The following is a 57,671-nucleotide window of genomic DNA, read 5'->3' as shown; positions in this document are numbered from 1 at the left end:
AAATGATGCTGTTTCTTTTGTGAATAATAGCAATAAAATAAAATTATCACCCTTAGAATCTTCGGAAATTCGGCTTTTAACGAAACAGTATTTTAATGGTTTTAAGGCCGATATCTTATGCGATATACAATTGAATATCTCTGATATTACTATTGGTGATTATCAGTTTGATGTTTTGGCCATTAATAATGAAAAGTGTTTCGGAGAGTTTGTGCAAAGCAGTAAACCCAATGATCAATTTACCTCGGATGACTTTGTGTTTCATCAAGGATTTATCGATGGTCTAGGGCTAAAACTCAATGAGAATCATATTGTAAATCAAATTATTTATCTGGATGATAAGCATAAGTGGAGAAGGCTTTTAGAAAAGAAAATTGAAACCCTTAAAAAAAGTGTCAATTTTGGTACTCAGAATAAGGTTATACTTGAAAGGATTAATGAGGTCGTTTCTCAAATAAATGCAGATGATTCTGCTCGAATTATAAGAGGTCATCTCAATGTAATAATCTGGAACCAGGATAGCGAAAAGCTTAAGGCTATAGCTTCTAAGGTTAAGGCAGAGTGCAAGGAACTGGATATAGTTCCCTATTATCCCAAAGGCCAAGACCGTAAGCAGTATTTCTTAAATTCCTTTTTTTGTCATAGTTCTAATTTTTCGAATGAAGATTTATATGTCACAGATCTTAAACACGCCCTGTGCCTTTTTATAAATAATACGAATTACATATGTGATCAAACGGGTGTTATTTTTAATGACAGACAATTTAATATTCCTGTTTTTAAAGATGTATGGGACGAAGATAAAAGGCGAATTAAGGCCAGAAATTTTGCAATTTTTGCTCCAACAGGAGAAGGTAAATCATTTTTAGCCAATAATATTTTAAGGCAGTATTTTGAATCACAGGTGAGACTTGTAATTATCGATCTTGGAGGTTCATATTCAAAATTTGCTAAACTGTATCCGGATGACCATATTATACTGCGTTATGAGCAGGGTAAAAATCTTGGAATTAACCCATTTTATATCGAATCTAAGTCAGATGTTTCTCCAGAACGTTTAGAAGATCTGGCAACATTTTTACTGGAATTGTTGGCTACTGATAAAGTAGCTTCTAAGGCAGAGGAAGTCGCAATTAAAAAAATCCTCCAATATTATTATCAAACCTCAAAAGCTGCTGTGTATTCCTTAGCCGGATTGTACAATTTTGTAGACAGCCATAAAGATGATTTGTTAAAAGCACTTGGCATTCAGGAGCGTTATTTCAATCTATATGATTTTTTACATGTTTTGTCAGAATATGTGGATGAAGGTCTGTATAGCTTTTTGTTCAATACTGAAGAAGACCAAACCTACAAGATAGAAGATAAGCGTCTTATTGTATTTGAACTGGATGAAGTTCGAGACAATAAAGAGATTTTATCTGTGATGCTCAAACTTATCAAGTCAGCCATACAACGTACGATTTGGAGAAATAAAGCAGAGCGCGGTGTTATCTTATTTGATGAATTTGCAAAGCAGCTTAAATTTAAAAATGTATTAGAGAGTGTTGAGTTTTATTATCAGGCTATTAGGAAACAAAATGGCGCTATTGGAATTATTCTTCAATCCATAAATCAACTCCCGGATAATGCGACATCGGCAAGTATTCTGGAAAACACTCAAATCGTCTATAGCCTTCATAATGAAAAGGGCTACGATCAACTTCAAAAACGCCTGAATCTTTCCAGTCATGATTTAAACCAGCTCAAGTCCATTAGAAATAATCTCTCAGGTGAGCGTAAGTATACCGAAATGTTTATAAAAATAGGAAAAGCCAGCAATGTGTTCAGACTGGAGGTTCCTAAAGAGGTCTTTGCAGCTTATCTGACCGATGGAAAGGAAAACGAAGAGATTCTGTCTCTATATAACCAAACTGGCAACATGGAAACAGCTATTAATACTTTTGTCAAGACGATGTAGAATAGAATGAAATGATAAAAAAATGGATGATATGAAATTCAAAAAAAAGATAGTGGGATTAATACTGGTATTGAGTTTGTACGCTATGAATAGTGCAGCTCAAGGGATGCCGGTTTATGATAATACTAATTTTATTAGCCTGGCAAAATCTCTGATAGAATCAGCGAAACAGACCTCTCAATTACTACAGACTGTAAAGTTTTTAAAAGAGCAAAAAGAGCGTATAGAACAGGTTAATGCTGTAGTAAAGCAACTCAGTGCAGTAAAGGCCTTATATAAAAACAATCAGCGACTTTACAATTTAATCCAAGATGACTTGCGGGATATCTTGAACTCACCCCATATCAAACCGGAAGAAGTTCTGCGTATTTCAGAATCCTTCGAGGCGGTTATAAATAAATCTTTGGAAGATCTTGATTTTGTAAGTCAGATTTTATCAAGTGACCTGCTGAAAATGACCGATGCAGAACGTGCCATATTCTTAAACGAAAAGGAAGAAGAGTCAAAACAAATGGTCGTGGAGGTTACTTTAAAAGCCAAACGATATAAAGATATTATAGCCTTTAGAGATTTACAATATCGTATCAATAATAGAGAAACAGACTACTAAGATGGGTGGCGTTTTTTTAGGCATAGGACTAGAGTTTGTAGATGCAGTCTTTACTACTATCAAAGGTAGTGACTTTGCTAACTACACGATAACAGGCATGAAAGCGTTAGCAGTTTTGTTTTTCCTGATTAACATTATAAAAAAGTATAATGAAGGGGTAGCCAGTTATGATGGATATACCTGGGGACTTACTCCAAGAGAGCTTGCAAAGAATTTTACTTTCGTGATATTAGTGATTTTCTCCACACAGGTTTTGGCAGTATTCGATGGGCTTTTGGTAGCAATAGAAACACAGTATAAAGATACGGCTCCGGCACTCCTTCCGCTACAGCTGCAGGAATTGGATATTGAAGCAGATGTGAGTGCCATGGAAGCCGCCAAAAAAGCAATGTCTTTATTATATGAGGCTTTAGTTAGTCCGTTTTTTGGATTACGAATCGTAGCATTTATTCTAGCCCTGTTTTTGTGGCTGTTGGATTTGTTTATCTATCCTTTGTTTTTAGCGGAGCGGTATTTTCTATTAGGTATCATGCAAGCCTTTTTTCCTCTTGTAATCAGTCTTGCAGTGTTTGAAAAGTTTAGAAGTTTAGCCTATAATTTTTTTAAACTCTATGCCGCTGTGTATATGCTGGTGCCAGCCTTTTTTCTAGTCAATGTATTTGTGAATCAATTGTACACAGAAATCAATGCAAACTTCTGGTCGTATTTATTTGGAACAGATTGGGGGAGTCATCTTTTTGCGCCAGTAATTGAATTAGGGTCTATAGGCTTTATAGTGCTACTAAAATTTAAACTGTATAGAAAAGCAACATCTTTTACAATCAAACTATTTGCAAACTAATAAATCATTCATATTTCAAGCTTATGAAAACAGCGTATAAAGATATTTACAGTGTATTAAAATTAAATCGATTTGTTGTTCTTGCTGTCACTACAGCTGCTACTGTTATTAGTGTGGTTGCGATTGTTTTGGTGGTTAAGCAACATAAAAGCATGCTAGAGCATGCTTTTGCTATAAGTACTGAAGGAAATGTCATACCCCTGAAATTAGTTACTCAGTATGAGAATTTAGAAGTAGAAGCTTTAGCGCATTTGGAATTATTTCATAATTACTTCTATGATATAGATGCCAGTAATTACCAGCGTCAGACAGAAAAGGCTTTATGGTTGGGCAATAGTTCTGTTGATGCTTTGTATAGGCAGAAAAAAGCAGATGGAGTCTATAATCGTTTGCTGCAATATTCCTTAGTACAAAAAGTGACCAGTGTTAAATCAACGATTAATATTCAAAAATCACCATATGAATTTCATACAACTACGGTCTTTGAAATTAATAGAGGTTCAATAGTGGATCATTATGAATTAATTACTACAGGGACTTTAATTCATGTGGATCGCAATTTTCCTAATAATACCCATGGATTATTAATAACAGATTTTTTTGAACATACCCTAAGAAAGTTAGAAACAGAATAAATGTAACATGATATGAAACTAGAAAAAAACAAAATCGTATTCGGAGGTCTTATACTTTGTGTATTACTGTTCATAGGGGCCTATGGCATTATGCTTATCGAAAAGGAAGAACCTGTATTAATTGAAGTGAATCAAATTCCAGTTCCAGAACTTGAAATGGAACAAAAACAATATGAATCAAAATTAGAAGCTATAAATGATTTAAAAGAAGTAAAGCAAACTAATGCTCCCAGTATTTATGATGAACGGTTCTTGGATTCTATAGGGGTGTTTAATCCTGATTTACCTGAGACAGAAAAACTAGAGATAATTGATAGTATATACAAAAACAGTAAAATATATTATTCAGATCAAAAGCAGGTGAATCCAGTTCCTGATTCTTTAAACTCTGTTACCAGTGAAGTAGCGGAAGGCGTTGAAAACATGAAATCTGATTATAAAGTAGCAGTTAAAAAACTAGGATTGGAGCATCAATTATTTTTTGCCTCAAACCCCGAGGAAATTAAAGGTAGTAATGCCCTTGTTTATGTTGCAGCTATAGTTGATGGCACACAAACTGTAAAGCCTAATTATAGAATTAGAATGAGATTACTGAATGAAACTGAAATTAACGGGAGGATGTTTGATAAAAACACCCCGGTTTATGGAATAGTGAATTTTAAACCTAATAGAACCCTAATCAACATCAATTATATAAATCATTTTCCGGTAAAATTAAAAGCCTATGACTGGCAGGATGGAGAAGAAGGGATATATGTACGTAATGGATTCAGAGCAGAGGCAACTACAGAAGTTATTGGAGATTTGGTAGAGGATATTAATATTGCCGGCGTACCACAGCTGGAAGGCGTGAAAAAGATTTTTCAGAGAAATAACCGAAGTATTAAGGTTAGCGTATTGGGGAATTATAAATTATATCTAAAAGAGTTTTAATGACTATAAATTAAAGAAGAATATGAAAAAGTATTGTTTTATAATGTTTTATGTGTTGACGTGTATTTCGACTACAGCCCAGGATTATGCGGAGTTAGATACCATAATGGTTAATGATTATATGAATGTTACTTTGTTTTTTCCAAAGCCTATTCGTCAGGGAATAACAGGATCCGAAAACTTTGTGTTTACGTATAATAGAGAGCACAAACAGCATTTTGGACTTTTACAGGGGAGAACAGGGAAAGCTAGTAATCTATTAGTAATTACAGATGATGGTCAGGTGTATTCTTATATTATCAAGTATGCTGATTCTATCTTCAGACATAATTATTTTTTGAATAAGTTGGAAAGTGTTGGAAACGAAATCCCGAAAGTCTTACCCGATGGAGAAATCAAAAAGGAGACCGCCAGGACCATGGATTTTACTTATTACGATAAATTCAGTAGATATTTTTTGAGTCAAAACGCCTCTGGAGGTAAATCAAAATGTCAAGATGGTATAGGTTTGAAACTTATAGAAATAAAATATCATAGAGATGCTGTTTATTTAATTTTAGAAATAGAAAACAGATCTGAAATTGATTTTGAGATTGATTATTTAAAGGTTTTTAAAGTGGCGTCTAGTAAAAGCCGAAAGTCGTCCTTTCAAAAATTAAAATTGAATGTTCTTTATAAATGTAATGAGCCAAATGTGGTTTTGAAATCCAGGTCCAAGCGGTTTGTTTATGTTATACCAAAGTTTACATTAGGAAATTATGAGAAACTGCAATTGGAATTGCACGAGGAGCATGGTAGTAGACAGGTTTTGTTAAATTAAGTTTTGATTGAAGTGTCTTTATTTAATTAAGAGTGTTATTTTACTAATTGTTCTAAAGCTTTAAGTTCTACACCAAGGGTGTTAAACATTTGAATGATACTGCTTATTTTCAGTTCCTGTTCGTCGTATTCTTGGGTGTTGATACTGCATGTAAACTCCCAAAGTTCCAAAACATCATCTATCACAACGTCATAAGGTTCGTAAGTCGTGTTATCCGAGACTAAACGCAAAGTATTATTCGTTTCAATATGATTATACACACGCTTATACACCATGCCTTCATTTTTGGTAATTAGCACATAGGTACGCCCGCTTGCAATATCCTGTCTGCTATCCACAAAACGTCCAATCACATAAGCTCCAGGCTTTATGGGAAGCATAGAGTCACCTTTAATAGGAAATGCACGATGTTTCCCTGTAGGGAGAAAAGGTAACTTGATTTTCTGTAATTGCTCAATATATTCAGGATCATCGTACCCTGCCAAATAGCCAGCACTGGCTTTTACAGGTACCACTTCAATCAAATCATCATTATCATTATCTACCGTAATCGGAAATAAGACCCTTTGATTTCCAATTTCTATAAAAGAAGCATCATGACCTTTAGTTAAATCTTTCCGCAACAAAATATCTATGGGTAATTTAAAATAGTCCGAAAGAGCAATTAAAAATTCGATGGTCGGTGCTGAACGGCCTTCCTCATAAGAACTAATCCTAGAGCGTGTCACTTTCAAGTCTTCTGCTAGCATTTCCTGCGTTAAACGCTTTATCTGGCGTAAGTGTTTTAGGTTATTAGAAATCATTTTTTTAACAAATACTTTTTACTTAAAATGATATGTTTTGGTGTTAAAATTAGATTTTGCTACAAATGTAAGCAATAAATGGTTGTATATGTAACTAATTTTGTAGCATGAATAAAAATATACTACATATGGATCTCGATACCTTTTTTGTGTCTTGTGAACGACTTATAGATAGTCGTTTACAAAAACGACCAATTTTGGTTGGTGGCACAGGAGATCGCGGTGTGGTATCGGCTTGTAGTTATGAGACGAGAAAATTTGGTGTGCATTCGGGCATGTCTATGAAAGTGGCTCGACGACTCTGTCCTGAGGCCGTGGTTATTCGTGGCAATGCCTCGTTATATTCAAAATATTCACATCAGGTAACAGACATAATTAAAGAAAAAGTACCTGTTTTTGAAAAAGCGAGCATCGATGAATTTTATGCCGATTTAACGGGTATGGACAAGTTTTTTGGCTGCTATAAATACGCGTCGGAATTAAGATCAACCATTATAAAAGAAACCGGATTACCTATTTCATTCGGACTTTCATCCAATAAAATCGTCTCTAAAGTGGCTACAGGAGAAGCTAAGCCTAATAATAAATTACAAATAGGGCATGGGTATGAAAAGGCATTTTTAGCACCGTTAGCTATTCAGAAAATTCCATCTGTAGGAACCAAAACGTATCAGACTTTACGTAATCTGGGGATCGATAAAATCAGTGTCATTCAGCAAATGCCTGTGGAAATGCTTACCAGTGTATTAGGCGTTAACGGACGTACCATCTGGAAACGCGCTTTGGGTATTGATAATCCGCCGCTGATTCCATTTCACGAACGTAAATCTATTTCTATGGAACGCACCTTTGGAAAAGATACCATCGATATAGATAAACTCCGCACTACCATTTTCGCTATGGCAGAAAGTTTAGTATATCAGCTGCGAAAAGGTAATAAACTAGCGGCTTGTATTAGTGTAAAAATCCGTTATTCCGATTTCAACACCTATTCCAAACAAATGCAAATCCCGTATTCCAATGCCGACCATGTGATTACTCCTCGGTTGGTGGAATTGTTCGAGAACCTCTATCAACGTCGCTTGTTAATCCGTTTGGTAGGTGTGAAATTGAGTAATCTGGTATCTGGTAATTATCAAATTAATCTTTTCGACGATACCGAAGAGATGCTCAACCTTTACAATGCGATGGATAAAATCAGAAATCGATTTGGTGAACATAGCATCCAAAAAGCATCAGCCTTAGGAGCAAAAAACATTGGTGGAACACAGAATCCCTTTAATGGCGAACCTCCTATTGTTTTAGCGCATCGTACACAGTAATACCTATAAAAGTTACACATATAGCAATGTATCTCAATTGCCATACATACTATTCTTTGCGTTTTGGAACGTTTTCTGAAATTGAGCTATTAGAATTAGCACAAATACATAGCGTACATACTTTGGTGTTAACCGATATCAACAATACTTCGGCGTGTTTAAATTTCATTAGAAAAGCGTCCGAGTACAATATCAAACCAGTTGTCGGCATTGATTTTAGAAACGGTGCCACTCAACATTTTGTGGGAATTGCCAGGAATAATTTAGGTTTTCAAGAATTAAACACATTATTATCAACATATAGTCATAACAAACAAAGCGTTCCAAACCAAGCACCAGAATTAAACAATGCCTACATTATTTACCCGTTTGAAGCAGTTTTAGAACAGGATAAAACCAATTTTAAAGCCAATGAATTCATCGGTGTTTCGATAACAGAACTTCGAAAACTCCGATTTACCAAATACATTCAGTTCACAGATAAATTAGTCATTCAACAGCAAGTAACGGTTCGAAATAAACGCGATTTTAACGCTCATCGTTTACTCCGGGCCATCGATAATAACACCCTTTTGAGCAAACTTCAAAAAACGGAAGAGTGTAATCCAAACGATATCATGCTTCCGCTTTCAGAATTGGAACAAGCGTTTGCAGATTTCCCATTTATTATAGAAAACACCAAGCAACTTCTGGAGCAATGTCACATCCATTTCACTTTTGGACCTAATCGCATTTCTCAAAATCAGCAAACCTATTTAGAGTCTAAAGCAGCTGACTTTGAATACCTGGAAAAATTGTGTAGCGATAAGCTTTCCAAACGCTACAGTAAGCCTAATGCTAAAGTGAAAACGCGATTACAAACCGAACTGCAAACTATAAAGACCATGGATTTTGTGTCGTACTTTCTCATTAATTACGACATTATAAGTTATGCTAAATCCCAAGGCTATATTCATGTAGGGCGGGGTAGTGGTGCAAATAGTATTGTAGCCTATATTATCGGGATCACCGATGTAGACCCCATAGAACTGGATTTGTATTTTGAGCGCTTTATTAATCCCTTTAGGGCATCGCCACCAGATTTCGATATCGACTTTTCGTGGAAAGACCGTGAGGATATTACGCAGTATATTTTTAAGCGGTTCAATAATGTGGCTTTGTTGGCAACTTACAACACATTTAAATATCGAGCAGTCGTTCGTGAATTGGGAAAGGTATTCGGATTGCCCAAAGAGGAAATTGATAAACTAGCGGCTGATAAACACCAGACACAAGCTTTAGACGAGATGTCCTGTCTGGTGATCAAATATAGCAGGCTTATTCAAGGTTTTCCCAACCATTTAAGTGTGCATTCTTGTGGCATCCTAATTTTACAAGAACCCATTCATTATTATTCAGCAACCGATTTGCCGCCGAAAGGTTTCCCAACGGTACAATTCGATATGATTATAGCAGAAGATACCGGTATCTTTAAATTCGACATCCTTGGGCAACGTGGCTTAGCAAAAATTAAAGAAGCTATTGAGATCATACATTACAACCGTCCAGAAGTACCGCCAATTGATATTACGCAAGTGGAACAATTAAAAAAGGATCGTAATATCAATGAGCTATTAAAAAGTGGAAGAGCTATTGGTGCGTATTACGTGGAATCGCCAGCTATGCGTGGTCTCATGCAAAAGTTGCAAACACAGGATTATATCGGACTCGTAGCTGCGAGTTCCATTATCCGTCCAGGGGTGTCCAGTTCGGGTATGAAGCAGGAATACATCAAACGTCAACGTTACCCTGAAACGCGAAAACAAGCCAATCCTAAACTCTTGGAGATTATGCCGGAAACCTATGGTATTATGGTCTATCAGGAAGATGTGTTAAAAGTCGCCAACCAGTTTGCTGATTTAACCTTAGGAGAGGCCGATGTACTTCGCCGTGGTATGAGTGGTAAGTTCCGTTCTAGAGAAGAATTTGTTGCTGTAGAAGAAAAATTTATTAATAACTGTAAAGCGAAAGGCTATCCAGACGAGCTCACCATGACGGTATGGAATCAAATTAAAAGCTTCGCGGGTTATGCCTTTGCTAAAGGGCATTCCGCATCCTATGCGGTGGAAAGTTATCAAAGTCTGTATTTAAAATGCTACTATCCCTTAGAGTTTATGGTGGCGGTACTCAATAATGGTGGCGGTTTTTACAGCGCCGAACATTATATTCATGAAGCTAAAATGTGGGGAGCAGAGGTACAGCCACCTTGTATCAATACCAGCGAACATTACAACATCATTAAAGGTAAAACGATTTACTTGGGTTTAGGCTATCTAAAAAGTCTGGAAACCTTGGTGATAAAACGCCTCTTGACAGAACGGAATTTCAATGGCACATTCACGTCTTTAGCCGATGTCATAGATCGTGTTGCTATTAGCATCGAACAACTCACTATTCTCATTCGAATTGATGCATTGCGGTTTACAGGGCAACCAAAAACAGAACTGCTATGGCAAGCTATTTTTAAATGCAATGCGAACAAAGCGAAAACTGTACAGTCTAAACTTTTTAAACCACAACAAAAAACGTTTGTCTTGCCAAGTTTGCAAACCTCGATCATAGAAGATGCCTACGACCAAATTGAATTACTGGGTTTTCCCTTGTGTTCCTATTTTAGTCTGATAAACGAAAGCCTGCAACCACACATTAAAGCCAAAGACCTAAAGTACCACATCAATAAAAAGGTATTGATATACGGTGTACTAGTCAACACCCGATTTCATAAAACGTCACAGGGCAAACGCATTCGCTTTTGTACATTCACTGACCAGGAAGGGCATTATTTCGACACGGTACACTTCACGAAAGTCGTACACCAATATCCAATCTACGGAATTGGCGTGTATGCCTGTTACGGTACCGTAACGTCTGATTTCGATTTCTGCAGTCTGGATATTATTTGGAGTCGGAAATTAGGGGTGATTGCAGATCCGAGAGGTGAGTAAAGGTTAACTATTTGTGTATGATGGTTTTCGACGGATAAATGTGCTATCTTTAAGTAGTTAATTGTAATATTATGTGTTTTCATATTTCTGTCTGGGAAGAACCAGAATATTGGGAAAGAAAGTTTAAGGTTAAAATTAGTGATGAAAGAATCCGACCGGTAATGCGTAAACCTCAATATCATCTTAATGGCTTTTCTCATCCAAATATGTTAGTTATCCCACAACAATATCCTGAAGTATTGGCTCCAGGAGTTTGGGGGATAGTTCCTGAGGATAAATCTCCCGATGAAATAAAATCTTATTATAAAGAAGCTATTCCATATGGAGGTGGTTTAAATGCCAGGGCAGAAAAATTGTTTAATCATTTTATTTATAAACGTGTTATTCGAAACCAACGCTGTATAATTCCTATAAATGGTTACTTTGACCCCCATGAATATCAAAACAAGAAATTTCCTTTTTATATTCAAAATATAAAAAATGAACCATTGGCATTGGCGGGCATTTATACCTTAATTGGTACTTATATTACTTTTGCAATCATCACTAAGCAGGCCTCTCCTTTGCTAGCTAAAGTACACAATGTTAAAAAAAGACAACCATTAATATTAGATACAGAAAATATTAATAACTGGTTGGATTCTACCATTTCAGACTCTGAAATTTTAGAAACTATTAATTTTGAGTATCCTGAAAGTATGATTAAAATTCATTCTGTAAGCAAAGATTTGTTTAGTCCTAAAGTAAATAGTAATGTTAAAACCATTGTGAATGAGGTGAAATATGAGGGAGTGTCGGTTATTTAAATAGATTTTTTAAAAGTTTAAATAGTTCAGTATTTTGGGGCAGCCCACATGTCTAAAATGCTTTTATGTTTATGCGAAAAGTTTGTCAAAAAATGCACTATGTCTATTTTGGGCTATATCTAATAATTTTCTAAATGTCATAACTTCAATATGCATATTTAATTCAGACTGAATTTTGTAATAAGTTCCAAATGGAGTTTTTTTCCATCCTTTTCCTTCGTTAAATTTCGCTAAAAGTGGTGGAATTACGTCTAATACTATGAATCCAAATTTTGGGGTGTTTTCCGTTATTATAACGTGATTTCCTTTATAATTTTTTTTGTCTTGTTTGTAAAGAAATTCATCAAAATAGGGTTCCACTAAATCAGAGAATTGCCATCTATAATCTCCTTTGTTTTTCTGATGAGCAATCTCTCCTGGACGCTTAAACTCAAAAATTACCATTGAATTGACATCTCCTGCACTTCTATTTCCAAAACTAATTGGATTATCAAACATTTCTGGGGTATCTGTCAAAAGTAAATCAGGTTCTTTACTACTTTTCTTCTGTGAAAAAGATGTTATGGATTTATCTGAAGCGATAAACTTATAATTAATAAACCTTTCGTCCAATAGCCATAGATTATGGTTCTCGTATGAAGTTTGATCATTTGTCAAACCCATTGGGAAAATTATGTTGTGAACATCTTCTTCTAATTTATATTTACCTTCTTCATCAGCATCTAAAAATTTCTCGAACAATTGGATTATTGCTTTACGCCTAGTCATATAATCCGCTAAACTGTCAATGTCGTACGCAGTTTTTTCTCTTAGATCATCTTTTATCTTCTCAATTGAATCTTCATTAATATGTTTTTCCGAAATGAATTTTTCTATATGTTTTTCAACTTTTTTACGTGCCGAATATGAAATTTTATATAAATGTTCTTCTAGTTTATCTTCCGAAAGATTTGGTGGAATAGAATCTAAAATTGCAGGATTTTTTAAAAAACTCCTGTATCTAGGAGCATTGTCAATAATGTAATTTTCTATTTGCTTTTGACTTTTAATTTTAGCGTCTTTTACAAATTGGTTATATTCATCTTCTAAAACTTCCGTTAGTTTTTCTTCAATATCTTGGAATGTAACTTGTTCCGAATTGTCAAACAGTAGATTTTCGTTTTCTTTTGGAATATTAAACCCGTTTCTAGTGCTAAACACTTTTTGATTTAAATATTCAGACACTACATAAACATCTAAAAAATATAAATTACCGTTTTTAGAAATTGGATAATTAAATAGGCTATTAAAATTTTTAATATTTTTTGGATTACCAACCACTCGTGAGTTCGCACAATAAGAAACATAATTGTTTTTTCTATTTCCCTCTTTTAGTGTTTTAGTAATGAAAATTTTGAAAGGATGATTTTTTACAGTAAATGTTCTTTCTTTTTCTTTTGAAACTCTTTCAAAAAGGTCATTAATGTATTCTGCTTCTTTGCCGTCTTCATCATAAACGACGATACTGGGTAAGGAATCATTTAGGTAATAAATTAAACAATGTTCCATAATTTTTTCTGAAATCTGATTTAATGATAAAGCAGATTTTTCTTTAATTATTTCATTAAAGCAGTTACTTAATTCAACAGTTGTTTTTGATTCCGGTTTGTCAGAAATCTCGAATTTTATTGGTTTGAGTTCATCATTCGAGTTAAATTCAAATTCTCTATAATGCCAATTTCCATTTTCGAAATAGTTACTTCTTGTTTTTAAGTTTTCAAATGCAGCCAAAACTGTAAATCTACCGATGCCTTTGCAACCAAATTTTTTATTTATTTTTGAGAAAGGTGTTTCAAATGATTTGTAATTTTTAGCGTTGAAACCAATTCCATTATCAGTAATAATAAAGCTTTCAATAGTTTTTATATTTTCGAAGTTTGTTTGTTTTGGTGTATTACCTCGAATTATTTTTACTTGAATAATTTTTTGATCATCTGGTTTGTCCGATTGTTGCAAGCTAATAACAGAATTTACTATACATTCCATCATTGGTAATAGAACGTCATCAGCTGTTAAATCAACAGTTTCAACAATATTTTCTACAGGTACAATCATTCTTTATAGTTCGTTTTTAGTAATATAGGCAACGTTATCGGCTATGATTTCGTTACGGAGAAATCTGCAGAATTCTTTCCGACACTGTCCGAAGATAGCAAAAATGTGTTGAATTTCGCTTAGGGATTTAACCTCAATTAAAAATAGCCATTATTGTTAGCTACAGTTTTTTCTTCTTCTAATTCTAATGTATTTATTGATAAGATTTAAAATGCGTGAACGATTTTTGTTCTGTAAGTAAATCGGGTGTATTTCTCTCTTTTCAGATATTCTAATATGTCAGAAGACCATAATTCTATTTTTAATGTCAAAATAAAAATCGTGAGCAAGATTATTTCTTAATTTATTTCTCTTTTTAAGAGAATAAACAAAGGAAGCTAGTCCTGAAAAGCAAGGGATGTCTTTGGCAGGTGTGGGAAATAACATGGCAGGTAATCTTTCATACGACATGTTAAAATCTATGTGGACACCAACCGAGAATAAACCAGCTTCTAAAAAAGATATAGGAGAACTTAAAAACTTAATATTAGGAGGCAGACACTTACCTGTAAATAATGTGCCCAAGGATAGATATGGAAGATCAGCGTCTTACGATGTTAACACGGGGAATGTAGTTTTTATGAAGGTCTAAGATGTAGTAACCTTATGCTAGGATAATACAATTTGTAGTCATTTTGGTTTACAGGCTTTGTCTACTTTGGAAAACAAAAAAATACCATAAAAGGTCATTTATATATTTTAACATATAATATTACAGGGAGGTCTCATATTGTAAGAAATAAGCAAACTTTAGCGGATGGCATAAAACTGTATTTTGATATGAAAATAGTTCAATTTTTATGCCTTTAAATAGTTTTAGATAATTTGAACTATAACTTTGAAAGCTCCTTTTTTCTATAAAAATGATGATAAATTGTTTGTAAATAGCGTTCTATTTTGAATTATTTAAAAAAATAAATAGTAATCTGTCTACTTTAGTATACGTTTATCCTTGTCTTAACTTTAAATTATATATTAGCGCGATATTTTATTGAAAAGTATATTAAGTTTTTACTAATGATGCGTGATTATGATTTAAATATCCTAAAGAAATTAAAGGGAGGAGATGCTTCCGGTTATAAGGAATTGTTTGATTTGTATTATATGCCGTTATGTATTTATGCTCTGAAATTTTGTGATTCTTATGACGCGGCTGAAGATATAGTTCAGGAATTATTTGTTAAATTCTGGGATGATAAAATCTATTTGAAATTAGATACAGCCATAAGCCCTTATCTTTTTAGGGCAGTTAAAAACAATTCTTTACAGCTAATTCAAAAGTATAAAAAAATTTACTTCGAAGAGCTGGAGGCTCAGGTTGAATCTTTAATAGAAGAAGATCAAGAAGATTTGTCAATAGAAGAAAGTAGACAAAAACTTTTACAACAAATTGAGACTTTACCAGATAAAAGCAAAGAAGTTTTTAAAGCTATAGTATTTGATAATTTAAAATATAAGGAAGTAGCAGAACAGTTAGATATATCTGTGAATACTGTAAAAACTCATTACTCTAGGGCATTGAAAAAACTTCGGGAATCTTTAGATTTAATTGTTTATTTATTATTAGTTTAAAAAAAAAAACTTTAAATTTTTGTCACCCATTTTAACTTTTTGTTATTTAATAAGTACAAGAGGTGAATAATGGATATAAAAAAACGCGATATACAAGTTTTAATTTTAGAATATGCTACTCAAGAAATTAGTCAGGAGAACTTACAGGTTTTAAAGGACTGGATTTCTAAATCAAAAGAGAATGAAATATTCTTTATAGAGAATCTTCAAATTTATAAACGTTCAAGGCAATTAGGATTAAGTAGAAAACTTAATAAAGACAAAGCCTGGAAACACATTGTATCTCAGCTACAGACGCCTTTAAATATAAATACTAAGCAGAAGTCTAAATCAGGAGTGTTTATGCTTCCTAACAAGTTTCTTTACTATGCAGCGGCTGTTTTAGTTGTAGCTCTGTTAAGTGCTCCCTTTCTAGTTGCAAAAAAGAATGTTATTGAAACAAATATCACAGAGCAAAATATTAATTCGATAATATTACCAGGTAGTGATCAGGCAAGGCTGACTTTGGGAGATGGTGAAGAAGTGGTTTTAGGTAAGGGAACTTCTTTTAATAAAAATAATATACACAGTAGCGGAACAGCATTGGTTTACGATAAAGAGACAGGTCTTGAGGATTTAGTGTTTAATTATTTAACTATTCCTACAGGAGGCCAGTTTTACTTAGAACTATCAGACGGAACTAAAGTCTGGTTAAATTCTGAGACTCAATTAAAATATCCTGAAACATTTTCAAATGAAGAACCAAGAACAGTAGAGTTAGTTTATGGAGAAGCCTATTTTGAAGTTTTTAAGGATGAGCAGAAACCATTTATTGTTAATACACAATATGGGAATGTTAAAGTGTTAGGAACTCATTTTAATATAAGCGCATATGAAGATGAAATTGATTTTATTACCACTTTAATTGAAGGGAAGGTACAGGTTAATATTCAGGAAACGGACCTAGAAGGAAATTCTGAGAAAAATATAGTGTTACATCCAAATCAGCAGGTATTTTATAATGAAAATTTATCGCAAAAATACAGTGTAACTGCTGTTGATGCTAAAATTTATAGTTCTTGGAAAGATGGAAGCTTCTATTTTGATGATGAATCTCTGGATAATATATTAAGGAAAATGTCTAGATGGTACAATTTTGATGTTCGATTTAAAGATGAAACTTTAAAAACCAAGCGATTTAAGGGGATGGTAATGAAAGATAAAACCCTAAATTATTTATTAGACATAATTAGTCAAACCGCAGAAATTAAATATAAAATAACCGTAAAAAATAACAGAAATGAAGTAGAGATATATTAATAAAATACACCAGAAAATGCGCCAACATTTTCCGGTGTTAAGACGTTCAGTCGTTTTAACCGCATGTAATTAAATTAAAAAACTAAACATCCAAATGTATGAAAAATAAATTTTCTAAGATCCCTCTTAGAAGGCAAACTCGCTATTGGGATCAATTTCTTAATCTCATGAGAAAAACCTTAATCCTATTAATCATCTTTTTTAATATAACAGGTTTTGCTTTTTCGCAGAAAGTAACCTTAAGCATGAATAATTCATCTATTCATGAAATATTAGAAACATTAACTAAAACAACTGGTGTAGAATTCTTCTACAATTATGATGTTGTTGATGTTAATAAAAAAATAAAGCTAAACGTTAAGGATAAAGAACTTACGCAAGTTGTTTTAGAAATGCTTGGTGATAATTACAACCTTAAACGTTTAGAGAATGATTTAATAATTATAGTACCTGCTGCTAAATTACAACAACAATTAAAGGTAGAAGGTGTTGTGAAAGATCCACTAGGTATGGCTATGCCAGGAGTTACCGTTTTGTTAAAATCTAAAAACAGATGGGATATTACCAGAGAAAAAGGAGATTTTAATATAGAAGCTTCTTCTAACGATACCTTAATATTTTCGTCTTTAGGCTATAAAACCTTAAGTATCCCTGTTAATAACAGAACTTTTATAGAAGTGAAAATGGAGGAGGAATTAACTCAATTAAAAGAAGTTAGTATTGTGGGGTCTAATGGGTATACAGATATACCTAAGGAAAGAGCAACGGGATCTTTTGACGTTGTGACTGCAGAGACTATTGAAAAAACACCGACAATAGATATAAACTCAAGATTAGAAGGAGAGGTTCCGGGATTAAAAGTAGATGTAAGAACAGGAACCATGTCAATTCGTGGTACCAATAATTATAGTGCTACCCCACCTTTAGTTGTTATAGACGGTTTTCCAATGCCAGAAAATGATTTTAAGTTTAGTAAAAAATCATTTCAGGGATCTTCGATACTTAGTTATTTAAATGCAGAAGATATTGAGAGTATTAGTGTGTTAAAAGATGCTGCAGCTGCTGCAATCTGGGGGTCAAGGGCTGCAAATGGAGTAATTGTTATTAAAACCAAAAACGGGAAGGTTTCTAAAGCCCCGGTGATAAACTTTAGTACAGCTACTACAATTGGAAATAAAATAAGCCTTGATAAATTAAGACAAATGTCAACTGCAGAGTATGTTGATTTTGAAAAGGAGATGGTTGATAGAGGTTTCCTTACGGATAACAGTTATAACTGGCAGGCGAAAAATCCAAGTGAAGTGCAGGAGGTTATGTTTAAGGCGCAACGTGGAGAAATCAGTCTGGAAGAAAGAGATCGTCTATTAAACGAAATTTCTAATAGAAATAATCAAAGTCAGATAAATAAATACTTATTGAGAAACAGTGTTTCTCAGCAATACGATTTCTCTGTTTCTGGAGGTAACGATATTAATACGTATTTTATATCTACCGGCTATAATAAAAATAGTGCTGTAATGCGCTCTAATAATTCGCAATCGTATTCTGTTACAGTAAATAATAATACCAAATTAAAACCTTTTTTAACTCTGGAAACAGGTGTGAATTATTTAAAATCTGATTATAACGAAAATAACACGGCTAATGAAGCCTTATCTAATGTGGCGCTTTCATCTTTAAGGCCGTATGATATGATTGCGGATAACCAAGGTAGAGGATTAAATAAATATTTAATGTTTAGACCAGAAGTTATTCAGGGGTTTGAGGATCAGGGATATTTACCATGGACCTATAACTACCTTGATGAGCTGGGGTATTCGAATAATAAAACAAAAGGAAATAACGTCAGATTAAACGCTAAACTTACCGCAACTATTACAGACTGGTTAAGTGTTGAAGGTTCTGGAATGTATAACTCTATTAAAAATAAAAGAATAACCTTAAATGAGCTGGAAAGTTATTTTTCGAGAAATTCTATTAACGAAGCAACCATTTTAGATTTTTACACTCAGGATTTGGTTTATGGATTACCGTTAGGAGCTAGATATTATGCAACGGATTCTAAAAATAATAGTCAGAGTTTACGTTTTCAATTTAATGTGAATAAGGAGTTTAGTCAATATCATCAGCTAAATTTTGTAGCAGGTTCAGAGATTAGAGAAGAATATAGAGAGGAATCTTCTCAAACGCGTTTTGGTTACGATATAGATACCAATACCTCACAGTCTGTAAACCCTACCGAATATTATAATACGGTATATGGTTGGCAAACATTTATAGGAAGCTATGATACTAGTATTTCTAAATACAGAAGCAGATTTTTATCGTATTATAGTTTAGGAAGTTATTCTTATAAAAATAAATATCATGTATCTGGAAGTTTTAGATTTGATGATTATAATCTATTAGGTGCATCAAAAAAGAACAGAGCTTTACCATTATGGTCAACAGGTGTTAAATGGGATATAAGCAAGGAGAATTTCTTAAATACATCGTATTGGTTAAATAATTTAAGTGCCAGAGTAACTTATGGAAAATCTGGAAGTTCTCCAACCGGAGGTTTGGGTAACAGTAGTGCTTTAATAAGTTTAGGGTATTTAGATTACGATACACAGTTGCCTATAACCAGTATATCTAATCCAGAAAATTCTCAATTAAAGTGGGAAACTACTACATCTTTAAACTTTGGATTAGATTTCAGTTTGTTTAACAGTAGATTGAATGGAAATGCCGATTTGTATTATAAAAAATCAGAGGATATTTTAACCAATGTGCCTTTTAACCCAACTTACGGATTTAGTTATTTACAATATAATACAGGAACTCTTGAAGGGCATGGTTTTGAGTTAGGATTAACTGGAATTATTTTTGAAGGTGATTTCAGATGGTCAAGTACTTTTAACTTCTCATACAATACAAATGAAGTAACCGATTCCCGATTTAAAGCAGAAACTGTAAACGATTATTTGTCTGGATTACAGAAAACGGGGGAAAGTCTTGCAAGTGTTTATGCTTACCGTTGGGCAGGTTTAGATGAATTAGGACAATCTCAGATTTATAAAGCTAATGGTGAAATTCTTGATTCTTCAAGAGGGATTGCAGATGTAGAAACAGAAGATCTAGTGTATATGGGGACTACACAGGCGCCTTATTTTGGAGGTTTCTTTAACACCTTTTCGTACAAAAACTTTTCTGTAGATGTACGTATGACATATTACATGGGACACGTTTTTCAAAATTCAGTTTTACAAAATTATCCTACATATGCAGGGGCCTATTATGGAACAAGTATAAGTAAGGAATCTATAGTAGCAAATCGATGGATGAACCCTGGTGATGAAGTTTTTACTGATGTTCCTGGGTTGGCTAATGTAAATTACAATAGTATTAATCGTTTTCAAAGAGCAGATATTAATGTGTTACCTGCAGATAATATTAGGTTGCAGCAAGTGTCTTTAGCTTATAATTTGCCTGCAGAGTTTTTAGAAAAGACATGGTTTAAATCTGTAAGTGTGTCTTTCGCAGCAAGAAATTTAGGTATTCTTTGGCGTAAAAACGATCAAGATATTGATCCTATGTATTTAGCTACAAATAACTATAATACATTACCGCCAGAACGTAATTATACTTTACAATTTAACCTAGGATTTTAACCTGTAATTAAAAAAAATAAAAAATGAAAATTTTTAAATATATAGCGTTTATTGCAGGAATAACTTGTTTTTTAAGTTCTTGCAGAGATTATGTGGAGATTGAACCAGAAGGTAACAGTCGGGTATTAAAATATACATCAGACTATAGAGGTTTGGCTAATAATTATATGAATATGGGTAATGCCGGTGGGATTCATCTTCTAGGAAGTGATGATGCCGAATTTAGTGAAAGCTATCAAGCTCAGATTACAGATATTTGGGCTAATGCTTATACCTGGCAGCCTACAATTTATAACGAAAGTCAGGGAGATTCAGATTGGTCAAATTTATATTTAGCTATTTATTATGCTAATGTAATGATAGACGGCGTAATGGAAAGCGAAAATGGGACTAATGCAGAAAAAGAAGAAATTATTGCGGAAGCCTATGTGCATAGAGCATTTGCTTATTTGCAACTAGTAAATGTATACGGGCCTCAATTTGATGGACAAAATACCTTGAATGAAAAAGCAGTGCCTTTATTATTAACACCTGATTTATATGTGTCTTTAGAGCGAGCTACCGTAAATGAAGTGTATAATCAGATTATTTCAGATTTACAAAGTGCATTAACATATAACCTTTCAGATTTGCCAGAGTTTAATGCTTTACCTTCTAAAGCAGCTGTTTATGCGCTTTTAGCAAGAACCTATTTGTATATGGGTAATTATGAGCTGGCATTATTTAATGCAGAGCAAGTATTAAAGTTGCAAAATACCTTATTAAGTTTAGCTACGTATAAATTTAACCCTTATGGATATCCTCCAGTATTGCAAAATCCGGAAGTTATTTTCAGTAAAAAATTATTGAATATGTATAGAGGAATTGCAATTTCTCCGGAGTTACTGAGTAGTTTTGAAACGGAAGATGTCAGGTTCGATGTTTATACCGCTAGTGGTAATAACTTTTACCCTGTTTTTGAAGGGCGTGCATTTGCGTTAAATGTTTACAGTTACTCAAATGGTATTAATGTAGGGCCGTCAGTTCCTGAAATGTATTTAATAGCAGCTGAGTGTAATGTGCGAACCGGGAATATTGAAACTGGGATGGAACAATTAAATGCGCTTAGAAAATCAAGATTTACAGAAGGAGCTGATTATGTGGTATCAGCAAGTAATGCTACTGATGCATTAGATTTTGTTATTGCAGAACGCCGTAAAGAGTTTGTAGGACGTGGTTTTAGATGGTTCGACCAAAAGCGATTAAATCTGGAAGACAGGTATCGTAATACTATAACTCGCGAATTTAAAGGGAACTCATATAGCTTAGAACCAGGAAGTGCTGCTTATGTGTATCCTGTTTTTCAAAACTACATTGATCTTAACCCTGAGTTAGGAAATTAATACAAACAAAAAGTTAATGAAAAAGATAATTAAGAGCGCCATTATTATGGCGCTACTTCTTTCTATGTCTTATTTACAAGGACAAACTAAAGAAAATCAATCCAGATTACAGGGTATTGAAGTGCCAGCAACTTCTGGAACAACGGTAAACTTTACTTATACTCCAGAAGGTGGTCCACTTGAAGGTTTTCCTGAAATAGAAGCTGTAGCTTATATTTTTAAAGATTATAAATGGAACCTGGTTGATGTCAAGCTTGACAAACAAAATAGTTTTTGGAAAGGAGAATATGCTATTCCTGAAGCTTGTTCTTTTGTGGCCTTCAAATTTTTAAGTTATGGTGAAAATGGATTGGTATCTGATACCAATTTCGATAACGGATATATTTATGTGCCGTTAAATGCTGAAAAAGCTAAAAATCCTGGTAATAACCTGGCCTGGGGAACCTTTAGAAACAGCAAGTTTAATATGGATTTTGGAGGGTATTTTAAAGAATTTACTATCATGGATGAAGCTTCAGAATACTGGATAAAAAAGGAAATAGAAGATCATGCCGATAAATTACCTCTTTTTATTTCAACCTATATTAAACTGGCACAAATAAGAAAACCTGATAATTATATGCCGCTTGGGAACAGACTTTTAACTATGTTTCTAAAAGATTATAACAACCTTAGTGAAGAACAATATATTGAAGTTAAAAATCTTTTTCAGTTTACTTTAAATAATAAACCGGTTGCGGATAGTTTGCAGGATGTCATTTTAAATAAGTATCCGAATGGTATAACCAAACGATTTGTTGAATTTGAAATGCTGAGACAATTTTCAACGCCGGAAGATAAAATTTTGGCATCAGAAACATTTTTAGAGCAATATCCTAATAATGATGGTTTAGCAAAAACAAAGAATATCTATAACAGGTTATATCAGGAATTATTTGGGTTGTATTTTTCTCAGCAACAATACGATAAAATAGCAGCTATAATTCCTGACATGAACTTTAATACCATCAATGATTGCTACCATCATAATGTATTAAAAGCTTTTCGCTTAAAAACGGCTGATAATAAAGATTTATTAGAACTTTCAGAAATCATGATAAACGAAATTGTTAAAAAACCTAACGATTTATCATACTTGCAAGGTTTGTACTGGTCTCCTAATCAGGCAACCCGAAATGCTATTAGTCAGTTAGATGGTAAATTAGATTTTCATATAAGAATATTATATGCCGAAAAAGCCTATGAAAAGGTATTGAATGCTTTTGAATTGTATTCAAAGGATGCTCAGTATAGTAATTCTACCATGAATGAGTTTCATATGTTGACACTTGAAGCTTTAGATAAACCCACATTAGAGGTTTTAGAGAAATCTGCAGCAAAGAATGCCTTAACACCGTTAATGCTGGAGCGTTTACACGAACAGTTTAAACAAGCCAATCATGAAGAAACTTTTGAAACATATTTAGAAAATCTTAAAAAAACAAAAGTTGCTAATTTACAGGAGGAAGTAAAATCTCATTTAACAAATATTGATGCACCAGAATTAATTTTTGAGAATAAACGCGGGAAAAAAGTAAACATCGTAGGAAAGAAAGATGAAATTATAATCATTGATTTCTGGGCAACCTGGTGCGGACCATGTAAAAAAGCATTTCCAGGTATGGAAATGGCTGTTAACAAGTATAAGAAGGATGAAAACGTCAATTTTTATTTTGTTTCAACCCAAGAAACCAGTGAAAATTATATAAAAGAAGCCGAGGCCTACATAAAACAAAAAGGATATGATTTTAATGTGCTTTATGATATTTTTTCAGAAGATATTGGCACTAATAATAAAACCTTCAAACATTTTGCAAAATTGTTTAAGTCTTCAGGTATTCCAAGAAAAGTGGTTATTAAAAATGGTAAATTAAGATATACTTCAGAAGGTTATAGCGGAAGCCCATCCCAGTTAGCAGATGAATTAAGTGCCGTTATGGAACTTTTAAAATCTGAAGATAATTAGTAAAAATACTATGAAACATTTTATTATAGTTAGTCTGGCTTTGTCTTCCTTTTTTTGTGTTCAGGCACAAAAGAAGGAAATAGACGAGGCTGCATATAAATCTTGGAAACGTATCGATAAAAAAGGCTTGTCTTTTAATGGAGAGTGGATGTTTTATAAAACTGTTTTTCAGGATTTGGAAGCTCAAAACGTAAATGAAATCAATATTAAAAGTACAAAGAGTGATAAAGAGATTGTATTTAAAGATGTTAATGAGTTTCAGTTTGTAGGTACACAGGATTGGGTGAAATATAGTAAGAATGACACGATCTTTTTAAAATCTTTAAATTCTGGAAAACAAATATTATGGACTATTAAAGATTATACTCAGGCTATAGTTGGAACGGATTATTTAACCTATACACATTATGGCCCTTTTGAAAATGGGAAAGCATTAAAAAAGGTCGTGTATTATAACCTGAGAAAAAATGATAGTATTGTTTTTAATAATATTCAGAACTTTTCAACTCTGGACAAACCAGACCATATTTTGTTTTCTCAGGAAGAACAAGGAAAGGTGTTTTTAAAACATGGTGTTGTGGGAGGTAATTATCAAACTTTGTATAGTTGTGAAGCTTCTAAATTTGGAGATTTTACACTTAATATAAAAAAGAACGGAGGCTCGTTTACAGTTAAAAAAAGTGCAACTGTCGAGTATGCTAATTTGTTATTCTATTTTGATATTAAATCTGGAAATGTTAAAGAGATTTTAGATTTTGAAACTATTTCTTTGAATGATTCGTTGTATACATTCACAAAACAACCGTATCCTATAGAAGAAGATATTAAAATTTTTCCTTTACAAATTCAATCGAACTATAATAATCATAGACCGTCACAAAAAACTAAAAAAGTAGAGGTTGAGGTTTGGTCTTGGGATGAAGGTACCTCCCAAAGACGTCAGGAAAAGTTAAGAGGACAATCACCAACACCTAAGCCACCTTACTATGTATATAATGTGGAAACTAAAAGTTGTTATAAAATTAATTTGGGAGATTACGAACAGGTAATTGCCCCAAATAATAACAATTATTCAAAAGTTTTTGCGGCTTCGGATAAAGGTTACGAAGTGGAAGTTGACTGGAAATTTAATAGCCCACATGACTTATACTTTGTAAATCTTGAAGAAAATATAAAAGTAAAGGTTTTGGAAAATATCATTGAAAATCCAATATGGAATACCAATGGGACTTATGCGGTTTGGTTTAATACCCAGGATAAATTTTGGATGTTTTTTGATGTAAATGATAAAAATCCTGAATTTAAAGTCATTGGAAATCAAATGCCTTATCCGTTATGGAATGAAGAAAATGATTTTGGAGGGTACACTAAAGCTTATGGAATTGCAGGTTGGTTAAATGAAGGCAAAGAAGTGGTGCTGTATGATAAATACGATCTTTGGGCTGTTGATTTAACTGGGAAAAAAGCGCCATATTGTATAACTAAAGAATACGGAAGAAAAAACAAGGTTTCATTACGTTTGTCAGGTAGTTTGTTTGGAGGTGATTTGTCGTTAAATCAGGATCTACTTTTAAAAAGTTTTAACACGGTTTCTAAGACTGAAGGCTTGTGTAGTTTAACTAAAGTAAGAGTTAACAAATTAGGTGGGTCACCGGAATATAGTGTTTCTTTAGAATCAATTTCGGGTGATGGATCAGGATATTTATTCACCAAAGAGAGTTATAACCGTTTTCCAGATTTATGGTATACAAAGAGTAACTTTTCAAAAGAAAAACAACTTACAAATATCAATTCACAGCAAAGAGATTACGCCTGGGGGAAAGCTCAAATGATTCAATGGAATACCTTTAAGGGAACAGAAAATGAAGGTATACTTTATCTTCCCGAAAATTACAATTCAGATAAGATATATCCCGTTATTGTGCATTTTTACGACAAGCATACCGAAGAACTTTTTAAATACCATATGCCGGAAGTAAGCACTTCAAATATTAATATTCCTGAATATGTAAGCAAGGGGTATATTGTGTTTCAGCCCGATGTACATTTTACATATAATGCCCCTGGTTTGAGTGCTTATAATTCCGTTGTAAGCGGAGTAGAATATTTAATTGAAAAAGGGATTGCAACTAAGGGGCATATTGGTATTCAGGGTCATAGTTTCGGAGGTTACGAAACCGCATTTTTGTTAACTAAAACAGATGTTTTTAGTTGTGCTATTGTAGGATCGGGCGTGAGTAATTTTACATCAAACTACCTTAGTTATAGATCTAACGGATTATCGAATATGTTTAAATATGAAGTAGATCAATACCGAATGAAAGGTAGTTTCTTTGATAATAAAGATGCATATTTAGAAAATTCGCCTGTATTTCACGCTGAAACTGTTAGTACACCAACTTTAATTTTTCATAATGATCGCGATTTGGCTGTGCCTTATCAGGAAGGGATGTCGTTATTTTTTGCTTTAAGAAGGTTGCATAAGCCAAGTTGGTTAATTAACTATAAAAAAGAAGGACACACCTTGTCTGATTATGAAAACCAAAAAGACTGGACTCAAAAAATGCAATCGTTTTTTGATTTTTATTTGAAGGATGTAAATAAGCCGGATTGGATGTAGAATTACAATTTATAAAATATAAACACCTCTTTTATGACAAATTATGAAAGGGGTGTTTTGTTTTAATTAAATAAAAAATATAAGATAATTTGGATTAGTAGATATAACTTTAGATTTGAAGCCTAGCAGTCATTCAACTAATTATCAGTTTTTTTTACAAACTCACCTTATGTTTTTTTTATAAATAATGTTATAAAATTATGAATAAATTGATTTTTAAGTTTTTTTAAATAAATTTTGTAAATCTTATAATAATTAATTGTTAGTTAAATTTAAAGATTTAAGTTTACTACTTCAAGTTATTTATTCCAATGTCAGGAAAGCATCATTTAAGAGAAGAAGTTTTTAAAGAGATAGCGAAAGGTAATGAGATTGCCTTTAGGGAAGTATATGATGCTTTTCGAGCTCCCTTTTATTCTACAGCTTTGAAGATGACTCATTCTTCAGATTTAGCAGAGGAGCTTGTTCAGGATGTTTTTGTTGTGATTTGGGAAAAAAGAAAGTTAATAGGGGATGCTCATAATCCCAAAGGATATATTTTTAGAATTTTACACAATCAAATATCATCTTATTTTAGAAGTGTTGTTTTGGAAAAACAGCGTCTTAATAAGTATGCATCTTCACTTGAGATTGTAAAAGAGGAGTCCGAAGTGGATGTGATTTCTGATGAAGAAATTGAAAAAAAATTGTATAAAGCAATTGATAAGCTACCTGTTAAACAGAAGACTGTTTTTAGATTAGCTAGAATTGAGGGAATTAGCCGTAAAGAGATTGCTGAAATACTAGAAATATCCCCTAATACAGTCCGTAATCATCTTGCCGCGGCTCAAATTAATATTCGGGAATATTTTGCTAATACGCTTTGGACTATTATTTGGATAATTATTTCTCTCAAATAAAAAAATAATCAAATTCCACTAGTACATTTTATTCTTTGTTCATCTTATTAGTAATAAGAATGTTTTTTTATTGCTTTACTTCTTAATTTAACACGAATATAATTAGTTTGTGAGTGTTTTGTTTGTGGAAAATGCAATAATGAGATTTTTGTTAATAAGTAAGATCAAATAAATATTCACTAATAAATAATTAAAAAATGATAAAAATTAAAGTTTTATTTTCAGCTCTAGCATTGAGTGCAGGGATCGTATCTAGCTATGCTCAGGAAAAAAGTAAAAAGCAATATCTTCTTCCAGACGGAAAAATTATAGGGGAAGACAAGCTTGATAGTCTTAAAACGGCTTGGGGAGAAGATCGTATTGTGAAGGATCTTAATTATCAGGACAAAAATAATCCTAATATTCAAAAACTTAACTATTTATCAGATGAAGAGTTGGCTATGTTAAAAGGGCAAATTCCTGATAAACCAGATGATTCATATGTAGGTAAACCAGCAGTCGATTTTAATCTAACAGATATGGACGGGAAAAAGGTTTCTCTATCAGAATTAAAAGGAAAGGTTGTTGTTTTAAATTTCTGGTTTACCTTATGTAAACCTTGTGTAAAGGAAATGCCTGAACTTAATGAACTAACAGAAAAATACAAAAATGACAAAGATGTGGTTTTTCTGGGAATAACCTTCAATAATACAGAAGATGTAAAAAAATTCATGTCTGATCATGAATTTAACTATCGCATAATTCCTAACGCAGCTGAACTTGTGAGTGGGTATAATATGAGTATATTTCCCCATAATGCTATCATCGATAAAAATGGTATTATAAAATATTTTACCGGTGGATATAAAGAAAATTTAGGAATGGTGTTAAGTACATTTATCGATATGCTAAAATAAAAACAACCAATAAAATAATAGACCGATCTATGGACCATGAAAATAATAAAATAAAATATTTACTTGAAGCTTGGAAAAACCAGACTATTTCTGTCGATGAAAAGGAAGAACTGGTGAAATGGGTGAAAGAAAGCAAAGATTGGTCAGAATTTTACCAATATGTTGATAGTTTAGTTGAACAGTACGATTCAATTGAATTAGACCAGCAAATTGATTGGGAAAATCTTTTTGACAAAATTCAAACAACTAAAAAGGAAACTACAGTTGAAAAATCTTCTGCTAAAGTGATAGATGTTCATTTTACCAAAAGGAAATCTGTATTTATGCGTCCAAGGTTTAAATGGGCGGTTGCTGCTATTTTAGTGCCTATTATTAGTGTTTTTAGTATCAGTCTGTTTTGGTCATTATATAATTCAAATACAAGTAATTTACAATCTCAATATACCGATGTAAAAGCTCCTGATAGAAATAAAGCTTATGTGACATTTGGAGATGGCAGAACTATTTATTTAGACAGTTTACAAAATGGTTTGTTAGCAGATGTAAAAGAGGCCCCTTTTAAGAAGGTTTCAGAAGAAAAGATAACCTATCAGTCCGTTTCCTCAGATAATACTGATAATGTTTCTCATTCGAACACACTTACTAATCCTAAAGGAAGTAAGGTTATAGACCTCGTGTTGAGTGATGGTTCTCAGGTATGGCTTAATTCGGGATCATCAATTACTTTTCCAGTTACATTTAAAGGGAATAATCGTAAAGTGAGTGTCGTTGGAGAAGCTTACTTCGAGGTTGCTCACGATGATAGTAAACCATTTTATGTATCTAAAGGAGATATGAATGTTAGAGTACTAGGAACTCATTTTAATGTTAAAGCTTATAATGATGATAGCGATATAAGAGTAACCTTACTTGAAGGAAGTGTAGAAGTAAATAACGCTAATCAGCATGTATTAATAAAACCAGGGCAACAGGCTATTATAGAAAATGAATCTGCAATTAAGTTGGCTCATAATATTGATGTAGATCAGGTAATGGCATGGAAAAATGGTGTGTTCAAGTTTGATAATTCCCCGATAGAGAGTGCTTTAAAGGAATTAGGGCGCTGGTATAATGTTGAAATTATTTATGAGGGAAAAGTACCGGAAATAGAGCTTTGGGGCGAAATTAAAAGAGATTTAACACTTAGTCAAGTTCTTCGAGGATTAGGGAGGATTGGGGTCAATTATAGAGTAGAGAATAATAAAATATTTATTACGCCTGAAAAAAAATAGGGCTTTAAACAAACACAAATATTACTATACAAAAAGGCCGGTAGTGCTGGGAACACTGCCGACCCATTTTTTAAGCATCCTTATAGAACGAGTCTTTAAGGATAACTATGTATTCACTTATAAACTACAAATGTATGAAATTAAAAAAACTTTTTAATTCCAGAAAAAGTGCTTTTCAGGAATGCTCATTTTTAGGTCGATTCCGGCTTTTTAATCTTGTAATGATTTTTATTTTAGCATCAATTACAAATTTATCTGCAAGTAATGACACTATAACAGTTACTTACACAGGAAAACAAGTTCCATTAAAAACTGTTTTTAACGAAATTAAAAAGCAAACAGGTTACAGTGTTGTTTGCTCGTCACAACTTTTAAAAAAGAGTAAACCAGTTTCTATCAAGGCCGATCGTATGCCTCTTAATTCCTTTTTAAAAAATATTTTAAGAGGTCAGCCATTTGATTATACAATTGAAAATACCACTATTTTTATTTCTTTGAAAGAGACAAGTGATACAGGCAAACTTTATGATGCTCAGGTTTTTAATAAAGAAAAGAACGGTTATGAGTTTAAGATAACGGGGCGTTTCATAGATTATTCAGGAGTATCTATTCCCGGGGTAACTGTTTATGATCAAGATTTGGGAAAAGGAATATCATCAGATGAAAATGGTAATTTTAGTTTGATGGTTAAAAATGGAAATAAAATTCAAATATCATCTATTGGTTTTCAGGGCTTAACAATTGAGGTAAGTAAGATAGATTCGCAACTATTAAGGGTAAATATAATTTCTTCCGAAGCATCGGAAGGAAACAATGTTACTTCAAAAGTTGAAATTTCCTCCAATGAAATGCTGATGTTTACATTAGCAAATAAAATTGAGACTTTGACAGAAGTAATAATAAACGCAGGTTATTACAGTGTAAATCAGCGTGTGGCTACCGGTAGTATTAGTTCAATAAATGAAGAAACAATAGAAAAGCAACCTGTAACAAGTTTAATACAAGCATTGGAAGGAACAACGCCAGGTTTATATATTCAACAAACATCAGGTATGCCTGGGGCAGGATTACAAGTAAAAGTAAGAGGAGCAAGTTCTCTTAGAGCCGGAACCCTTCCTCTTTATATAATTGACGGAGTTCCATTTAACGGAGCTAGTATTGATGCACAGGATCCTAGTGCAACACGAATGTCTGGTGCTGCTGTTTCTGGTGTAGATCCTTTTTCTATGCTAAATCCTAATGATATTGAAAGCCTGGAAGTATTGAAAGATGCAGATGCAACTGCTATTTATGGATCTAGAGGTGCAAATGGTGTGATTTTAATAACTACCAAAAAAGGAAAATCCGGTAAACCAAAATTTACTTTAAATACAAGTACAGGTGTTGGAAGTCTTACAAGTGTTGTACCTACGCTTAGTACAAAGGACTATCTGGAACTTAGAAGGCAGACTTTTGCAAATGATGGAATTACTCCAGATGAATTTAGTGCCCCTGATATTACATTATGGGATCAAAATGCAGATATAGATTTCCAGAAAAAGTTAATGGGAAATACAGCTAATAGAACTGATATCTCCGGCTCGCTTTCTGGAGGAAGCGGAGGTACAAATTTTTTATTAAGTGGTAGTTTTCATAAAGAAACGCCAGTAACTCCAGGGGATTCGAGATATATTAGAGGGTCACTAAATATGAATGTAAATTATACATCTCCTGATGAAAAACTGAAAACAAATCTAAGTACAATTTATTCTGCGGATGACAACCTGATTTACGGAACTGATTATACTAGTGATGCTTATCAATTACCTGGAAATTATCCAATTTACGACAGTACGAGTGCAAATGGTTTGTATTATGATTTTAATTATTCAAATCCTATTGCATTTCTTAAACAATCTTTCAGTGCAAAGTCTAACAATCTTGTTCTAAATGCAACTGTGGCCTATAATATTACTTCTGCTATCGAAGCAAAAGTAAGTATGGGGCTTAATAAAGTTGAGCTTGTTCAAACAAATTTAACGCCTTCGGATGTTTATCCTCCAATCTTTCAAGCTATGGATATGGGAACTTATTTAAGTAATAGCAGTAAAGTTTATATTGTAGAACCACAAATTAATTTCAACAAACAGATTGGTGAAAGTAAACTTAGTGGAGTGATAGGAGGAACATATCAGGCAACAAATTATAATCAACCTTACTTTGTAATAGCTGCCGATTTTGCCTCACAATCGTTAATGCAAAATTATACTTCAGCAAATACAATATTTGTTAATTCAAATACAAGCTCAGAATACAAATACACTTCTGTGTTTGGTCAGGCAAATTATAACTTTAAAGATAAATATATTATTAACGGAACATTTCGTAGAGATGGCTCTTCTAAATTCGGTCCGAGTAATCGTTTTGGTAATTTTGGTTCTATTGCTGCCGCATGGATTTTTACAGAAGAAAACTTTTTAAAGAATAATACTTGGTTAAGTTTTGGTAAAATAAGAGGTAGTTATGGTATTACTGGTAATGACCAAATTGGAAATTATGGGTATCTTGATACATACTCTCTATCTAACTATTCATATGGGAGCACGAAAGGTTTTGTTCCTTCAAGAATTGCTAATTCTGATTATAGCTGGGAAAAAGCGAAAAAACTTGAGGTAGCTACAGAGTTAGGTTTCTTGAATAATAAATTGATGTTGAATCTTGCATGGTATAGAAATAAAACAAGTAATCTTTTAGTAGCCTATCCGCTTTCTACCCAAACAGGTTTTTCTTCTTATAATGCCAATTTTGATGCTGTTTTGCAGAGCCAGGGTGTTGAAGCGGATTTGAGTGCAAAACTTATTACAAATAAAGATTTTAATTGGTCTATGAATTTTAATTTCACGACTTATAAAAATAAATTAGTCGAATATCCAGATTTATTATCTTCATCGTATGCCAATACTTATGTTTTAGGAGAATCGTTGAATCTCGCGGTAGGTTACCATTTTTTAGGTATGGAAAATGGAGTTGCTACTGTTGAAGATGTAAATAAAGACGGAGTGATTAGTCCTGGAATAAGTAATAATGGATTTGGAGATTATAAAGTATTGGGAACGCTAGATCCTAAATTTTATGGTGGATTAAACAATAGCTTTACTTATAAAAATTGGCAACTTGATTTCCTGTTTAATTTTGTAAACAAAAAGGGCTATGAGCTTACAAGGTTTCCTGGAATGTTGGGAAATATTCCTGATTATGCTTTAGATTTAGGATTTACACCAACTACAGACTCATCTTCGGAATCGTATGCATCCTATAGAAATTATTATATGCAGTCTGATGCCATTTTTAAAGATGCATCATTTGTAAGATTACGTAACCTATCAATATCCTATTCTCTCCCTGAGTCATGGTTGCAACAGGCAAAAATTTCCAAGTTTAGAATTTATGCACAAGGACAAAATTTATTAACGTTTACTTCCTACAGAGGATTAGATCCAGAAACTACGGGGAATTATAATGTTAATTACGGATTTTTTTCGCCAACAATGCCTCCTTTGAAAGTAGTTAGTCTAGGTATTGATATCTCACTTTAAAACATAAAAAACATGAAAAGATTTAATAAAAATATAGTATTATTTAACTGGCTGTTTGTTCTTTTAGTTATGTCCAGTTGCTCTGATTTAATAGATGTTGATCCTCCGGTGGATTCATTGGTGTCATTTACTATTTTTGAGAGTCCTAAAACCGCAGATGCAGCAGTAGCAGGTATTTATTCGACATTCTATAACCAAAGTTATTTTAGTTCTGATTTTACTATAAATGTTTCAGCATACGTAGATGAACTTACTTCATTGTCTGCCACTGTTAATTATTTTTATGAAAACAGTCTTTTAGCTACAGACTCCGATGTTAATACTTTTTGGGCTCAAAGCTATAAGTTGATTTATTTGTCTAATAGTGTTATTGAAGGTTGTGAAAATTCGACAGTACTTACTGATGAAGAAAAAGGACAATTTATTGGAGAGGCCAAATTTTTTAGAGCATTCTGCCATTTTTATTTGTTAAATTATTTTGGAGAAGTACCTTTAATCACATCAACAGAGGTGCAAATAATAAATACTCAGGCAGCATCTTTAAAGGATCCTGTCTATAATCAAATTATAGAAGATCTTATTTATGCCAGAGATTATCTTCCTGCTGATTATAGCATTTCGTTTTCTGATCGAACAAGAGTAAATAGCTATGTTGCTTCAGCTATGTTGGCGCGAGTTTATTTGTATAATGAATTATGGGATTTAGCTGAAACCGAGGCTACTCGAGTTATTGAAAAAACAGATCTTTACACTTTAAATAGTTTAAATGATATCTTCTTATCTAATAGCAATGAAGCTATCTGGCAGGTATATACCAGATTAGGTTACACTGATTTTGCTAATGAGATGGTTCCCCTTGATACGGGAGGTGTTCCTTTATATACAATAAATTCATATCTGCTTAATACATTTGAAGCTGGAGACCAAAGAAAAACTAATTGGATAGGTAGTTTTGATTATTCGGGTGAGACGTATTATTATCCGTATAAATATAAAACAAGAACAAATGTACAAACCGAGCAGGAGACAATACTACGGTTGGGTGAGTTATACTTAATCAGAGCAGAAGCCAGAGCTGAACAAAATGACATCGCAGGAGCTCAAGAAGATCTTGATGCTATAAGATCTCGTGCAGAATTAGATCCATCCTCAGTAACAGATCAATCTTCTTTACTTGCAGCAATCCAAAAAGAAAGACAAGTTGAGCTGTTTTGTGAATGGGGACACCGATTCCTTGACCTAAAACGTACAGGTAATGCTGATAGTGTATTAGGGACTGTAAAGACGGGCTGGAATTCTACAGATATTCTTTTTCCAATACCTCAGGAAGCTATAAGTAGAAATACAAATCTTAATCAGAATGAAGGCTATAATTAATTATTGTAAAAACTGAATCTAACAATGATACGGGCTTATTTCTTAAGTATGTATTATTTAATTTGAGTTAGTTAAAAGCTGTCTTATTTAGACAGCTTTTTTTGTTACAACTATTCTTTTTTTTTATGAAAAAAAGCGCTTATCTGTTAATTTACCTCAATCTATTTAATTTATTAAACAGTTGTAGCTTCATCAAATATTCTGCAATAATTGCCACCAACAATTTTTATAATTTCCTGTTGTTTAAAGCCTGTTTTTAGTAATGCATCTACTACAGTGTATAAAAATCCTTCTTTTTCATCTTTCCAGCTTTTGTTGGTTTTTTGTCCAAATCTGCTATTACTATTATTTGCGGTTGCCATTTTGGTATCAGTACCAATACAAACATGGTCGATACCTACTACATCTACCAAGGCTGCTATGTTTTTAGCGTAATCTAAAGGGGTGTCAGCCAAGTGTGTCCAAACGCCAATAACCCCACCGGCGTTTGCAAATTTTTTGGCTTGTTCTTTACTTATTAATCGTGGCATCATTATTTTTGCCATTTTTTCGTTGCTTCCTAGCTGCGTGTTTAGCCCGGTGTGAGAAATAAGCATAGGTTTAGTTGATGTTTCGATGGCGTCATTTAATGCATCATTATTGCAATGCGCTAAATCTACTAAAATACCTAACCTATTACATTCTTTAATAATGTTTTTACCTAAATCTGTCAATCCGTTAAACAGTGATTCATCTGTATAGATATCACCAATAGGTGGAGTTGATTGTGCGTCATGCATGAGGCCTAAATGTCTTAAACCTCTATTGTAAGCTATTTCTATGCGGTCTAATTTGCCTTCAATAAAATGCCCACCCTCGACCGATTGAATTATAATTTGTTCGCCGGTTTTATGCGCTTTTTTTAAGTCGGAAAAATTTAAGGCACGTTTAAGATTATTGGCCTTAATCATCTCATCCATTTCATCTAAACTTAAAAGAAACCGCTCAAAAGCTTCACCTTCTTGGGTAAGTTTTGGGCGATCTACACAAAACGTCATACCTATGGCAGTTAAGCCCGATGCTTTCAACTCTTTGTTTAGCGGGTAGCTTTGAGCTTCAAAATCTGTTTTGGTGAATGGCATATCCATATGGTTATGCGCATCGATACCGATGGATTTTGCAACTATCTTTTTAACTATATCATTAGGTTCACTATATGCCCATGTGCTGAATGGGTTACATAATAAAGCTGTTCCAGCTCCTGCCGTGGTAAAAATAAATTTTCGTCTTGACCAATTTTGATTCATAAAGTTAGATTTTCTAGTGTATTGTATGATGATGTTATTTTTTATGTTGTTTGAATAACCAATCTCGAACTGGTTTTAATTTGTAAGCATAATCAAACGAATACATATGCTCTGAACCACCACCAGAAACGCCTTCGGGTGTAACCGTTTTGGGACTGAATTGAACGAAGTTTATGTTGTAACCTTCGGCAATTAAGTTTTCTATTTTTTGGTCTTGCTGTGTTTGTGGTAATTGTGCCGAAAATTCGGTAGAGCCATATTTAACATCATTTTCAGTTAATAGGTTTCCTAATTCCCGCATTCCATTTGAAGCTTTTTCATCACCTGCAGAAACTATATAGAAGAAAGTTTTCTGGGTTAAAGGTTGTAAAACATTTATATCCCACTGGCTTCCTACAAAAATTGAGGCTGCAAAAAAATCTGGATAAGTGGCGTTTAAGTGAAACGAAATCATTCCACCCATAGATTGTCCTGTGGTATAAATTCTGTTTTTATCGATGCTATATGTTGCGATAACATGATTTAGTAAACGAAAGGAAATCCCCACTTCATCACTAACTTCGCCTTTGTCGTTGGTAGCCCAGTCTGGTCCTGCAAAAGAAGGAGCTAAAACAAAGCTTGGGTTTTCTAATTGACTTTCGTCTGTTGCCCAAATAATGCCACCATAACCTTGTTTCAAAGGAGCAATTACACCTTTACCAACAGTACTGGCATCTGCAATGAATTGTACCAAAGGATAACTTTTAGTTGGGTCGTAATTTTTTGGTATAAACAAATTGTAGGCCATGGTTTTCCCAGTGATGCTATCCTTAAATTCCAGTGTTTGAAATTCTGGCGCGACTTTTTTCCTAAGTTTTAAAAGTTCAGTATCGTATGATTTGTCTACACCTCCATAAGATGTGTCCCAAGATGTTGTTTGTTGGGCAGGAGGTGTTTGCTTTGTATTATTATTTGTTGATTTACTTTCAGATTTGCAAGAAAAAATCAACACGATTATCAAACAAGATGTAAACGATTTTATCATTTGTTTTTGTTTTAAAATAAGGTTTGTCTGTTTACTCTTGATAAGCACCAGCCGAATATTGTAATTCGTAAGAGTGCGAGTAGATTTCAAAAACAGTTCCAAAAGGGTCTTCTACATAACACATTCTATAAGGTTTTTCACCAGGATAATACCATCTTACAGGCATACGTTGCTTACCACCTGCAGCCACAATTTTATCAACCAAGCCTTCTACATCAGGATCCTGAATTGAGAAATGGAATAATCCAGATCTAAAAGGTTCAAAGGTTGGTTTAAGCTCTTTACTTGCTTTAAATTCAAAAAGTTCAATACCAATTCTATCACCAGTAGATAGATGGGCGATTTTAAAACTGCCCCAACCGCTTCCAAACACATCAATGCACATTTGCCCTATAGCTGTTTCATTTTCTTCATGGATAACCGTTGGTTCCATAATAGTGTAAAAGCCCATAATTTCTGTGTAGAACTTTACAGCCTCTTCTAAATCTGGTACTGTGATACCTATGTGAGAAAATGACTTTGGATATATTTTATTTTCTGTTTTCATAAATTTAAGATTTTATCTTGTTATTGATTAAATGTGAAATTTTAATGTCTTCTAGAGCCACTAAACTCCATGGCTTCACCTTTTCCAAAACCGAAGGATACACCAAAAGTTACGAATCTGCCACGTTTTGACCAATTACGCTGGTAAAAATCTTCTTGATAGGTGTAACTTTCCTGAATTCTACTGGCAAATAAATCACGAACGCCAAGGTTTACAATAGCTTTTCCATTAAGAATTTTTTTTCTTACCCCAGCATCTACAAACCAGGTATCCGATACTTCTCCTTGAATGGTTTCATAAGAAGAATTATAGTTACCTGTCATTTCTATATCAAAATCTGCGGGTAGTCTAAATTTTGTTTGCAGTTTGGAAGTGTTTTGGTTGGCTCTAAAATCAAATACCTGATCGTTAAAAGAGCCGTCCCTTTTATAAGTGTTGAAATTAAAATCGTAAGAAAGTGAGAGCCAATTACTGGGAGAATATTTGGCGTTCAATTCTACACCAGTAGCTTTATTGGTTCCTACATTGGCAGGCATAGAGGTACTTACATTGCCTTCGTAGGTTACAATTCTCTCAATAACATCGGTGGTGTATCTAAAATAAACTCCGGCATTTAGTGAGAGTTTACCTAATTTATAAATATTGGTAATTTCATAAGAATCTGTGTATTCTGGATTTAAATTTGGATTACCAGAACGCAGACTGTATTCGTTTTGAATGTTCAGGAAAGGATTCAAGTCCCATAACCTTGGTCTGTAAATTCTTTTGGAATATCCTGCTTGTAGGGAAATATCATCATTGAATTTATATGAAGTATGAACACTTGGGAAGAGATTGGTGTAATTTTTATCGTTTTCTTCATTGGTGTTTTCAAGTAGTGTGTTGACTTGGGTATTTTCCAATCTGGCACCTAGTTTTACGCCCCATTTTTCTTTTTCATAGGCATAGGTTCCGTAAACAGCAAACACGTTTTGAGTGAAGTTGAAATCATTGGATAAATCATTGTCAATCACAAATTCACCGTTTTCCAAATTACTAGTAGTATAATCATTAGAAACATCATCCAGAATGTATTGTGCTCCGGTTTCTATGGTATGAACGTCGTTGAACGGATGCACGTAATCTAACTTGAAGGTGTATTCTGCTTCTTTAAAATCTGTATCGGTGATTTGTTGAGAGTCATCAGTACTACCGAAAGAATAATTGTTGGCGTAGTTAGAGGTTTGATCCTTTCCGAAGAAGCTACCTAAGGCACTAAATAATAACGATTGATCCTTATGTCTTTTAAAATCTCTTTTGTAATTAAATTCATATTGGTATTTAGGATTTTCAGCCGTAACATCCTGAAGTCTGTTATATGCAGTTTCCAAAGCATTATCGCTATAGGTATTGAAAAAAGTGCTGTAATTTTCATCTTCTTTTTCAAAGGCATAATTACCAGAAAGTGTCAAGACATTATAGTCATCTATAATATAATCTGTTCCCAATGTAAAGTTGAGGAAAGATTCATTTTTTTCTCCATCACCATAACTACTAACTATACTATTAGAACTATAGTCAATACTTTCCATTTCATTTTCAACTGGTCTGGTTCTGCGGCCTACACCTAATTGGCTAAATAGATTGAATTTTTCACTTCTTCTATTGACACTTAATCCCAAACTGTGGTTGTTTGGCACACCTGTATTTAAAGTCACAGAACCGTTAAAACCTTTGCGTTCATCTTTCTTTAAAATAATGTTGATAATCCCAGAGGTTCCTTCGGCATTATATTTTGCAGAAGGATTAGTGACAACCTCAATGCTTTGAATCATATCTGCTGTAATGGTTCCTAAGGCATTGCCTTCTTCACTGGCAAGTACAGAAGGTTTGCCGTTAATCAAGATTTCTACACCTTGACTTCCACGTAGACTAATTGCACCTTCAATACTTACGTTTACAGAAGGAACATTGGTTAAAACTTCCAGGGCACTTGCACCAGTATTGCTCAAATCGGCTCCTACGTTAAACACCCTTTTGTCTAATTTGAATTCTGTTTGGGAAACTTGACCTACAATTAAAACTTCATCCAATTGTTGGGAGTCTTCCTGTAATAAAATAGTGCCTAAATCTATTTGATTATTGGATACCTTAAACTCAGCAATAGTAACTGGAAGATACCCCATAAACGAAATTTCAAATGTCACTTTTTGGGAGTCTATTTCCATTTCAAACAAACCGTCCTCATTACTGGTTGTTCCCGAAATTAGAGTTTGTGATTCTAATGATTTTACAGCAATAGTAGCATAGGGTATAGGTTGTTGTGAGCTGGTATCAAGAATACTTCCTTTAACTGTTACTTGTTGGGCCTGTATTCCAGAAACAACGAAGAAAAATAAACTTATAAGTTGGAAAAATTTCATGTTTTAAAAATCAAAATTATTTACCAGCAAAATTCTAAAATATAGAATGGGTAGTCTTTGTTTTTTCTTTGAACAACAGATTTGTTCCTGTAAACGTAATGCAGGTGAAATTTTGTTGTTTAGATGAATAATTTGGTCGTTAAGGAGTTTTTATTCTTTTGAGGATGTTTAAAACCTTAAATTTGAATTTATGAATGTTAATAATGAAAGTCATATGAGCAAAAGAAAGGAGATTTTGTTTCAGTTTATACTAAACTTGGTGCTCTTTTTTTCTTATGCCATTGAATCCTCACGTTTAAATATTGAGCTGTGGACTATTTGTTATTATTTAAATTATGCCCTTGGCGCATTGTTTATCAATTATGTTTTGCTTCCGCGTTTTTTTTATAAAGAAAAATATAAAACTTTTGTTGTTGCTTTAGTGTTGTTGACGGTTTGGCTTATGTTTGTTGAAGAGTTGGTTTTAGAACCGTTCTTTTTTCCTGAATCAAAAGGGAGTGACATTGGCAATATTTTTTATACGCTTGTTGATGTGCTTCCGGTTATGATGTTGTTAGTAGGTTTTAAATTTGCCTGGGATTCGATAAAAAGACAACAGGAATTAAACCAGCTGAAAGCTTTGGTGAAAGAAAGTGAGCTGCAGTTTTTAAAAACGCAAATCAATCCGCATTTTTTGTTTAATAACCTCAATAATCTGTACTCTTATGCAATAGAGAATTCAGCTAAAACACCTTCCATTATTTTAGAACTGGCTTCTGTTTTACGGTATATGTTATACGATTGTAAAGAGGATTTTGTCCCTCTGGAAAAGGAGATTGAGCATGTGCAAAATTTTACAAAATTAAATGAGTTACAAATAGAAAACAGAGGTCGAGTAACTTTAGACGTACCTGAAATGACCAGTGAATATAAAATAGCTCCTTTAATTTTGAATGTGTTTATAGAAAACGCCTTTAAGCATAGCACAGCAAGTCAATCTCAAGATATTTTTGTGGACATTGCTTTGCATGTTGAAGGAGATCAATTATCTTTTAAGTGTAGCAACAGTTTTGGAAACCAGAGTAATAGCGATAATTTAACCAAAGGAATTGGCCTGGGAAATGTGAAAAAGCGATTGGATTTTCTTTATGAAAATGAATACGACCTTAATATCGATCAAAAAAGCAATGTTTACGAAGTTGCATTAAAAATGCGATTAAAAAGATGATTAAAATAACCACCTGTATTATTGTAGAAGATCAACCGCCAGCACAGCGATTGTTACAAAAATATATTGCTGACTTAGGAACCTTAAAACTACTTGGGACATTTTCTGATGCTTTGGAAGCGATGCAGTTTCTTCAAGAGAATCACGTGGAACTTATCTTTCTTGATATTCACTTGCCGAAACTCTCTGGATTGAACTTTTTAAAAACATTAGAGACAAAACCCAATGTGATTCTTACTACAGCCTTTTCGGAGTATGCTTTAGAAAGTTATGAATACAGCGTGGTAGATTACCTGTTAAAGCCCTTTTCTTTTGAACGTTTTGTGAAAGCTGTTTTAAAAGTTCCAAAAAAGGAAGGAAGTAAAACTGCTCAGGTTCCTATTGGCGAGCCTGATGTAAATAGAAAAAAGGGAGAAGTGTTTATTAAATCTGGGCATGAACATGTACGCCTGGAGATTGATAGTATTTTCTATATCAAATCGGATGCCGATTATACGGAGTTATATTTAGAAAAGACAAAGTATCTCACCTATGATTCGCTGCGTTATTGGGCAGATACCTTGAAACCACATTCGTTTATAAGGGTTCATAAATCTTATGTAGTCAACCTTTCGAAAATCAAAAAAATTAGTGGTAATCTCATCGTACTTTCCAATGATGCCAAAATCCCTTTAGGACGTTCCTATAAAGACGATTTTATGGATGAGGTATTAAATTGAAAGAACTAACTACAGGTACAAAATTCATGTTACTCAATCCATTCAGAATATATAAATGGTTAAGCCATTTTTAACTAAAGCCTATTGAAATTATGATAGAAAAACCTAATATGATGAGAGATGTTTTAACAGTTAAGAATAAGTTTTTTGTCACACCTCATTACATACGCGTTATTTTGGAAAGTGACCAGATGGATCTCTTTCAGGAAGCTAATATAGGAGATAATAATAAATTGGTTATTCCTATGGACAAGACCAAACCTCTACAATTACCTGATGGTCCACCCAAAGGAGGAGTTTCCGATTTTTATATTCGTACTTATACCTTGCGTGCCATTGATTTTGAGAAATCGGAGATGACGGTGGATTTTGTGATGCATGGAGAAACGGGCCCCGCAAGCAAATGGGCTATTAATGCGCAACCAGGCGATCAGCTTGGAGTTTTAATGAAGGCAAAACGCAAACCGCTTTTTCAAGAGGCAGATTGGTACTTGTTGGTCGGGGATCACACGGCGTTACCTGTTATAAGTGCTATATTGGAGCAATTGCCAAGTAATGCTCAGGGTCAAGTGGTTTTGGAAGTCCCTGAACCAGAAGACGTCTTAGAACTTGAAAAACCTGAACATATTCAGATTCATTGGGTGTTTAATCCCACGCCAGGTGAGAATAGTCAATTGGTATCCGTTATGAAGGAGATACCATTAGATGTTTATCCCAATAAATTTGTATATGCTGCGGCCGAATACCATATTGTTAAAGAAATGCAAGACCTATTAAGGCAAGAGCAAAGTTTAGAACGTAAAGACTGGTATGCGTTTTCTTATTGGAAATATGGTGTTGCAGAGGATGGTTCTGCCCAAGATCGAAGGGGACTGACTAAAAATTAGTTAAAAACTATAATCAAGGAATGCGAAGTATTCCTGATTTTTTTTCAAAAACCTCTTTGTAAAATGGGGTTTAAGCAGTTGCTAATATTTTCAAAAAGTTTTAAAGACACAAGTCATCTAATTAACTTTTACTAGGTGTTTTACCGTAGTGATTTTTAAAAATAGTAATAAAATGAGAAACACTTTTATAGCCTAATTGAGTAGATACATCTTCAACTGTATTGGTTTTTAACAATTGAAGTGCTTTTTTTAATTTAAGTTCAATAATATATGCCCGAATAGTAATGCCATAAACCTTTTTAAAATCATTTTTCAACTGCATTTCGTTCAACAAAATATAACGGGAAATCACTTTTATGGTTGGGGTTTGCAAATAGTGTTTATCAATATATACTTTCGCCGATTGTATTTTATCCAAATGCAATAGCTCCTTTTTTAGAGGGGGTGCTAAAGAATCTTCGATAGCTAAAAACAACTCCCGGACCTTCAGCTCTAAAAAATAACTCTTCCGATGTTCTGCTTTATAATACAACATAATACCCTTTAAAATGGAATGTATATGAAAGTTTGCAACCAGCGATGCAATATGGGGAGCACTATAATCCGCTGTAATAATTTTAGAAAAAACAGCATGATTCTTACTCCAGGTTTCTTGTTGTAATAAACTAATAAAGTAAGAGTGCTTTATATAGATTAAAATAGATTCGGTTTCTTTATTTGCTGGTACTTTTACTTTGTTATTGATGCTATCGCCGCATAATATATTTAGCTTTCCGTAGTCTACTTGCGCCTTGGTTCTGGCTTCTTTATATTTTATAGACATGTCTCCACTAATTAAATAAGCAATCAAAACATAAGGCCCGGTAATATTTACATGCTCAGTAAGCAATTTTTCGTTACATCGCCTAGTGTTTATTATACAAAAATGCTGTCCGTGATAAATCTCGCTTGTAATATCGTAATCAGACGTTTTAATATTAACCGATGTATTTTTAAGTTCGTTCTGAGCACTATTTTGCAACAAATCGATATTGTAAAACTCGGTATTTAATTCTTTAAAATAAGACTGTAACAACATATTTCCTTTTCCGAAGTTTAAATTTCTTTTTCAGAAATTCAGATTAACATACTTGCTTGATATTTGCGACAAAAATAATTTAGAATAAGTATAAATAAAAATTAATGCTGTATTTCTTTAAAAATTTGATTTTTATATTGTTGTTATTCATTGGTTTACCTCTGATTTCAATGGCACAGAACACAACGGTTTTTGTTAGCGGTACCGTAACCGATGCGACGGGCATACCTCTACACGATGCTTATGTGTATATAAAAGGGAGTACCACATACACTGTTACGAATGTCGAAGGTAAGTATAAATTAGAAATTCCTGTAGGCGAATTTTATTTGACCTGCGAACTTATGGGCTATGCTACGGTTTCGGAAAAAATTAATGCTTCACAACATTTCCAGAAACACTTTAAACTTCAACAAGACAGCTCTACGCAACTAGATGAAGTGGAGTTGGTGGGGAAAACGGCCATTCAGCAAGTTCGGGAAACGCCTTTTAATGTGGTGGCTCTGGATGCTGGCGAAGTAAAACATACCACCATGAATTTGGGGAATTTACTCAATCGTGCTTCTGGTGTAAAAATGCGCGAATCGGGTGGTATGGGGTCTCAAATGAATATGACTTTAAACGGATTTACAGGCCGTCGTGTAAGAGTATTTATGGATGGCGTGCCTATGGAAGGCTTTGGAAATGCTTTTCAGCTAAATAATATTCCTGTGAGTTTGGCTAGCCGCATTGAGGTTTATAAAGGTGTAGTTCCAGTTGAATTTGGTGGTGATGCTATTGGTGGTGCCATTAACATTGTTACCAACCAAAAAGCCAATACGTATGCCGATGTTTCTTACGCGTTTGGTTCGTTTAATTCCCATCGATTCAATACCAGCGTGGGCTATACCAATAAAAACGGATTTTCATTTTTGGTGAATGGCTTTGTGAATTATTCCGATAACGATTACAAAGTACAGCTCGATAAAATGCTAGATGTAGAAACCGGAACCTATATTCGAGGCGATTATACGGTACGTCGTTTTCACGACCAATATCGAAACCAAACGGTTATGGCTAAAGCTGGTTTTGTAAATAAATGGTGGGCCGATAGGTTTTATCTTGGTTTAACTGCTGGTAATTTGGATGCCGATGTGCAAAACGCATCTACCTTAGAAATTGTTTACGGAGCTAGAACGCGTTCGGCGGCTTCGGTTTTACCGTCTTTAGAATACTATAAAAAAAATCTGGGTGTAAAAAATCTTAATCTGCGGATTACAGGAAATTATAATTATACCAATAATAAAAATGTCGATACGGTGGCGCGTTTGTACAATTGGTATGGCGACTATATGCCAACACGTACCAAAGGCGAAAGCGGTACCAATGTGTTGTCCGATTTTGTAAATACCAACTATTCGGCCACAGCAAATGCGACTTACGAAATTAATAAGAATCACAGTATCGTATTAAACAATGTGGTTTCTGGTTATAACCGAAAAGTATCGAGCGATGTACCTTTAGATGAATTAACTTCGGCTGCTGATACGATGCAACGAGCCTCTACAAAAAATGTTGTTGGACTGTCGTATAACTATCGAAAAAGTAAGAAATGGCATGCCAATCTGTTTGCCAAACATTATTATCAGCATGTTTTAGGGCCTGTAGATACATCGACTGTTGCCAATAACAATTATTACATTGAAGACGACCGCAGTTTTACAACTACCGGTTATGGAGTAGCTATTACGCGACATTTAAAAGGTGATATCCAGTTGAAGGCGTCTTACGAAAAAGCCTATCGTTTGCCGTCCGACCAGGAGTTGTTTGGCGATGAATTGTTAACTTCTTCTAATTCAGGGTTACGCGCAGAAAATTCTAATAATTTCAATTTAGGTATTTCCATGAATAAGCAATTGCCTAACAACAATGTGCTTTATGCCGATGTGAATACTTATTATCGATTGAATAAAGATTTTATTCAGCAAGTGCAAAATGCCCGTTACGGTACGATTGGCAATGTCAATTTCGGACGTGTACAAAACATAGGTGTCGATGCCGAATTGCGCTACTATCACGGTAATAATTTTATGCTTGGTGGTACTGTAACCTACATGGAACTTCGGAATAAAGAAAAAATGCGAGATGCTGCTTCTAGCGTTTCAGCACCTACCTACAACGACCGTATGCCTAACATTCCGTATTTCTTCGGAAATGCCGATGCTGCTTATTATTTGCACGACGTGGGGAGAAAGGGCAATACCTTGAGCTTGAACTACAACTTCAATTTTGTGGGCGAATTTTATCTGCTTTGGGAAAGTCAGGGTAACAGCAATACCAAAGCCACTTTACCAGAACAGATATATCATGATTTTTCGGTGAATTACACCATGAAAAACGGTCGTTACAACATTAGTTTGGAAGCTCTAAACTTTACTGATGCCATGTTGTACGACAATTTTAGTCTGCAAAAACCAGGTAGAAGCTTCAATATTAAGTTGCGCTATTACTGGAACAAAGCCATTTAAAAAAATAATTATTTATAAACACAAATTCAAAATGAAAACAAATTTTAAACCGTTGAATATGCTTAGAAAACCATTTCTATTCAGTCTTTTGGCAACGTCCTTAATCGTTTCTTGTAGCGACGACGACAGTCCGTCAACCGATCCCGATCCAGAACCAGAAGGCGCAGTACAATATTTTATCGCTGCCGAAAATGGTAATGGTACTTATTACATAAATGTAGACGATTTAACTCAAGGTACCACAACCACGACAGGAAATGGTATTGAAGACCCAAATACTTATACGCATTATGCTTACAACGGAACAAAGGCTGTGATTGGTCTGTCTTACCGTCAAGGAAATCCTGCTATCGGACACATGTTTGGTTTAGATCAAACAGGTAATTTAGAAGAAATAGGTGCCGGTTTTCAAATGACTAACGGATATTCGTCTTTAGGGCCTTTTGAAAATTATATTGTCACCACCAGAAGTGGTGTAACCTTTGCCGATGATACGGTAGGTGCAAACTTCTACTTTATCGATTTGGATAATAACGGCGCAGTGTCTCAAAAAACCTTAGAAACCATGGATTTGGTTGGTAACGGTTTAGATACAGGCTTAGTAGGAATTGCTGATTGTGGAGATGGTTCATTCATATCGGCTGTACAACTTACAGATGGCGATATTAACGAATGTTATGTGGTAAAATTAGACGCCGATTTAAACGTATTACAAGTAATGCACGACGATCGTATTGGTGAAGCTTTAGGTCGCTGGCGTTCGGCGCGTTATTCCTTATTAGCGAACGACGACGATGGCAATACTTACGTGTTTGCAAATCCTAACGGAGGAACAAAATCAGGAGCTGTATTAAAAATTAACCAAGGCGCTAGCGATTTCGATGCAAGCTACTATTTCGATATTCAGGCTTTATCAGACGGATTTGGTTTCCGTAAAGTATGGCACATTACCGAATCGTATTTCTTATTAGAATTCTACAACGAATTAGAGCCTTCCAACAACACAGCCGCTTACCAATATGCTGTTGTTAACACGGCATCTAAAACCTTCTCTTGGATTAACGGTTTGCCAGATTCAGGAAATGTTAGCGGTGCAGGATGGCCTTTTGCTGCCGATGGTAAAGCGTATTTACCAATCACTACTAACGATACCGCCCCGACAGTTTATGTAATCGACCCTTCAAATGCTACAGCAACAGCAGGAATCGTGGTTGAAGGTGCTACAGACATAGGGGGTTTAGCAAAATTACAATACGAAGAATAATTCAGAAACAATAAAAACAGCGTACCTGTAAGTGTTTAAACTTAAAAATATGTACAGGTTCTTTTAATAAACTATACCCTTATGTTACGACATTTATTTTTAGGAATTGCAACTTTTTCGTTAGCGTTTAGCGGATTATATGCACAATCTGATAATTTACTTTCTAACGACTACTGGAAAGGGAACCCTGATTTAAAATCAGTGAAAACGGAAGTGGCTAAAGGCTTCGATTTTTCGAATCTTGTTGGTATGAAAGATCCCATAATGTTAGCCATGAGCAACGGTGCTTCTCCAGAAATTGTAAATTATTTAATTGATCAGCCAGGTGTGGATGTGTCGCGTTTATTGGTTGAAAATCGTATTTATTTACACGTCGCAGCCAATGCTGGCAAAGCAGAAGTTGTGGATCATTTATTAGAAAAAGGTTCCGATATCAATTTCTTAGACGGAAATGCGCACACGGCTTTTTCTTACGCAGGATTTCAAGGCCATTTAACTAAAGAGATGATCGATGTGTTTGTAAAACACGGAGTAGATTTAAACAAAACTTACGAAACCAAAGATGATGCGAATATCTTATTAATTTCGATTCCTTACGATAAGGATTTAGAAATTACAGATTATTTGGTGTTTAAAGGCGTTTCGATTAAAAGTCTAGACGGAAAAGGCAATACAGCTTTTAACCACGCCGCTAAAATTGGCTATGTAGGCACTATGAAAGAATTGGTAAAACGTGGCGTAGCATACAACGATAACGCTTTGTTTATTGCAGCTCAAGGTACCTACCGTCATGCAAATTCTATAGATGTGTTTCAGTATTTGGTAGACGATTTAAACATTACACCGACCATTTTAGATGAACATAAACGAAATGTGTTGCACTATGTAGCCAAAAAGAACGATCAATTAGCGATTGTAAATTACTTTTTAGCAAAAGGTGTTGATGTGAATCAGATAGATGAAGACGGTCAAACACCTTTTATGGTGGCTTGTGGCAACCGTAGCTCCGAAGTTGTTAATGCGATGTTGCCAAAAGTGAATTCAAAATTGATTAATCAGAAAAATAGTGATGGCCAAACAGCTTTAATGTTAGCGGTTGAAAAAGGTGATGCGCAAACCGTAGAAAATTTATTGAAACAAAAAGCTGATGTTAAGGTGAAGGACAACAAAGGTAATACTCTAGTGGCATATCTAGTTAATTCATATCCGGTGGCTAAAAAAGGCGGTCGCGGTTTTAGAGGCACAACCATCGAGAAGGAGCAAGAAAAATTCTTCAGTAAATTGAATTTACTTAAAGATGCCGGATTGGACTTTTCGGCTACCCAAGCAAAAGGCGAAACGGCTTATCATCTAGCAGCTGCAAAAAACGATGTGAAATTATTGAAAACGCTTTCAGAATTAAATATCGATATCAATGGGCAAGACGACACCGGAGCAACGGCTTTACATGTTGCCGCTTTAGCTGCCGAAAACGACAAAATACTTCAGTATTTAATTTCCGTAGAAGCTAACAAACAAATAGAAAACGAATTTGGCGAAACCGCTTACGATCTTGCCAAAGAAAACGAAACGCTTAAGAGCGATCATGTTTCGGTAGCATTTCTAAAATAATCTAGATTTGATTTCATTTAATTTAGAGAATTGTTGATTTGTAAAATGCCCTCGTTTGTTGAGCATTTTATATATATGAATAAAAGAAGGAAATAAATTAATTTATAGCAAAATGAAAAAAATAACCATAGTTATAAGTGTATTGTGTAGTGTGCTGTTGTTTTCAGCTTTTAAAGCTGCAAAAATAGAACCCAATAAAACTATAAAGTGCATGATACAAACCAAAAAGTACACTGGAGAACCAGCGTATATTGCGGTTTCGTTACTGGATGCTTCAGGTAAATATGAAAAAACACTGCGACTTATTGGGAATGACGATAGTTGGTTTAACAGCTTATTGGATTGGTGGAAATATTTGGGCGAAAGCGACAATACAATCGATGCCGTGAGTGGTGCAACCATTACGCCTGGAGACCGATCTGTTGTGGTGCTGGAAATTCCAGAATCTAAAATCGATAAGAATTACAGCATTCGTTTTGAAAGCGCTGTAGAAAAGCAAGAATATTACAATACCGATTTGGAAATAGCTTTAACGACTGGTAATCTACAGGGAAAATTTGAAGGGACAGGTTATGTTCGATATGTTAGATTGATGGCGCATTAAAAGCATTAGTTGAAACAATAGTACCAAAAAGGCAGCCAATTTAATTGGCTGCCTTTTTGGTAAAAGAGATGGATTTGCTTTAAGTTCTTATAAGGCAATTCTTTTCGTATATATGTTGTTATTGAGGTAAATTTTAATTGACATTTTATAATGTATACTATACCAAATTGGATTTAAAAAAAGCAATAGTACGTTCCCAGGTGAGGGACTTAAAAAAGGATTTTCATTTAAACTGTGAATCCTCTATAAAATTAAAGAACTGAAAGCAATTCTTTAGCCTTTTCAGGAGTTAATCAATCTTAATCCTGTTGATCGTGAATGTCATATTGGAGATATCCCCTTTTATTTCATTGATTCGTGAATTTGTAAAATACAAATACCCTTTATGGATGCTAAATGTGTCCGCCCACTTTATGTCTTCTCCCTGTGCTAAGGTTTTTAGTTTGCCTTCAGGAGTAAGATAGTCTATTTTGGAATGCTCCAAATCTGCTAAATAAAGGTTGCCATGACTATCGAATATCATACCGTCTGGAGCTCCCGTTTTAGCCTCTTTTTTTACACTGGCTTCAATTTCCTTTTCAGATCCATTTGTTAAAATATTGGTAGGTGCAGAATAGAGGGTGTACCCAGTTAAGCTATGGTAGAATAATCTATTATTGTCTATGTTTAAGGCGATGCCATCAGAGTGTACGGGATGACCTCCCCATTTGTTGCCTTTAAAGTTGAGGTGGTTTGTTTCGGCTTCTGTTGAGTAGTGGTTGTCTAAAACACGTTTGCTACTTCGGGTGTTTAAATTATAGACAATTATGGCGCCATCATTGGAGTCGGTAATGAAAATGACCTTGTTTTTATGGTCTATCCTTAAATCGTTGGTGTATGAATTGGGTTTGTAACTGTCTTTGCTCAATAAAAGGATATCTTCCAAAGTATTGTTTGATAGATTGAAAACAAAAATTCTGGGAGTATCGATAACACCTTTCCAAAGAGAATTACGGGTGTCCAAAACATATAGTTTATTAGCGTCTGCAACAACAGATTGAACGGCTACAAATATGGAGTCTGAAACAGGTTTGTCTACTTCCCAATTGTTCCAAGTTTTATTTGGATATGGAGTAGGGGTGCCATTATTGTCTACTTCCACTACAGAGTTTTCTACAGTTTCCCTCCATCTGGGAAAATTGGTAAATATCCTTCCGTTTTGGCTTACGGTAACGCCCGTAACCTGCTGTCCCTTAAATTGGCATACTTCTTCAATTTTTGGGTTTTGTGATTGAGATTTAAGACAGGTAACTAGGAATAAAACTGTGATTAAAGTTTTCATGGCAGTACAATTAAGAATTGTAAAAATACTACAAACACAGCTTCTGTCAATAATAATTTGTAACTACGATTCAGGTAGGAACACCTTTTTTAAATGGTTTGAGTAATTTGACTTGTGGATTTCAATTTGTTCAGGGCCATTATTTTTTTCGACATCATGAAAATGGATGCTTTCAAGAGCTTCCAAGGCGATGAATTCATTCATGCGGTGAAATCCAAACAAGATACCGTCATCAACGCTTGTTTCTTTAAAGAATTCCCCAGGTAGGGTGAAAGCTGTTTCTGGAGCATTCCATGTGGTTGTTACCATATATTTACGTCCATGCATAAGGCCTCCTGTTCCGTAGTTGATATTTGGATTTTCTGCTTTGCGTCCATCACTGTAGTACATACCTTTTCTATGACCAGCCGTTAAAACTTTGTCTAAATATTCTTTTAGTGCATAAGGCATCCCCATCCACCAAGCAGGGAAATGATAAATGATGATATCTGCCCAAAGAAATTTGCCAATTTCTTCCTCGATATCATAAGGGTTATTGATGTCTGTAAATTGAAGTTTAAAACCTTTGTCTTTGGTAAAGAATGATTGGTCTATTTCCAATAACGTTTTATTGAATTGTCCGTTAGAGTGAGCAAAAATTTTACCTCCGTTAATAACAAAAATCTTCTTCATCTGTCTTGTTTTTTTAAAACGGTGCAAAGGTCAAAAATCGAGAATTAAAAACACAGGATATGTATCATAAATTTATGATAATGTTTGGTTCTAAGGCATTCTTGCTTTGCGTTTTTAAGGGAGTAATAATTTTTTAATTAGTAGTAAAAAGCAAAATGATTTTTTCATGATTATATGGGATTCATTGTTTGACTGCTAGTTTATGATAAAATTTTAGAATGTTTTTATTAATGTCTATATAAAACCATTACTTGTAGTTTGAAATAGTTGATTTTGATAACTTGTTTCATGTGTTTGATAATTTTGTTTTTATTTTTTTTTATGATTTTTGTAAGTAAGGAAGGTTTATTTTGTTAATTGTGCAATTATTGTGGGTGGTTTGTGGGATGTGTGTAGGTGATTGCTGCCTTTTGTTATTTGAAAAGATTAATAGCTACTAGTCACTAGTTTGTAAAATTTTGAATATATATAGAAAAATTAAAATGTGTTTTAGGTAGGGGGTGTATTTAAAACGATAATTATAAAACGTTAAACTTTAATTCAAAAAAATAATGTCAATAATAGATCTTTCTGTTACGATTTCAGAGAAAATAAAGGAGCCTCTAATTACAAGAATTGAATATGAAAATCATGAGGAATGTGTGGAAAATACAGGGAAGAGGTTATTTAAAGATATTCAAGGAGATATTTTTGTGAATGGCAAAGGCTTGGCTGGAGAAATGTTGTATTTAGCTACGCATTGCGGTACACATGTCGATGCTCCGTATCATTATTCTCCTACTTGTGGGGGGAAGCCTTCTAGGACAATTGAAGAATTACCTTTGGAATGGTTTTTTAACGATGGAGTTGTATTGGATTTTACTGATAAACCCGATGGTTATTTAATAGAGGAGAAAGATTTAGTAGAGAAGCTTTCTGATATAGGTTATACTTTAAAGCCTCTTGATATTGTGTTAATTCGTTGCGATGCTGATAAAAGAATTTATAATGAAGATTATGTGAAAATTCATGTAGGCGTTTCCGCTAAGGCAACCAGATGGTTGATCGATCAGGGTGTTAAAGTTATGGGTACTGATGGCTGGGGATGGGATGTGCCTCTACATATACAAATTGAGCGTTTTAAGCTAAATCCAAAACCAGGGATAATTTGGGAAGCTCATTATGTTGGTATTGATAAAGAATACTGTCAGATAGAAAAATTAGCCAATTTAGATTTATTGCCTCCATTCGGATTTAAAGTGTCTTGTTTCCCAACTAAAATAGAGAAAGCTAGTGGGGGCTGGACTAGAGCTGTGGCTATTCTTGATTCAAATAAAGTCCAATAATAAACTAAGAAAATGAAAAATAAATTAATTGCAACGTTAACAATGTTAACTGTTATGTTACATGTATCATGTATTCAAAAATCAAAAACAACTCAAAAAGATCTAGATGTAAATAAGAAAGAGTTTTTGTTTGGAGTGTCTACATCGGCATACCAGGTAGAAGGTAATTACAATAAAGAAGGAAAAGGGGAGTCTAAATGGGACTTTTTAACGAACAAAGTAGGGGTAACACAGTTTGTAATTGGTGAAAAGCAAACGGCAAATGTTTCTGCTAATATGTATAATAGGGAGCAGTATCTGAAAGATTTAAAATTGCTAAAGGATATGGGGGCGAATAGTTATCGTTTTTCTTTAGATTGGAGTAGAATAATACCTGATGGGGTTGGAAAAGTTAATGAACTAGCTATTGAGCATTACAGTAAATTAATAGATGACGTGAAATCTTTTGATTTAGAACCCGTTGTAACTTTGTATCATTTCGATTTCCCTATGGCTCTTGTAAAACAAGGTGGTTGGGATAACTCACAGATGATTAATTGGTATGAGAATTATGTTTCTGTTGTTTTCGATCGTTTAGGGAGTAAAGTGAATTATTTTATAACTTTTAACGAACCTTATATTGAATTTTTGGTGTTTGATTATTTGTCTAATGATGGGGTAAACAATCAATCTCAATCCGAGCGTTTTGCTAATGGATATAAAAAGGGGTTAAATCAAATTATTGCTAGTGCTAAGGCAATTCAGATTTATAAAAGCATGGGATTGAAAGGGAAAATAGGGATTACATTAAATTTATCTCCAACCTATCCTTTAAATCCAGAAAGTAATCAAGATAAGATAGCGGCAAATTTTCAGGATAAATTATTGAATACAGCTTTTTTAGATCCTGTTTTAAAAGGGGAATATCCTAAACAGGTTAAAGATTCGGTGCAAAAATATGTGCCAGAGTTTAATCCGGATCAAAATACTTTAGCTTTTTTAAAAGCAAATACTCCAGATTTTTTAGGAGTAAATTTTTACGCCCCTGCATTAGTGAAGTCTGATAAAAAAGCTCCTTTTTCATCAACCTGGTTAGGTAATAATACAGATGAAGTTAAGGCTCATAATGGTGTAGTAAGTCCAAAAGACTTATATAAAGTATTAATGCGTTTAAAAACAGATTATAATAATCCCACTGTTTTAATTACAGAAAATGGAGCTAGTTTTGAAAACGACGATGTAAAGCAGGAAGGTAAAGTAAATGATCCATTAAGAACAGATTATATTGAGAGGCATGTTAAGGCAGCATTGGATGCTAAAAAAGAAGGTGCAAATTTAATTGGCTATATGGCATGGTCCGGGTGGGATAATTTTGAATGGGTCTTTGGATATACTGCTCGTTATGGGTTAATTTATGTTGATTTTGAGACTCAGCAACGAATTCCAAAGGAAAGTTACTATAAATATAAAGCTTTAATTACTTCAGTTAAAGGTTTGAGTGTTAATTAAATATTGTGAAATTAAAAGTTGTTAAATTGAAATCTTAACAAAAAACTTTATCTGTAATAAAACAAATAACGATGGAACAGCAAAAAATACCAACTTTAAATGTGGCAGAAGTTTCAAGTTATCATGATTCTATCTCTCATTCAATTAATGAAATTTCGAATGTAAAATGTAACGATTATCATGTTAATAGTCTGAGTGTAATTAAAGATAAAATGAAATTTAAGGTTAGGCCACATAGAAAAACTGTTCACGACTTTTTGTTTTTAACAAGAGGGAAAGCAAAAAGAAGTAAAGGGTTAAACCATATAGAGTTCGAAGGTCCAGCTGTGTTTTTTTTGCCAGCTTATCAAATAACTCAGCATTCTCATATGAGCGAAGATGCTGAAGGTTATTTTTGTCATTTTGATGAAGATTTATTTGAATATCTTCCAAATGGGTATTTGGTAGACAGATATCCATTTTTTAAAATGGAATCAGATCCTGTAATTCTATTGTCAGAGGAAACTAAAGAAGGTTGTGTTAGTATTTTAAATAGATTGCTTGCTTTATATGCATCTGGTGAAAAAACCAGAAAAATTCTGGTAGCCTCTTATTTAATGGCTTTTTTTGAAGAGCTTAAAAAGGAATTAATATCCGAGTCTAAGAAAAGTTTTAACTCTAGTTTTAGAATTACTGAAGAATATAAACAGGCACTTTCTGAAAATATTTATAATTACAACCAAATTTCAGACTACGCAAGTTTGTTAAATATAACACCTAATTATTTAAATAAATGTGTTAAAGATTGTGTGAATAAAACAGCTCAGGACTTATTAAAGGAAATGATTGTTTTAGAAGCTAAATCCCTAATTAAGTACTCCGATTTACACGTGTCAGAAATAGCCGTTAAACTGTGTAATCAATCTCCAAGTAATTTTTCCAGATTCTTTAAAAACCAAACAGGAATGACACCAAAACAATATGCTCAATTGGATTGATTTTGATAAGTTGTCTCCTGTAATTGATAAACAGTTAGTATTGTAATATTATAATTTTGAGATGCTTGTTATTGAATAATTTACATGTATGGATGTGTATTATTATTAAATAGCAATAAACAACTAATAATATTGAATAATTCTAACTATTTATGAAAAAAGAGATTAAATTAATTTTGTTCTTTTTGTGTTGTGTATTGAATACTTTTGCTCAAGCGCAAACAGGAGGGGTGTCTGGTAAGGTAACAGATCAAAACGGTGTCCCTATTGCCGGGGTTTCGGTATATACTTCCGATACTAAAAATGGAGCTGTAACAGATTTTGATGGTGAATTTGTTATAAATGATTTGGAATATAAAAGTTACCAAATTGTTTTTTCTTATTTGGGTTATAGTAAGCAAACGATTACTGTTACTATTCCACAAACAGAGCTTTTAACAATAGTTTTAATTGAAGATACTTCTCAACTTGATGAGGTAATAATTACAGGTGTATTTGATCCGCGTTCAAAAATGGAATCTTCAGTTGCTATTTCTACAATTGGCGTGAAACAAATCGACAAAATAGCAATAACTAGTTCTGCCGATTTGTTAAAAAACGTACCCGGTGTATATGTCAATAATTCTTTAGGTGAAATTAGAAATACAGTTTATTCACGTGGTGTTTCTGTGGGCTCAAATGATGGGCAATCTGGTTATTATTATGTTTCCATGCAAGAGGACGGATTGCCTGTAACTAATGCTACATTTGGAAACTATGGACCAGACTATTTTCTTCGTACAGATGCAACTTTAGGCCGATTAGAAGCTGTAAGAGGTGGTACAGCATCTATTTTAGGAAATAATGCCCCTGGTGGAATTTTCAATTATGTATCAAAAACCGGAGGAGCAGATTTTGAAGGGGAAATACGTGGCAAATTTGGACTGGAAGGTAATGGAAAAAACTTATTTTATCGTACAGATTTTAATGTCGGTGGCCCACTTAGCAAAGACAAATCCTTAACCTTTAATATTGGAGGTTTTTATCGTGAAGCAAAAGGACCTAATTACCCTGGTTATTTAATGAATGATGGCGGCCAGATTAGAGCAAACTTTTCTAAATCCTATAAATCGGGAAGCATTAGACTGTACTTAAAGTATTTAGATGACAAAAATGGCTCAAACGAATTTTTGCCAACTGTTGGTTTCTCAGACCCACATTTCGCCCCTGGAGTAACTTCTACGACATCGGTTTTAATTCCTAGAGTAAAAGAAACGTTTACAATAAATGATACCGGTAAAAGAGTAAACTACGATTCAGCAAATAAAATTCATTCTAAGGATAAATCTATTGGATTAAACTGGGATCAAAATTTAGGAGAGGGATGGAATTTCGATAATAAATTTCGTTATTCAGACAAATCATCAGTATGGAATACTACGGGTGTAGTTTACCCATTTGCTGTAGACGATTTAATATGGCATGCTGTATCTGGCAACCTATTCAATTTTGGTACTTACTCGTTTAACGACCACGCAACCGGAACTCAAATTGGATCTGTAACAAGTGCTCCTATTTTAATAGATGGCAATTTTGCAGGATTCGACTACCAAACCAATTACAGTAATTTTCCAGGTGCAGGAATCCAAGCTAATTCCTTATATTTTAATCCACTTTTCTATTCGGAAAACGAAATGAAAGAGGTGATTGATCAGTTTACAGTAAGTAAAAAGTTTAATGACATGAGTTTTACTGCTGGTCTATTCTATGCCAATTCTATTTTAGACAGATGGGACGCGCGAGAAGCAGGTGTATCTTATTCTCAAATGACCTCTCCCCGTCCGCAATTAACGGATATTTCGTTCCAAGGCTTATATGATGGCCAAACCTATTATGTTACCAATCCAAATGGTATAGCTGGTGGTTCTGGATCTAGTATTCCAGTAAATTATATTGATGCCAAGCAAAATCAAATTGCATTTTTCTTGGGCCATAATTGGGAAATAAATTCTAAATTAAACTTAGACTGGGGTATTCGTTACGAAACCGTAACCTTCAGTGGATCCAATCAAATTTCTGAAATTATAGATTCTACAACTGGTGGAACAGACGGTAATCCTTATACATTGTATGATAACAGAAGTGGTATCATCGGTAATACTTACCGTTACTCTGATCAGAAAATAAACACCTTTTCTTATTCTGCGGGATTGAACTACAAATTTACCGATAACCAAGCATTATATGTGCGTTATTCCAAAGGAGAAAAAGCGCCTGATATGGAAATGTTTGTAAACATAAACACACAATTAGCACTTGATAACTTAAACCCGATTGCGCAAGATGTGCAACAATGGGAAGTTGGTTATAAACTAAA

At 33.8% G+C, this 57,671-nt stretch carries 41 protein-coding genes (2 of these 41 cut by a window edge); 32 read left to right on the top strand and 9 right to left on the bottom strand.

The genetic code is table 11. From position 1 onward, the window contains the following. The 6 genes in view from I3217_RS05150 to I3217_RS05125 are tightly spaced (at most 31 nt apart) and all read left to right on the top strand, a layout consistent with a single transcriptional unit that may run on beyond the window. Positions 1-1,960, top strand: the 3' portion of a protein-coding gene (locus I3217_RS05150; RefSeq protein ID WP_435048679.1) for a TraG family conjugative transposon ATPase. It extends 446 nt beyond the left edge of the window; the window shows 1,960 of its 2,406 coding nt (coding positions 447-2,406); the start codon falls outside the window, past its left edge; its stop codon occupies positions 1,958-1,960. Positions 1,961-1,991: 31 nt separating this feature from the next. Then, positions 1,992-2,570 (top strand): conjugal transfer protein, encoded by a 579-nt coding sequence (locus I3217_RS05145; protein ID WP_435048678.1) that lies wholly within the window; start codon positions 1,992-1,994, stop codon positions 2,568-2,570. A gap of 1 nt (position 2,571) precedes the next feature. Next, entirely contained in the window at positions 2,572-3,411 is an 840-nt protein-coding gene (locus I3217_RS05140) for a hypothetical protein (RefSeq protein WP_435048677.1), read from the top strand. A 23-nt stretch (positions 3,412-3,434) separates the two neighbouring features. Then, positions 3,435-4,046, top strand: a complete 612-nt coding sequence (locus I3217_RS05135; RefSeq protein ID WP_435048676.1) for a conjugal transfer protein TraK — start codon at positions 3,435-3,437, stop codon at positions 4,044-4,046. A gap of 12 nt (positions 4,047-4,058) precedes the next feature. Next, on the top strand, positions 4,059-4,979 hold the full coding sequence (gene traM / locus I3217_RS05130; protein WP_435048675.1) for a conjugative transposon protein TraM: 921 nt from the start codon (positions 4,059-4,061) through the stop codon (positions 4,977-4,979). A 22-nt stretch (positions 4,980-5,001) separates the two neighbouring features. Then, positions 5,002-5,799: a DUF4138 domain-containing protein gene (locus I3217_RS05125; protein WP_435048674.1), complete on the top strand. Its 798-nt coding sequence runs from the start codon at positions 5,002-5,004 to the stop codon at positions 5,797-5,799. A gap of 35 nt (positions 5,800-5,834) precedes the next feature. On the opposite strand, the gene I3217_RS05120 is transcribed toward I3217_RS05125, so the two are convergent. Further along, positions 5,835-6,602, bottom strand: a complete 768-nt coding sequence (locus tag I3217_RS05120; protein ID WP_435048673.1) for an XRE family transcriptional regulator — start codon at positions 6,600-6,602, stop codon at positions 5,835-5,837. A 107-nt stretch (positions 6,603-6,709) separates the two neighbouring features. Here I3217_RS05120 and dinB point away from each other — a divergent pair, with 107 nt between their 5' ends. The 3 genes from dinB to I3217_RS05105 all read left to right on the top strand — a co-directional run bounded on the left by dinB (position 6,710) and on the right by I3217_RS05105 (position 11,714). Beyond that, complete coding sequence (gene dinB / locus I3217_RS05115; RefSeq protein ID WP_435048672.1) at positions 6,710-7,924, top strand: DNA polymerase IV; 1,215 nt, start codon at positions 6,710-6,712, stop codon at positions 7,922-7,924. Positions 7,925-7,950: 26 nt separating this feature from the next. Then, the gene (locus I3217_RS05110) at positions 7,951-10,908 is read left to right on the top strand and encodes a DNA polymerase III subunit alpha (RefSeq protein ID WP_435048671.1); all 2,958 of its coding nucleotides are present in this window, start codon (positions 7,951-7,953) and stop codon (positions 10,906-10,908) included. Positions 10,909-10,979: 71 nt separating this feature from the next. Next, positions 10,980-11,714: an SOS response-associated peptidase gene (locus I3217_RS05105; protein WP_435048670.1), complete on the top strand. Its 735-nt coding sequence runs from the start codon at positions 10,980-10,982 to the stop codon at positions 11,712-11,714. 69 nt (positions 11,715-11,783) lie between these two features. Here I3217_RS05105 and I3217_RS05100 read toward each other — a convergent pair whose 3' ends face one another. Then, positions 11,784-13,808 carry a hypothetical protein gene (locus tag I3217_RS05100; protein ID WP_435048669.1) on the bottom strand — a complete coding sequence of 675 codons (2,025 nt, stop codon included), beginning with the start codon at positions 13,806-13,808 and terminating at the stop codon, positions 11,784-11,786. Positions 13,809-14,205: 397 nt separating this feature from the next. Here I3217_RS05100 and I3217_RS05095 point away from each other — a divergent pair, with 397 nt between their 5' ends. The 12 genes from I3217_RS05095 (at position 14,206) to I3217_RS05040 (ending at position 34,396) form a co-directional block, all read left to right on the top strand. Continuing rightward, positions 14,206-14,439: a hypothetical protein gene (locus tag I3217_RS05095; RefSeq protein WP_435048668.1), complete on the top strand. Its 234-nt coding sequence runs from the start codon at positions 14,206-14,208 to the stop codon at positions 14,437-14,439. 425 nt (positions 14,440-14,864) lie between these two features. Continuing rightward, positions 14,865-15,419 carry an RNA polymerase sigma factor gene (locus tag I3217_RS05090; RefSeq protein ID WP_435048667.1) on the top strand — a complete coding sequence of 185 codons (555 nt, stop codon included), beginning with the start codon at positions 14,865-14,867 and terminating at the stop codon, positions 15,417-15,419. A gap of 69 nt (positions 15,420-15,488) precedes the next feature. After that, the gene (locus I3217_RS05085; RefSeq protein WP_435048666.1) at positions 15,489-16,718 is read left to right on the top strand and encodes a FecR family protein; all 1,230 of its coding nucleotides are present in this window, start codon (positions 15,489-15,491) and stop codon (positions 16,716-16,718) included. 245 nt (positions 16,719-16,963) lie between these two features. Next, entirely contained in the window at positions 16,964-20,371 is a 3,408-nt protein-coding gene (locus I3217_RS05080; protein WP_435048665.1) for a SusC/RagA family TonB-linked outer membrane protein, read from the top strand. Positions 20,372-20,394: 23 nt separating this feature from the next. Then, on the top strand, positions 20,395-21,753 hold the full coding sequence (locus I3217_RS05075) for a RagB/SusD family nutrient uptake outer membrane protein (RefSeq protein ID WP_435048664.1): 1,359 nt from the start codon (positions 20,395-20,397) through the stop codon (positions 21,751-21,753). A gap of 16 nt (positions 21,754-21,769) precedes the next feature. After that, complete coding sequence (locus tag I3217_RS05070; protein ID WP_435048663.1) at positions 21,770-23,758, top strand: TlpA family protein disulfide reductase; 1,989 nt, start codon at positions 21,770-21,772, stop codon at positions 23,756-23,758. Between the two features lie 10 nt (positions 23,759-23,768). Beyond that, positions 23,769-26,378: an alpha/beta hydrolase family protein gene (locus I3217_RS05065; RefSeq protein ID WP_435048662.1), complete on the top strand. Its 2,610-nt coding sequence runs from the start codon at positions 23,769-23,771 to the stop codon at positions 26,376-26,378. Between the two features lie 311 nt (positions 26,379-26,689). After that, positions 26,690-27,277, top strand: a complete 588-nt coding sequence (locus tag I3217_RS05060) for an RNA polymerase sigma factor (protein ID WP_435048661.1) — start codon at positions 26,690-26,692, stop codon at positions 27,275-27,277. Positions 27,278-27,474: 197 nt separating this feature from the next. After that, positions 27,475-28,173, top strand: coding sequence for a peroxiredoxin family protein (locus I3217_RS05055; protein ID WP_435048660.1), 699 nt, complete (start codon positions 27,475-27,477; stop codon positions 28,171-28,173). A 29-nt stretch (positions 28,174-28,202) separates the two neighbouring features. Further along, entirely contained in the window at positions 28,203-29,444 is a 1,242-nt protein-coding gene (locus tag I3217_RS05050) for a FecR family protein (protein ID WP_435048659.1), read from the top strand. A 134-nt stretch (positions 29,445-29,578) separates the two neighbouring features. Then, the gene (locus I3217_RS05045) at positions 29,579-33,019 is read left to right on the top strand and encodes a SusC/RagA family TonB-linked outer membrane protein (RefSeq protein WP_435048658.1); all 3,441 of its coding nucleotides are present in this window, start codon (positions 29,579-29,581) and stop codon (positions 33,017-33,019) included. A gap of 69 nt (positions 33,020-33,088) precedes the next feature. Further along, positions 33,089-34,396 carry a RagB/SusD family nutrient uptake outer membrane protein gene (locus I3217_RS05040; RefSeq protein ID WP_435048657.1) on the top strand — a complete coding sequence of 436 codons (1,308 nt, stop codon included), beginning with the start codon at positions 33,089-33,091 and terminating at the stop codon, positions 34,394-34,396. A gap of 173 nt (positions 34,397-34,569) precedes the next feature. Here the strand turns inward: I3217_RS05040 and I3217_RS05035 are convergent, their stop codons facing one another. The 4 genes from I3217_RS05035 to I3217_RS05020 are packed head-to-tail and all read right to left on the bottom strand — an operon-like array spanning position 34,570 to position 39,655. Beyond that, the gene (locus I3217_RS05035) at positions 34,570-35,682 is read right to left on the bottom strand and encodes a dipeptidase (RefSeq protein ID WP_435048656.1); all 1,113 of its coding nucleotides are present in this window, start codon (positions 35,680-35,682) and stop codon (positions 34,570-34,572) included. 34 nt (positions 35,683-35,716) lie between these two features. After that, positions 35,717-36,706 (bottom strand): hypothetical protein, encoded by a 990-nt coding sequence (locus I3217_RS05030; protein ID WP_435048655.1) that lies wholly within the window; start codon positions 36,704-36,706, stop codon positions 35,717-35,719. Between the two features lie 31 nt (positions 36,707-36,737). After that, the gene (locus I3217_RS05025; RefSeq protein WP_435048654.1) at positions 36,738-37,253 is read right to left on the bottom strand and encodes a lactoylglutathione lyase family protein; all 516 of its coding nucleotides are present in this window, start codon (positions 37,251-37,253) and stop codon (positions 36,738-36,740) included. A 41-nt stretch (positions 37,254-37,294) separates the two neighbouring features. Then, positions 37,295-39,655 (bottom strand): TonB-dependent receptor domain-containing protein, encoded by a 2,361-nt coding sequence (locus I3217_RS05020; protein ID WP_435048653.1) that lies wholly within the window; start codon positions 39,653-39,655, stop codon positions 37,295-37,297. 190 nt (positions 39,656-39,845) lie between these two features. On the opposite strand from I3217_RS05020, the gene I3217_RS05015 reads away from it, so the two are divergent. From I3217_RS05015 to I3217_RS05005, 3 genes are all read left to right on the top strand, one after another. Then, positions 39,846-40,862 carry a sensor histidine kinase gene (locus tag I3217_RS05015; RefSeq protein WP_435048652.1) on the top strand — a complete coding sequence of 339 codons (1,017 nt, stop codon included), beginning with the start codon at positions 39,846-39,848 and terminating at the stop codon, positions 40,860-40,862. Further along, complete coding sequence (locus tag I3217_RS05010; protein ID WP_435048651.1) at positions 40,859-41,581, top strand: LytR/AlgR family response regulator transcription factor; 723 nt, start codon at positions 40,859-40,861, stop codon at positions 41,579-41,581. The genes I3217_RS05015 and I3217_RS05010 overlap by 4 nt, the downstream gene beginning before the upstream one ends. Positions 41,582-41,673: 92 nt before the next feature. Then, positions 41,674-42,468, top strand: a complete 795-nt coding sequence (locus I3217_RS05005; RefSeq protein WP_435048650.1) for a siderophore-interacting protein — start codon at positions 41,674-41,676, stop codon at positions 42,466-42,468. A 121-nt stretch (positions 42,469-42,589) separates the two neighbouring features. On the opposite strand, the gene I3217_RS05000 is transcribed toward I3217_RS05005, so the two are convergent. Further along, positions 42,590-43,546, bottom strand: a complete 957-nt coding sequence (locus I3217_RS05000; RefSeq protein ID WP_435048649.1) for a helix-turn-helix domain-containing protein — start codon at positions 43,544-43,546, stop codon at positions 42,590-42,592. Between the two features lie 170 nt (positions 43,547-43,716). Here I3217_RS05000 and I3217_RS04995 point away from each other — a divergent pair, with 170 nt between their 5' ends. From I3217_RS04995 to I3217_RS04980, 4 genes are all read left to right on the top strand, one after another. Beyond that, a complete protein-coding gene (locus I3217_RS04995; RefSeq protein WP_435048648.1) occupies positions 43,717-46,053 on the top strand; it encodes a TonB-dependent receptor in 2,337 nt (778 codons plus the stop codon). A 31-nt stretch (positions 46,054-46,084) separates the two neighbouring features. Next, a complete protein-coding gene (locus I3217_RS04990; RefSeq protein ID WP_435048647.1) occupies positions 46,085-47,317 on the top strand; it encodes a DUF4374 domain-containing protein in 1,233 nt (410 codons plus the stop codon). Between the two features lie 81 nt (positions 47,318-47,398). After that, positions 47,399-48,928, top strand: a complete 1,530-nt coding sequence (locus I3217_RS04985; protein ID WP_435048646.1) for an ankyrin repeat domain-containing protein — start codon at positions 47,399-47,401, stop codon at positions 48,926-48,928. Between the two features lie 112 nt (positions 48,929-49,040). Further along, positions 49,041-49,532, top strand: a complete 492-nt coding sequence (locus I3217_RS04980) for a DUF2271 domain-containing protein (RefSeq protein WP_435048645.1) — start codon at positions 49,041-49,043, stop codon at positions 49,530-49,532. Between the two features lie 289 nt (positions 49,533-49,821). On the opposite strand, the gene I3217_RS04975 is transcribed toward I3217_RS04980, so the two are convergent. Both I3217_RS04975 and I3217_RS04970 read right to left on the bottom strand, forming a co-directional pair. Beyond that, positions 49,822-50,853, bottom strand: a complete 1,032-nt coding sequence (locus tag I3217_RS04975) for an SMP-30/gluconolactonase/LRE family protein (RefSeq protein WP_435048644.1) — start codon at positions 50,851-50,853, stop codon at positions 49,822-49,824. Between the two features lie 63 nt (positions 50,854-50,916). After that, positions 50,917-51,525 (bottom strand): NAD(P)H-dependent oxidoreductase, encoded by a 609-nt coding sequence (locus I3217_RS04970; RefSeq protein WP_435048643.1) that lies wholly within the window; start codon positions 51,523-51,525, stop codon positions 50,917-50,919. 551 nt (positions 51,526-52,076) lie between these two features. On the opposite strand from I3217_RS04970, the gene I3217_RS04965 reads away from it, so the two are divergent. From I3217_RS04965 to I3217_RS04950, 4 genes are all read left to right on the top strand, one after another. Continuing rightward, positions 52,077-52,850, top strand: coding sequence for a cyclase family protein (locus I3217_RS04965; RefSeq protein WP_435048642.1), 774 nt, complete (start codon positions 52,077-52,079; stop codon positions 52,848-52,850). A gap of 12 nt (positions 52,851-52,862) precedes the next feature. Continuing rightward, positions 52,863-54,338 (top strand): glycoside hydrolase family 1 protein, encoded by a 1,476-nt coding sequence (locus I3217_RS04960; protein ID WP_435048641.1) that lies wholly within the window; start codon positions 52,863-52,865, stop codon positions 54,336-54,338. Positions 54,339-54,409: 71 nt separating this feature from the next. After that, positions 54,410-55,315, top strand: a complete 906-nt coding sequence (locus tag I3217_RS04955; protein ID WP_435048640.1) for a helix-turn-helix domain-containing protein — start codon at positions 54,410-54,412, stop codon at positions 55,313-55,315. A 152-nt stretch (positions 55,316-55,467) separates the two neighbouring features. Next, positions 55,468-57,671, top strand: partial view of a TonB-dependent receptor domain-containing protein gene (locus I3217_RS04950; RefSeq protein WP_435048639.1) — the 5' portion only. The gene runs 670 nt beyond the window's last position; 2,204 of the gene's 2,874 nt are visible here — the first part of the coding sequence; its start codon is at positions 55,468-55,470; its stop codon lies off the right edge, out of view.

Origin of the sequence: Formosa sp. S-31, from assembly GCF_051172795.1 — a bacterium.
Classification (GTDB): domain Bacteria; phylum Bacteroidota; class Bacteroidia; order Flavobacteriales; family Flavobacteriaceae; genus Formosa.
This window is presented reverse-complemented; position numbering and strand designations above follow the sequence as displayed.

Coding starts and splice junctions, on each gene's coding strand:
- I3217_RS05110 (WP_435048671.1), top strand. CDS start 7,951: ATGTATCTCAATTGCCATACATACTATTCTTTGCGTTTTGGAACGTTT.
- dinB (WP_435048672.1), top strand. CDS start 6,710: ATGAATAAAAATATACTACATATGGATCTCGATACCTTTTTTGTGTCT.
- I3217_RS05050 (WP_435048659.1), top strand. CDS start 28,203: ATGGACCATGAAAATAATAAAATAAAATATTTACTTGAAGCTTGGAAA.
- I3217_RS05085 (WP_435048666.1), top strand. CDS start 15,489: ATGGATATAAAAAAACGCGATATACAAGTTTTAATTTTAGAATATGCT.
- I3217_RS04960 (WP_435048641.1), top strand. CDS start 52,863: ATGAAAAATAAATTAATTGCAACGTTAACAATGTTAACTGTTATGTTA.
- I3217_RS04995 (WP_435048648.1), top strand. CDS start 43,717: ATGGCACAGAACACAACGGTTTTTGTTAGCGGTACCGTAACCGATGCG.
- I3217_RS05045 (WP_435048658.1), top strand. CDS start 29,579: ATGAAATTAAAAAAACTTTTTAATTCCAGAAAAAGTGCTTTTCAGGAA.
- I3217_RS05075 (WP_435048664.1), top strand. CDS start 20,395: ATGAAAATTTTTAAATATATAGCGTTTATTGCAGGAATAACTTGTTTT.
- I3217_RS05095 (WP_435048668.1), top strand. CDS start 14,206: ATGTCTTTGGCAGGTGTGGGAAATAACATGGCAGGTAATCTTTCATAC.
- I3217_RS05090 (WP_435048667.1), top strand. CDS start 14,865: ATGATGCGTGATTATGATTTAAATATCCTAAAGAAATTAAAGGGAGGA.
- I3217_RS04975 (WP_435048644.1), bottom strand. CDS start 50,853: ATGAAAACTTTAATCACAGTTTTATTCCTAGTTACCTGTCTTAAATCT.
- I3217_RS05005 (WP_435048650.1), top strand. CDS start 41,674: ATGATAGAAAAACCTAATATGATGAGAGATGTTTTAACAGTTAAGAAT.
- I3217_RS05120 (WP_435048673.1), bottom strand. CDS start 6,602: ATGATTTCTAATAACCTAAAACACTTACGCCAGATAAAGCGTTTAACG.
- I3217_RS05065 (WP_435048662.1), top strand. CDS start 23,769: ATGAAACATTTTATTATAGTTAGTCTGGCTTTGTCTTCCTTTTTTTGT.
- I3217_RS05060 (WP_435048661.1), top strand. CDS start 26,690: ATGTCAGGAAAGCATCATTTAAGAGAAGAAGTTTTTAAAGAGATAGCG.
- I3217_RS05100 (WP_435048669.1), bottom strand. CDS start 13,808: ATGATTGTACCTGTAGAAAATATTGTTGAAACTGTTGATTTAACAGCT.
- I3217_RS05020 (WP_435048653.1), bottom strand. CDS start 39,655: ATGAAATTTTTCCAACTTATAAGTTTATTTTTCTTCGTTGTTTCTGGA.
- I3217_RS05080 (WP_435048665.1), top strand. CDS start 16,964: ATGAATAATTCATCTATTCATGAAATATTAGAAACATTAACTAAAACA.
- I3217_RS04965 (WP_435048642.1), top strand. CDS start 52,077: ATGTCAATAATAGATCTTTCTGTTACGATTTCAGAGAAAATAAAGGAG.
- I3217_RS04985 (WP_435048646.1), top strand. CDS start 47,399: ATGTTACGACATTTATTTTTAGGAATTGCAACTTTTTCGTTAGCGTTT.
- I3217_RS05135 (WP_435048676.1), top strand. CDS start 3,435: ATGAAAACAGCGTATAAAGATATTTACAGTGTATTAAAATTAAATCGA.
- I3217_RS05105 (WP_435048670.1), top strand. CDS start 10,980: ATGTGTTTTCATATTTCTGTCTGGGAAGAACCAGAATATTGGGAAAGA.
- I3217_RS05035 (WP_435048656.1), bottom strand. CDS start 35,682: ATGAATCAAAATTGGTCAAGACGAAAATTTATTTTTACCACGGCAGGA.
- I3217_RS04990 (WP_435048647.1), top strand. CDS start 46,085: ATGAAAACAAATTTTAAACCGTTGAATATGCTTAGAAAACCATTTCTA.
- I3217_RS05015 (WP_435048652.1), top strand. CDS start 39,846: ATGAATGTTAATAATGAAAGTCATATGAGCAAAAGAAAGGAGATTTTG.
- I3217_RS05125 (WP_435048674.1), top strand. CDS start 5,002: ATGAAAAAGTATTGTTTTATAATGTTTTATGTGTTGACGTGTATTTCG.
- I3217_RS05140 (WP_435048677.1), top strand. CDS start 2,572: ATGGGTGGCGTTTTTTTAGGCATAGGACTAGAGTTTGTAGATGCAGTC.
- I3217_RS05055 (WP_435048660.1), top strand. CDS start 27,475: ATGATAAAAATTAAAGTTTTATTTTCAGCTCTAGCATTGAGTGCAGGG.
- I3217_RS04980 (WP_435048645.1), top strand. CDS start 49,041: ATGAAAAAAATAACCATAGTTATAAGTGTATTGTGTAGTGTGCTGTTG.
- I3217_RS05025 (WP_435048654.1), bottom strand. CDS start 37,253: ATGAAAACAGAAAATAAAATATATCCAAAGTCATTTTCTCACATAGGT.
- I3217_RS05000 (WP_435048649.1), bottom strand. CDS start 43,546: ATGTTGTTACAGTCTTATTTTAAAGAATTAAATACCGAGTTTTACAAT.
- I3217_RS04970 (WP_435048643.1), bottom strand. CDS start 51,525: ATGAAGAAGATTTTTGTTATTAACGGAGGTAAAATTTTTGCTCACTCT.
- I3217_RS05070 (WP_435048663.1), top strand. CDS start 21,770: ATGAAAAAGATAATTAAGAGCGCCATTATTATGGCGCTACTTCTTTCT.
- traM (WP_435048675.1), top strand. CDS start 4,059: ATGAAACTAGAAAAAAACAAAATCGTATTCGGAGGTCTTATACTTTGT.
- I3217_RS04955 (WP_435048640.1), top strand. CDS start 54,410: ATGGAACAGCAAAAAATACCAACTTTAAATGTGGCAGAAGTTTCAAGT.
- I3217_RS05040 (WP_435048657.1), top strand. CDS start 33,089: ATGTCCAGTTGCTCTGATTTAATAGATGTTGATCCTCCGGTGGATTCA.
- I3217_RS05145 (WP_435048678.1), top strand. CDS start 1,992: ATGAAATTCAAAAAAAAGATAGTGGGATTAATACTGGTATTGAGTTTG.
- I3217_RS05010 (WP_435048651.1), top strand. CDS start 40,859: ATGATTAAAATAACCACCTGTATTATTGTAGAAGATCAACCGCCAGCA.
- I3217_RS05030 (WP_435048655.1), bottom strand. CDS start 36,706: ATGATAAAATCGTTTACATCTTGTTTGATAATCGTGTTGATTTTTTCT.